This window comes from Bradyrhizobium sp. (assembly GCF_035273305.1).
Classification (GTDB): domain Bacteria; phylum Pseudomonadota; class Alphaproteobacteria; order Rhizobiales; family Xanthobacteraceae; genus Bradyrhizobium.
The window spans coordinates 1-54,522 of sequence record NZ_DATEPI010000241.1; the positions used below are offsets into that span (position 1 = coordinate 1).

Genomic DNA, 54,522 nt, shown 5'->3' on the forward strand with positions numbered 1-54,522 from the left:
TCAGGATCGGGCCGATATAGATGGCGAGAAAATCCACGCTGGTGCGGGTGGCAAATCCGACCGAGCCGAAGAATGTCCAGGAGGTGCAATAAATCGCAAGCGACAGCGGATAGATCAGGCCACTGGCGCGGCCACGCTGGGCCGGCGAGAGGCGATCGCCATAACTCGCCACCAGAAACAGGAACCCGATGTAGCCGAAGGCGGCTGCGATCACGCCCCAGTCGTGCAGCATCGCTGCTTACTCCTATGCGCAGGCTCGCCGCTAATGAACCGGCGATCCCGGGGAAGTATAGCCGGATCGGGCCGGCAAAGCACCGGGCGCGATGGTCAGTTGTCCGGAGTTCGACCGTGACAGGGAGTAACCTTACTCCGCGGCCATCGCCTTCTTCTGAAGCGGCAACCCGAGCCGCTCCCACACCTGCAGCAATGCCTCGGCAAGCTGATCGATCACCGCGTCATCATGGTAGGGGGAGGGCGTTATGCGCAGCCGCTCGGTGCCCTTGGCGACGGTCGGATAGTTGATCGGCTGAATATAGATGCTGTGCTCCTGAAGCAGCATGTCGCAGGCACGCTTGCACTGTTCGGGGTCGCCTACGAACACGGGCACGATATGCGTTTCGCTCGACATAACCGGCAAGCCCGCGGCGGTGAGGATCGCCTTGACGCGCGCGGCGCGTTCCTGATGGCGTTCGCGCTCCCAATTCGAAGTCTTGAGATGCCGGATGGCAGCCGTTGCCGCCGAACAAATCGCGGGCGGCAACGCGGTGGTGAAGATAAAGCCCGGCGCATAGGAGCGGACCGCGTCGACGATTTCTGAACTTGCGGCGATATAGCCCCCGAGGCAGCCGAACGCTTTGGCCAGCGTACCTTCAACGATATCGATGCGGTGCATCACGCCATCGCGCTCCGCAATGCCGCCGCCGCGCGCGCCGTACATGCCCACGGCATGAACCTCGTCCAGGTAAGTCATCGCGCCATACTGTTCGGCGAGGTCGCAAATTTTCGCCAACGGAGCGATATCTCCATCCATCGAATAGAGGCTCTCGCACGCGATCAGTTTCGGACGCTCGGGTCCCGCCGCGCGCAGCAATTGCTCCAGATGCGCCGTGTCGCTGTGCCGGAACACCTGTCTCTCGCAGCCGGACTGTCGGATGCCTTCGATCATCGAGTTATGATTGAGCGCGTCGGAGAGGATCAGGCAATTCGGGATCAGTTTGGCTATGGTGGCAATGCCGGTCTGGTTGGAGACGTAGCCGGAAGTGAAAAGCAGCGCGGCTTGCATGTGATGCAGATCCGCCAATTCCTGTTCGAGCTGCGCCAGAGGATGATGTGTGCCGGCGATGTTGCGGGTGCCGCCCGCGCCGGTTCCGACCCTCGTAGCGGTCTCGACCATGGCGCCAATGACTTTCGGATGCTGCCCCATGCCGAGGTAATCGTTCGAACACCAGATCACGACGTTGCGCGCGCCGTTCGGAGAGTGCCAAACCGCGTGCGGGAAACGGCCGGCGATGCGCTCCAGATCGGCGAACACCCGGTAGCGCCGCTCATTGTGCAGGCGGTTGAGGGCGGAACTGAAGAATAGGCTGTAATCCATCGCAAGACCTGGAACGAAGCGTAAGAGTTGGCTAACAATTCCTTTTTAGAGCGTTTCCAGGATTGATGTCGAGCCGGAAACGGGCATTTCGCGCGCAAACACGCCTCTGGTAACGCCGTTCTCCGCTGATTGATGCGCGATCGCGTTTGTACCTTAAGGATCAAGTCGTCGTGAAGCGCAGCACCCCATCCGTGTCCTCAGCGGTCAGGCGTCCCTCGACGAGCATGTAGTTGACATGTGCGATCAGTTCGCCGGCGGCGAAGCCCATCTGATGCACGTCGAGTACGTGCTTATGGAACACCACTGGCACCAGCTCCTTGGAGGTTCTTGCTGTTTCCCGGCACGCCTCGGCGATGAGCCGGCAGCGATCCTCGTGGTGATCGGCCAATTGCTTGATCCGCGTCTTCAGACCGTAGAAGGGTACGCCGTGGCCGGGCAGTACGATGACGTCATAGGGGAGCGTGGTGGTCAGGCTCGCCAGTGAGCCCAGATATTCGCCGAGCGAGTTCTGATCCGGTTCTACCGCCCAGACGCTGACGTTGGGCGAAATCTTGCTGAGCACCTGATCGGCAGACAGGAACAGTTTGTCGGCCGCGCAGTAAAGCATCACCTGATCCAGCGCGTGACCGCCGCCGGTGATCACTTTGAATCGTCGCGGCCCGATCGAGATTTCGTCGCCGTGCGAGATGCGGCGATAGGACGGCGGCAGGATCGAAACTCGCTTGAGATAATCCTGGCCGCGCCCCAGCAATTTATCAGTCAGGTTCTCGTCCATGCCGTGACGACGGAAAAACAGCCGCTGTGCGTTGCGGCGCTCCTCGGTGCCGCGATTCTGGTGATAGACCGACTGCAGATATTCCACCTGCGACATGTAGAGGTGACAGTTGAATCGCTCGACGATCCAACCGGCGAGACCGACATGGTCGGGGTGCGAATGGGTCACGATCAGTCGCGTGATCTTCACATGCGATAGCGGACCCTCGAACAGCGCTGTCCAGGCGGCGATCGAATCTTCGTTGCCGAAACCGGAATCGATCATCGCCCAGCCGTCGCCGTCGGCGAGCAGATATATGTTCACGTGATTCAGACGAAACGGCAGCTTGAGCCGGACCCACAAAATGCCGGGCCTCACTTCGACGACCTGGTCCGGGCCGGGATGATTTTCCCACGGGTACCGCAGCGCCTCGGCCGAAGACTGCACCACCGTGTCTGTTTTCGAATGCATTATTAAGGCCGCAATGTTCACGCTCGATGCGATCGGACCCAAAAGGGGAAATGTGCCGATCGCGCTCCATCGGCTTAGCCGCACAAGCGACTGGGCGCCAGCCGAAAAACCGGTGCTGTTCCGCCAAAACACAGGCGGCCCTTCTCAATCATGCGCGGCGCGCGCAGTCCACCGCAGGGGAAGCATGGCTTTCGGCAAGCGCGATCGGCGGAGCCGCGCGGCATAAGGACTCTAGAAGTATTTTCCGGTGCTGGCCGATGCCGGAATAATGCTTGGCGCACCGAATCAAAGAAAAGGCCGGCGTGAACCGGCCTTTTTTTTCGAATTTCGATCAGGCACGGATCAATATCGCGCAGGCGCGAGGTTGCCCCAGTTGATGCGATAGTTCAGACCGACCTTCACAGTGTGGTCGTCATTGGTGAAGCTGCCGAACGGAGCGAGAGCAGTCGGCGTAACGAACCGGGTGTCGCCGAAGTTATAATACTGATACTCGATCTTGGCGGACCAGTTCGGCGCGAACATGTATTCGAGGCCGGCGCCGACGGTGTAGCCGTCACGATGGCCGCTATCCAGCGTGAACGCGACCGGTGTGCCGAGTAGGCTCAGGCTTTCGCTATTGTCGGAGAAGGCGTAGCCGCCCTTGGCGTACAGCAGAGCCGGACCCCAGGCAAAGCCAACACGGCCGGTCACCGAGCCGATGGCTCGCTGGTTGTTGGTGTAGATAAATCCGCCCGGGAAGATCACGCTATTGTTGTTGCCGAGCCAGCTGTACTGCCCTTCAATACCGACCACCCAGTTCTGGGCGAACTGGTAATCCGCGCCGACCTGCACGCCCCCGAGAAACCTGCCGTCATTGTTGTTGTTACTGACAAGGCCATTGAAATTGTTGTCGCTTGAGAAGGCGCCGCCGAGATGACCGCCAATGTAGAAGCCGGTCCAGTAGTTGTAGGCCTGCGCAACATAAGGCGGAGCCTTGGTGTAGCCTCGCGCTCCAAGATCAGCTGCAAATGCGGGCACCGTCATGCTGACGGCAATAACGGCGACAGTGCCGATTAGAAACTTTTTCATTGGTCTAGTGCTCCACCAGTCATTTGAGAATAGCCGTTGCCAACTCATCCATGGCGCGCACTTAGCCAGCTTTTGAGTAAATTGCTGTCACCGTGCGGCCACACCGATCAGCTTCCCAACCTCTTGGCGGAACAACTATTTTCGATGGCTAACGAGGCCTTAATCAAAGCTGAAGGAAGCTTTAATTTGCGTGAGCCGAGATCGTCGTCGCGCTTGGTTTCGAGTGCGGCGGAATCTTTCCCGGTCAGCGCTGCATCTGCATGATCTGATCCATCGGCATCATGTTCTGGTTCAGATGCGACATGATCCAGAGCGAGCCCCCGGTCACGAGCAGCACGATCAAGACGCCGAAGGCGAGCGCCAGCACGTTGTTGGTGTTGTCGGGACCTGTGGTGATGTGCAGGAAGAATACCAGATGCACGCCCATCTGCGCGATTGCCAGCACGACGAGCGCGACTGGAATGCTCGGCTGCCAGACGAGATCAGTGCCCGCGACGAAGAAAGACGTCGCGGTCAAAAGCACCGCAAGCCCGAGCCCCGTCACATAGCCGAGTGCCCGCTCTCCCAGCGAGCCGCCCTCGAGGTGCTCGTCGCCTGGCGCCAGATCGACGCTGTCTTGGGTTTCATCGTATCCGTTGCTCATTGTGCGCTTCCAATCAGATAGACGATCGTAAATACGGCGATCCAGATAATGTCGAGCGCGTGCCAGAACAGCGCGAAGCACAGGATGCGGCGCTGAATGTCGGCCCTGAACCCCTTGGCGAAGACCTGGGCCATCATGGTCAAAAGCCAGAGCTCGCCCGCCGAGACGTGCAGCCCATGGCAACCCACCAGCGTAAAGAACGCCGACAAAAAGGCGCTGCGGGTTGGCCCGGCGCCGCGCTCCACCAGGTCGGCAAATTCCCTGCCCTCGATCGCGAGAAACGCGAGCCCGAACACGCAAGTGATCGCCATCGCTACTTGAAACCAGGTCCGGTTGCGGAAGTCGGCGGCGATCGAGGCGAAGCCGCAGGTAAAACTTGAGGCGAGAAGGCAACCGGTCTCGATCACGACATTGCGCAGGTTGAACAACTCGCGCCCGCTCGGCCCACCGGCAGTCTGGTGCAGCAGCACCGCGTAGGTCGCGAAGAACGCCGAGAACATCACCATGTCGCTGAGGATGAAGATCCAGAAGCCGTAGCCGGTGACGATGCGCTTGGGGGCCACTCCGGTGTGCGCTGTGCCCGTTGCCTGCATCCCTCCCAAATGATGCGGATCGGCGTGTGGATATGCGAACGCCCCGCCGGCCATTACGCCCTCCCTGCCTGGCTGGCGAGGCCGCGCCGCTCCGCGATGTTGGCGCGGTCAATGCGGGCAACCTCGGCTGCGGGAATGACGTATTCGTCGTGATCGCGCCAGGCGAACACCACGAAGGTCGCGAACGCGCCGACAAGACCTGCCGCAACCATCCACCAGATGTGCCAGATCAAGGCAAACCCGGTGACGCTGGCAAAGAACGCACACACGAATCCGGTCGGCGAATTACGCGGCATTTCGATATCCTGATAACTGGGCTCGTCCTTCTCGAGATCCTGCTGCTTGGCGTGCGACTTGATCATCCAGTACGCATCTTCGCCGCGCACATCGGGCATGATGGCAAAATTGAAAACCGGAGGCGGCGATGAAGCCGCCCACTCCAGCGATCTCCCATCCCAGGGATCGCCGGTGCGGTCGCGCAACCCTTCGCGCCACCGGATGCTGAGGACGATCTGCAGAACCTGGAGAACAACTCCGATCATCATCAGCACGAACCCGATTGCAGCGACCATCATCCAGGGCTGCCATGCCGCGACATCATAGTGCTGCATGCGCCGGGTCATGCCGAGCAGCCCCACGACATAGAGCGGCATGAAAGTCACATAGAAGCCGATCAGCGAGAACCAGAAGGCCGCCTTGCCCAGTCCCTCATGCAAGCGGAATCCGAATGCCTTTGGAAACCAGTAGGTGAGGCCGGCAAACGCGCCGAACAGCACGCCGCCGATGATCACGTTATGAAAATGGGCGACCAGGAACATGCTGTTGTGTAGCAGGAAGTCCGCGGGCGGCACCGCCACCAGAACACCAGTTAGGCCGCCGATGATGAAAGTCACCATGAACCCGACCGCCCACAGCATCGGCGTCGCATAATGAACGCGGCCGCCATACATCGTGAACAGCCAATTGTAGACTTTGACGCCGGTTGGCACCGCGATGATCATGCTGGCGATGCCGAAGATCGCATTGACGTTGGGTCCCGCGCCCATCGTAAAAAAGTGATGCAGCCACACCATGAACGAGATGATGCAGATCGCCATGGTGGCAAGCACCATCGAGCGATAGCCGAACAGGGGCTTGCGGGAGAAGGTGGCGACCACTTCGGAGTAGATCCCGAACGCCGGCAGGACCAGAATGTAAACTTCGGGATGCCCCCAGGCCCAGATCAGGTTCATGAACATCATGACGTTGCCGCCGGCTTCATTGGTGAAGAAATGAAAGCCGACGTAGCGGTCGAGAATTAGCATCGCCAGCGTCGCGGTCAGAATCGGAAACGCCGCGATTATCAAAAGATTTGATGCCAGCGTCGTCCAGCAGAACATCGGCATTCGCAAATACGTCATACCGGTCGTGCGCAGCTTCAGCACGGTCGTGACGAGATTGATGCCGGCGACGAGCGTCCCGATTCCAGAGATTTCGAGCGACCATAAATAGTAATCGACGCCCACGCCCGGCGAATACGTCAGCTCCGATAGCGGCGGGTACGGCAGCCAGCCGGTGCGTGCGAACTCGCCGAGCACAAGCGAAATGTTGACCAGCAGCGCCCCGGTGGCGGTGAGCCAGAACCCGACTGAGTTCAGCGTCGGAAATGCGACATCACGAACCCCGAGCTGCAAAGGCACCACGAAATTCATCAGCCCGATCACGAACGGCATCCCGACAAAGAAGATCATGATGGTGCCGTGGGCGGAAAATATCTGGTTGAAGTGCTCCGGTGGCAGATAGCCATCGGAATGATAAGCGATGGCCTGCTGTGCCCTGATCATCAGCGCGTCGCTGCCGCCGCGCAGCAGCATCACCAGCGCGAGCAGGGTGTACATGATGCCGATCCGCTTGTGGTCGACACTGGTGATCCATTCGCGCCAGACATAGGGCATGTAGCCCTTCAGCGTGGCCCAGGCGAGGACCCCAACGATCACGGCGAGCACCACGCCGGCCGCGATCAGCGGGATCGGCTGATCGATCGGAATCGCGGACCAACTGAGCTTACCGAACATCGCTTCCCCGAACGTGCGATTGCGCGGCTTCTGATGTAATTTGTGGTCCCGGCCCCGGCGGAATCCGTTGCGTCGCGATCGCCTGGAACAGAGTGGGGTCGCTCAGCCGATAGGTCGGCTTGTTACGTTCAATCGTTTGCTGCGTCAGCTTTTTGTAGTTGTCTTCATTCAGAACCTGGTCGGTACGCGCAGTCTTGGCTACCCAATCGGGAAACGCGAGCTGCGGGATCACGTGGACGTCGAACATCATCTCGGGAAAGCCGTCGCCGCTGAAATGTGCCGAAAGGCCCTGATAACTGCCTTCGTTGTCGGCGCGAAGCTGCAGGCGCGTCACCATGCCGTTCATGGTGTAGATCATGCTTCCGAGCTGCGGGATGAAGAAGACGTTCATCACGCTCCCGGACGTCAGCTCAAATCGCAGCGGCGCGCCGACGGGCACTGTCAACGCATTGACGGTCGCAATTCTCTGATCCGGGTAAATGAATAGCCATTTCCAGTCGAGCGATACGACCTGGATCCTGACCGGACTTCCCGTGCCCTGGACTTCGGCAGCCGGATCGAGCTGATGCGAGCCGATCCAGGCGACGCCGCCGAGCAGGATCACGGTGAGCGCCGGGATCGACCAGACGACGAGTTCGATACGTCCGGAATAGGCCCAATCGGGCCGGTACATCGCGCGGGGGTTGGATTCACGAAACCAGAATGCGAAGGCGAGGATGGCGACGATGGTCGGCAACACGATCGCCAGCATGATCGCGACGGAATCGATCAAAATCGTTGCGTCGGCGGCCGCGATCGGGCCCTGGGGGTCGAAAATATTCATCGCCGAACCCGAAAATTGAACCGCTACCAACGGCAACGTCGCGTTGGGGTTCCAGTCAGTAACTCACGGACAGCTTGGCAATTCAAGCAAGACCTCAATCGCTCCTTGCTTCTTCGAGTCCTGAACGCAGCTTGGCAGGAAGATGTGATGGACCCGGCGCAATGCTGATGCGTCCAGATGGCAATTTTTCGCCGGCAACGATTTCATCACGTGCTCGTCAATTGCCCGGTCGATCTATGCCGGTCAGCGCTGCAGCACAGCCGTTTGTTCTATCGGATCGCTGCCCCGCCGGAGTCATCGGGATTGGGCATGAGGTAGTCGACCCCGATCAATGCGGATTCAAGCAGGACGAACGCGATCACGCCACCCAACAACCCAAAAAACACCAGGGAAAATGCGCATAGCAGCAGCGCGCACGCTATGTCTGCGGCGACCTTACCACCCCGCTGTATCGCGTCGTCATTTCTCGAAAAATAGCTCATCGCGCCCTCTTTGATTGCAAGATCAGGATAGCCAACGACGCACTCTCGGCAAGTCAGAACTGCCCAAGTGCTGCTTTGTGCCCGGGTGCACGTCGTAGCAACGCTTTTCGCTGGTTCCCTTGTACGCGGACCAATCTGCCAACGCAAATGAGCGGCGCGCATCGCCTCTCTGCGATAGGTATTCCCGTGACCGGAGGACATGCGCTACGTCGAGGTCAGCGTCCTGATTGCTCGGAACGTTTAATCATCTCCTGCATTCGCAAGGTGGTGAGGAGCTGCAGTAGTGCCTGCCCAGCCCGATGAGATTGGACCGAGAGAGGAATGCCGGCTCCAAATACCGAAGACGACCCGATAGTCGCGGAAGGAGGACTCTTCAGGGCCGTTGGCACCGGCATAATTACCGGCGCCGCAGATGATGATCCCTCCGCCATTGGTACGTATGCGAGCGCGGGCGCCAAGTTCGGCCTGTCGTTTCTCTGGATAGCTCCCGTCCTGCTGCCGATGATGTACGTGGTTGTGTACCTTTCGGCCAAGCTCGGGCGCGTCTATGGCAAGGGACTGTTCGCTATCATTCGCGACCGCTATCCCCGATGGCTACTGTACCCAGTGATGATCGGCGCGATCATCGGCAACGTGATCGAGGCCGCTGCGAATCTTGGCGGCATAGCGGCATCATTGAACTTGCTGCTACCCATTCCGATCTCATTGATCGTGATCGCAGTATCAATCAGCGTTCTGGCATTCCAAATGTGGGGGTCTTATGCGCTGCTGCGAAATATCTTCAAGTGGCTGACATTGGCGCTGTTCGCCTACGTCGCGGCAGCCTTCATGGCGAAACCCAACCTCGGAGAGGTTGTTCGCAGCACCTTGGTGCCTCACGTCGAATTCAATCGCGATTTTCTTTCCATGATCGTTGCTTGCATCGGCACGTCGCTTTCGGCCTACATCTACACCTGGCAATCCAATCAGGAGGTCGAAGACCAAATACAAGAAGGCAAACGGACGGTCGCCGAGCGTCGGGACGCGAGCGAGAGAGAACTCGACCGAACTCGTCGGGATGTCCTGATCGGAATGGCCTTCTCCAACCTGATTCTCTATTTCATCATTCTCGCCGCGGGAGCAACGCTCCACGCCTCAGGCAACATTGAAATCGAAACGGCGGCTCAAGCGGCAGCCGCGCTTGAACCGTTGGCCGGCGAAGGGGCCAAGATCCTTTTTGCGATTGGTGTGGTGGGTGTCGGTTTCCTGGCGGTGCCGGTTATGACAACCGGGGCTGCGTATGACCTTGCCCAGGGACTTGGAAGGCCGAGCAGTCTGAATGCTAGACCGAGCGAAGCGCCTCTGTTCTATCTGAGTATCACTGCGGTCACTGTACTGGCGGTCCTGCTAAATTTTCTCGGTTTCAATCCTATGAAGGCGCTCGTCTGGTCGGGCATCGTCCAGGGCTTTTCAGTGCCGCCCCTGCTTCTCATCATGATGCTGCTGACCAACGATACGAGTGTCATTGGCGGGCGGGCGAACAGCCGGGTCACCAATACGCTCGGATGGATCACGACGGTGGTAACATTCGCTGCGACGGCGTGTCTTGTCGTGAGTTGGTTCACGTGACAGATGTGTCCGGGCTACGTGCTATTCAGACGAAGGCCGCTTCCTTCTGACAGGGCGACGGGCGACGCAGCGCATCAGCCATTCTCACTGCTTTGCCGATCCTTGCTCCGGATTTGCTTATGAAGTTTGTTCGCTGCAAAAACAGAATTCAAAACAAATGCGAGCAGAACGATCCAGCACCCCGCCGCAAAGATTGAAAGCATTAGGCTGCGCCTTCGGATCATCGGCTTTCCGCCCGAGCGCGCGGTGCATGGTTTGAATGCGAGGATCCGGTTTGCTGGATCAAGCTGGCAAGTCGCTCGTGCAGCGAGCCGATCGTATGTGCGAGATTATCGCGGCGCGCTCTCAACATTCTGGCGCTAATTGGATAGGCCGACTTGGAAGCGTCAAACACGCGCGCGTCCTCCTCCTGTGCCGTAATCTCGAGGTCGATGATCCGGAGGATGCGATCGAGATCGCTGATCAAGCCGCTGATCTGCGCTGCCTCTCTGGAGTCGAATCTGCTTCCGATCTTAAAATCGCACTGGTGTTCCATTTTTGTGCTCCAGTGTCTCTCGTTGGCACATGCCAGCGGGTCTTCCCTCACGACTCGCAACAACCGTGCCAGCGCCGGCCAGGGATAAACATCAAACAAAAAACCGCCCCGAGGCGGCCAAAGGCGGCGCTTTATTCGAATAAGGCTGCCATCAATGCTGAACGGGAGGAAGCCACGTATCAGTTCAATTCCGACTGTCCTCTCAAGATGATACCGGCCAAAACGAGGCAGAGTCCAATGTCTAGCGGCTGCCGCCCTCACCAGCGAGTTTGTCGCGGAAAAACCCCAGAACACTTGCGTTGAATTCTTGATGGAACGCGGTTCTGTCGAAGCCAGGCGGATCGCTGCAAAGCCGCGGCAAGTTGGCTACAAACTCAGGCGTACAGGGCGGCAGGAAGGCGAAGTGTCCCGCCGGCACGACGCGCACCTCAGGTTTTCCAGGGAGGCTGCTGGCCGTAAGCGCGGAGTTCTGCGGATCAACACCGCCGCCGCCCAATTCTGAGCGCCAAATCAGCAATGGAATTTTAACGTCCGACAGGCCCGGAGGGGAAAACATGAAGTTTAGAGCAGTGTCCGCGAGCACTGCGGCTCGTATGCGAGGCTCGTGAGGGGCGCCGGGCGGTATGGCACCACTACGAAACTGTTCACACGCCAACGTCTTGTTTCTCTCGGTGCAGATCGGCGCAATCTTGCCAAATTCGGGATTCGCGCCGGCTAAAATCAATCCAGTATATGCTCCAGCGGAAAAGCCAAAGAAACCAATCTTGGTTGGATCGATTGCGCCGCGATCACGCCAGTCATTCAACATGAAGTCCAGCAAGCGGATCGTGTCCGCAGGACGTGACGCGATAATGGATAAACTATTACTGGACGAGCCGTCCGCACCGTTATCGCCGGGATAGTTGATCGCGGCTACGACAAATCCGGCGTTTGCCAGCGCTTGTTCGACGTCATAGTGAGCGGCGAACCAACCTCCTCGTCCGTGAGCGACAATGATAAGAGGCAAGTTTGCGCCAGTAACAGGACAATCCTTCACTCCCTCCAACGAATCGATGAACTTCATTGTAAGCTTCCCCAGCGGGACACGCTGCGGCTCTGCTGCGCAGGGGTACCATATCGCGCCTGCCAAACTTGGATCAGTGTCGAGCAGTTGGATGCCTGCGGACCGGGCAGGAGAAGCCAAAGCGCAAAGTATCGCGGCGCAAATCCAAAAGGTTCTAATCGGCAAGGCCGCCCCCAAGTTCGCCGGCACCAATACCTGATCGAAGGCGACGGAATTGCGTCGTTAATCCAGAAGCGAATGTCCGCTCAGGTCTGTTACGCCTTTTAAAAGCGGGCATCTTCAAATCCGTAACATTGCACGCGGGTGACGTTTGTGGAAGATTTGCGGTCAATAGATTGATGTTGAAAAAATTAGCCGGCCTCGCGCAGTTCTCTTTGTGACCATGGTCCAATTGTTAGTTATGGCCGGCCTCACTCATAGAGAGCATGACGACCCCACCGGAGATAAACGTGAGCACCCCGATTGTGCCGATCGCCCACGACATTCCCAGGAGGTCGGCGATGATGCCAGCCGAGAGCGCGCCGATCGCATAGCCCAGGTCGCGCCAGAAGCGGTAAACGCTGAGCGAGCGAGCGCGCCAGCTTGGATGCGAGGCATCGGACACCGCAGCGATCAGGCTCGGATAAACCATCGCAGTGCCGATCCCGAGCAGCAGGCTGCCGATCAGCCAATAGCCGAACGTGGTCGTCACTGCTGTCAAAAGTAATGCTGCCGCCTGCACCCACATGCCGCCGACGATCAGGCCTTTGCGGCCCCAGCGGTCGCTCAAGGGACCGGTCAGGACTTGCAGGATGCCCCAGGTCGCCGGATAGACCGCCTTCAGAATGCCGATGCTCTCGACGCCGAGCCCGAACGTGGCGAAGAATAGCGGGAAGATGCCCCAGCTCATGCCGTCGTTGAGATTGTTGACAAGGCCGGCCTGCGATGCCGCGAACAGGTTGCGGTCGCGAAACGAGGTGAGCATGAAGATATGCTTGAATTCCATTGTTTCCGCGGCCTGCGCATGCTCTGCGATCTCGGCGCGCACGTGATGTCGCGTATCGCGCACCACGAGGATCGACAGCGCCGATCCAAGTAGCGCATAGGCAACGCCGAGATAGAGTGGCGCCGGCCGCAACCCATAGCGCTGCGCGATATAGCCGGTGAGGAAGGCCGTCACGCCCACAGCAAGATAGCCGGCGAACTCGTTGAGCCCCACCGCCAGCCCCCGCGATTTCGGTCCGACCAGGTCGATCTTCATGATCACAGTCATTGACCACGCGAAGCCCTGGTTGATGCCGAGCAGCGCATTCGCTGCGATGACCCACTCCCAGGTCGGGGCGGCGATCAGCATGAAAGGGACCGGCAGGCCGACTATCCAACCGAGCACCAGCACGCGCTTGCGGCCCCATTGGTCGGCAAGGTGGCCGGAGACGAGATTGGCACAGGCCTTCACCACTCCGAAGCTAACGATGAAGGAAACGATTAGCGTAGTCGACGCGAGATGAAATTCGTCCGCCCCGATCAACGGGACGACAGTGCGCTCTAGTCCGACCATGCCGCCCACGAACGCGTTGACCAGGAGGAGCAGAGCGAACTGTGGCCAGTTCTCCTTCAGCCCCAGTCTGACTATCGCAGCAGCTTCCGGAGTGGGTGTCATGGATTATTAGACAGCGGCAGCCGTGAGACCTGAATTGGCGGATCTGATTTTCGCAGCTTCGGGCGGTGCCGGCGGAATCTCGGCGGTCATGAATCGCACAAATTCAGCTTCATCCTCCATCATGAACGCCTCATTGTGCCGCTTCTCGAAACCGATAGTTGATGCTGGCTTCCCGCTCAGTCGGCGACCGCATACCGAGCCCGCATAAGCCCCCGGCATTACTCCAACGTAGTCGGGAAGGCATTTCAAGGTGCGTGCACTTCGGAACAGTTGCCTCGCGCCTTCTTCAGCACTGGAGGCAAGTTCAGTCCGGCCGAGATCGCCGACCATGAGCGTGTGCCCGGTCAAGACGAACCAGGGTTCGTCGGCGCGCGTCCGGTCCGTCACAACAATGCATATATGCTCGGGCGTGTGACCGGGCGTATGCAGCACGGCGGCCGATACGTTGCCCAGTGGAAGGACCTGTCCATCGCGCACGCCCTTGAATGGAAATGATACGGCTGCTTCCGCCGAGAGCACGTAGGCAGCGCCGGCCGCGTCGGCGAGGGCCCGTCCGGACGAGATGTGGTCGGCATGGACATGCGTATCGATGACGAAATGAATTCGCATGCCGGCATTCTCGGCAGCGTGCAAATACGGTTCGATGTCGCCGACCGGATCCACCACCGCAGCAGTCGCCTTGCCGCCGCAGCCGAAGAGGTAGGAGATGCCCACCGGGTCATTGTGCAAGAACTGACGAAGGATCATGGACTTGCACTCCTTTATAACAGCAGATAGAGATCATTCAATGGATCTGCTGAATGATAGATCAAGGAGTCGGCGTGTCAAGCATCGGACCGAAACAGGCGATTTACCAGAACCTCGCGGAAGTGGCGCAGGCGCTTGGTCACGCTCACCGGCTTGAACTTCTGGAGCATCTGGCGCAAGGGGTGCGCAGCGTCGAGGAGCTATCCGCACGGGCGCATCTGTCGTTTGCTAACACTTCCCGTCATCTGCAGATCCTCAGGCGTGCACGCCTTGTTGAGACGGAGCGGCGCGGCAAACGCGTTCTCTATCGACTGGCCGGCGATAGCGAAGTGGTCGCACTGATCAAGGCCCTGGGTCGCGTTGGCGAACGCAATGTTGCCGAGATAGGCCGAGTTGTAACCGATTACTTTCAAGCCCGCGACGCGCTCGAACCGATTTCGCGTGATGACCTGGTCGCGAGGTTGCGCGACGACCTGGTTACTGTGCTCGATGTGCGACCCGAAGATGAGTTTGCGGTGGGCCATCTTTCAGGGGCCCTCAACATTCCGCTCGCCGAACTGGAGCGGCGTTTGGGCGAACTTCCGAAAAGTCGCGAGGTGATCGCCTACTGCCGTGGTCCGTATTGCGTGCTTTCGTTTGAAGCCGTCGCTGCGCTCAGAGCGCGCGGCTATCGCGTTCGCCGGCTCGAGGACGGCTATCCCGAATGGAAGGCGGCCGGCTTGCCGATCGAAGCCGTTACCTGAGACCAAGCGGATTTCGGTGCATCATGAATGAGAAAACTCATAGCGTAGACTCCTCATGGCCGATCGTCGCCGGCAAGGACCACACGGCAGCATCAATATTCCGGCCCGAAGCGTTGCTGCGCGAAGCACGGCGCCAGAAACAATTGGGTCTCGTCGCCGTGCCCGAGATCTGCGTCCTCGATCCCGACGGCGACGTCGTTCGCCACCTCAAACGGAGCGGCGCGGGCCGCATCCATGAAGGATGGGCGTGCTATCATACCGAACTTCTTGCCTTCAATCTGGACACGGTCGGAGAAGTCGGCATCGTAGGCTGCGCGGTAGGCGCACCCTTTGCGGTCCTCGTCGCTGAACAGCTCTTTGCGTCCGGCTGTCGGCTGCTCGTCAGCGTCACTTCAGCCGGACAAGTTACCCCCATCGGCCCGACACCATATTTCGTCCTAATCGACCGCGCCGTGCGCGACGAGGGAACAAGCTATCACTATCTTCCCCCGGCGATTTTCGCTGAGGCACCCGATTCAATGCTATTCAACTGCGCCGAAGCGGCGCTGCGCGGTCTCTCGGGGATCTCCGTTCACCGGGGGCCAACCTGGACCACCGATGCGCCGTATCGCGAAACTGAAGCTGCCGTAGCTTCCGCGCGGGATCTTGGTGCTCTCGCGGTCGAAATGGAAGCTGCCGCCTTATATGCATTTGCAAACGCGACCGGCCGAGCGGTTATCTGTTTTGCACATGTGACAAATGCGATGGCTCGGATTGAAGGAGACTTCGAGAAGGGCGAGGCGGACGGAACCACAGCAACGCTGGCGGTGGTTGCTGCTGCAATTCGAGCATGGGCTTCTGCGTGCAAGGCAACCTAGCGGCCCAGGCACCGGCATTGGATTGAGGGCGCTACGCGGCCGCCTTACGTCGGGAGCGGACGTTCACTGGACCGATCCCGCATGAAGTGGCACTAGGCGACATCGTAGGCTTGACCTGTCGGCGCGGTGCGGGGCGTACATTGGCTGCTCGCGGCATGAGTACGATCCTCGAACCTGCCGAAGCCGAGCTCTGGCCGGTGTTTGGTCACGAACGATCTCCTGAGCTTCAGCGATGGATACTCAAACAAGTGCCACGAGATCACGGCTGCGGTCAGCGCGAGTGGGAACCCAGCAAAAAACAACGTCCACCAACGGTCACCGATCCACGTCTCAGGGAAATAGTGGATGAGCAATTGAAGGAAGGGCGTATGGTAGAGATATAAGCCATATGAATAATCACCGGTTCCGAATCCAGGAAGACGAGGCATCGGCGACAAGCCGATCATCACAGTCAAATATCCGAGAAGCGGAAGTATTATCGGAACGACTGCGGGATTGCTCAATAGGCCCGCGTCGCCAAACGCGCTCACAAGGATCGCCGCACACAGTGCGCCAATCGCGATTGTTTTGGAGAAAGGGACGTAATACCGCAGCTGATAAAGGACAATCCCGATCAGAAAAGAAGGCCAAAGCAATGCCCCAAAGGAAAAGAAGAACTGTAGCGTCGGGTTTCCAAGAGACGGTAAATGCTCGCTTACCGGGGCCGCCACGAGCCCGAGTAGAATTCTGGCGATCAAGACGGCGCAAGTGAACAGTAATACCAATCTGGGGCGGTTGATTGCTCCGGAAATCATCAGTCCGGCGAGAATGGCGTAACAACCGAGTTCGAAGGGGATCGTCCACAACGCCCCATTCACCTCTGGCTTTGGATTGTTCTCGAACACGCCCGGAAGCGAGTACTGCATCCAGCCTGTGATATTGAGGAAGTAAGTAAAAAAAGTTGTGTCAGTAAAATACTGCTTTGCGGACAATGTCGTCACCAGCGCACCAATTAGAAGCGCTGCGAAGACGATGTCGGCAAAGAGTGCGGGTAAAATACGGGCCGCGCGGTTTAAGAGAAAGTCTTTCGTAGAAAGGCGCATGCTGCTTCCGGCTACGAGAAATCCGCTTAGAGCAAAAAACATCGGAACCAACGCGTATTGCGAAAACCAAAAGGCGGAGGCCTTTGCAGTTTCCACATGCCCGGTCAGCCACGCAGTGTGCCAAGCGATAATGCCTGTTGCCAAAAATATGCGTAGGAAATCGAAGCCCTGAGCGAACCCCCTTTGCTCGTCCAGGGCGGATCCCAGGGTTTTCAACCGGTACCTTTCTCGGAAGCTCGTGTGGTGGGAGGCCTCAATTCCAACCGATGAGCCCTAAGCTTTTCTTAAGAGCTCTGATAAGATTTGCTCGGAGAGCGATCTTCTCTGCCGTCCGAGGTGTAGAACTAAGTTGCGGCGACCGGGCGACGATGGCGAAACGCGCAAGCCCATGCGCAACTATTGGCTCTGGTCGATCGCCAATGTCTGACTTTGCCTTCGGATCAAAACCGGAGATGCGCGGATTGCTCGGAAGATTTCCGTTCAGCGCAATAGCCGACATGCGACCTAGCCAGGCGACCCTTGGTTAGCACGTGCTAGTCAATTCAGAAGAAAGACTGGTGCTGCCAGACAGGATTGAACTGTCGACCTCTCCATTACCAATGGAGTGCTCTACCACTGAGCTACGGCAGCGTGCCCGGACTATCAGGATCGGCCAAAAAGCCTCCATAGGCGGCTGATCCTTGCCACAAGGCTCCCGCGCGCGCAAGCGCGCGACAGCGCGAGGCGTGATCAAAATAGCCGGAAATGACCGCGATACGCTCGCGGCCGCATTCGTTTCCTGAGTTGCGGACCGAGTCAACGCCAGATTTCTAAGCCCAGCGCCCGTCAGGCTTGGCGGGTTGGATCGTGATTTCGAGCGTCCCGGTGATATATCAGCGATCACGACCCACATTCGAATGGATCTACGATGACGGATCACGACCACCAACGCGAGCGGCAGATCAGCGGAGCAGCGAAAAAGGATGCACGACAGGATCGGTTGAAGCGGGCGCTGCGCGAAAACCTCAAGCGGCGGAAATCGCAGGCGAGGGGACGAGGTGAGGTCGCCGGCTCCGGCGTTGAAGACTCCTCGGGTCACCGCGGCGAAATAAAGCCGGGTACATGATCTCCGCTCTTTTGCGCTTCTGATTTCCACGCAAGCGCGGTTCGCGTTTGGCCGGCGGAAGACCAGTTCCACTTTTTCACTCACGCTCTCACAAGAGAGACTGAAATGGCCCTCGATCCCACCGAACCAAACAAGGCGCCCGCCGCGGGGCAGGCTAGCGCGTTTCCGCGCCACGAGCAGACGTTTCCGACGCTCACGCCAGGTGAGATCGCGCGCATGGGTCGCTTCGGCGAGATCAAGCGCTACCGAGACGGTGAAAAGCTGTTCGAAACGGGTAAACCGGGACCCGGCATGTTCGTGGTCCTTTCCGGCCATGTTGCGATTAGTCAGCGCGATGGCCTCGGTCACATCACGCCCGTGATCGATCAGGGACCGGGACAGTTCCTCGCTGAAATCGGACAGCTTTCAGGCCGTGTTGCACTGGTCGATGGTCATGCGGAAGGTGATGTCGAAACTCTTCTGATCGCGCCGGAGCGATTGCGTGCGCTGCTGGTCGCCGAAGCCGATCTCGGCGAACGCATCATGCGTGCCCTGATTTTGCGACGGGTAAGCCTGATCCAGGGCGGTGTCGGCGGCCCGGTGCTGATCGGGCCTTCGACTTCGAGTGGCGTCATCCGCCTGCAGAGTTTTTTGACCCGCAACGGTGTGCCGCATCATTTGCTGGACCCGGAGCGGGATCACGATGCAACCGAATTGATCGCGCGCTATTCGCCGTCACATTCGGATTGGCCGCTGGTCGTGACTGTCGATGGTGCTGTGCTCCGCAATCCGCAGGAGTCAGAACTCGCGCGGGCGCTTGGCATGATCGGTGGGCCTGCCGGCAAGACAATCTACGATACCGCGATCGTAGGCTGCGGTCCTGCCGGACTTGCCACTGCGGTGTACGCCGCGTCGGAAGGCCTTTCGGTGGTGATTTTGGATGCGCGAGCCTTCGGCGGACAAGCCGGCGCCAGCGCGCGCATCGAAAACTATCTCGGCTTTCCAACAGGCATCTCAGGTCAGGCGCTGGCCGGCCGGGCGTTTACACAGGCGCAGAAGTTCGGGGCCGACATCATGATTCCCATGAGCGTGAAAGCACTCGATTGCGCCCGAACGGACGGCGCGTTTGCGCTTGAACTCGATGGAGGCGAGACGTTGCGCGCTCGCTCCGTCGTGGTGGCGAGCGGCGCGCGCTATCGACGTCCGGAAATCGAGAGCCTCGAGCAATTCGAGGGTCGCGGCGTCTGGTACTGGGCGTCGCCGATCGAGGCAAGGCTCTGTGCGGACCAGGAAGTCGTTCTCGTCGGGGGCGGCAATTCCGCCGGACAAGCCGCGGTGTTTCTTTCAGGCCACGCCCGCAAGGTGCATATGGTCATCCGCGGCGGTGGCCTCGGCGCCAGCATGTCGCGTTATCTGATCGAGCGCATTGAGGCCACACCAAACATCGAACTGGTATTCAACAGCGAGGTGGTGGGACTTGAGGGCACCGAGTTCTCGCTCGGGCGCGTGCGATATCGCAGCCGCTTGTCAGGTGAAGAGGCGAGTTTCGAAATCGGCAATCTATTCCTGTTTGCGGGCGCGGACCCCGCCACCGGCTGGCTCGATGGTTGCGGCGTTACGCTTGATCGCGCCGGGTTCGTGGTGACCGGCGCGCAATCCGATCAAAACAAGGGACGGGTCGTGCCAGGCCTGGAAACTTCAATACCCGGTGTCTTCGCGGTCGGCGATGTGCGTTCAGGATCTGTCAAGCGGGTAGGTGGCGCGATTGGTGAGGGGGCGCAGGTGGTCGCCGCGCTTCATGGCTTTCTGGGCGATATGGGACGAGTGGCGGCGCTTTAGCCGGGATGGTTTGATACTGCGCAAGATGGCAATTCGCGAGCCGGAGTCGTACCATCGGCCCATCTTAAAAGGGGAGCGCATCATGATTCTTGGTATGAGCTTAGCGACCTTTACCGCCGTGCACGTGCTTATCAGTTTGATCGCTATCGCCTCCGGCATCATCGTAATGTTCGGACTGCTCGGCTCCAACCGCAGGCCCGGCCTCACCGCCACGTTCCTGCTGTTCACGATTCTGACCAGCGCGAGCGGCTTTCTATTTCCGTTCGAGAAGTTGCTGCCTTCGCATATCATCGCCATTATCTCGTTGCTGCTGCTAGCGATCGCCTGCGTGGCGCTCTACGGCATGAAGCTTTCCGGTGAGTGGCGATGGATCTATGTGCTGACGGCGATGGTTTCGCTTTATCTCAACATGTTCGTGCTGGTCATCCAGAGCTTCCTCAAGCTGGGTCCGCTTCATGCACTCGCACCAAGCGTGCCGCCGAGCGAGCCGCCGTTCGCGATCGTGCAAGGAATCCTGCTCCTGTTCTTCGTCGTTGTGATCATCGGCGCGTTGCGGCGATTCCGTCCGACGGCCGGATACGCGTGATCCAGCGATGAGGGTTATCCTGTTCGGCGCCACCGGCATGGTCGGGCAGGGCGTGCTGCGCGAATGCCTGCTCGATCCCGGGGTCGAAAGTGTGCTCGCGATCGGTCGTAGCCCGAGCGGTCAGCGACACGTCAAGTTGCGCGAAATCCTGCACGGAAACTTTTTCGATTTTTCGTCGCTTGAACCTCAACTCACTGGCTACGACGCTTGTTTCTTCTGCCTCGGTGTCTCCTCGATCGGGATGAGCGAGGAGCGCTATCGCCGATTGACCTACGACATCACGCTCGCGGCCGCGACCACGCTGGCAAATCTAAATCCGGGAATGGTGTTCACTTATGTCAGCGGTCGCGGCACGGATTCGACTGAGCACGGCAAGCTGATGTGGGCGAGGGTCAAGGGAAAGACCGAGAACGATCTGCTCAGGCTGCCCTTCAAAGCGGCTTATATGTTTCGCCCTGCGGGCATCCAGCCGCTGCACGGTATCCGGTCCAAGACGCCTTGGGTTCAGGCGCTATATGTCAGTGCCGCCCCCATACTGTCGCTGCTCAATCGCCTCGCACCGCAATACATGACCACCACCCAGCAAGTCGGCCGCGCCATGATCAAGGTGGCGCGGGATGGCTATCCAAAGCCAGTGCTGGAAAGCGAAGATATCAGTCGCCTCTGACGTCCTGCTTTCGGAGCGCTCCAAAGGACCGACTCGAGCTTCGCAATTAACCAACGTGAGACCCTCGCACCGGTCGACAGCTCGGCCAACTCGACCCATGAAATAGCCGCAAATTTCAAGCTTTTGCCATCAGGGGATCATTGGCTTTATAGTTCGGGAAATTGGGGGTTGGTATGGACCGCATTCGCATTGTCGGCGGCAGCAAGCTTAACGGCACCATTCCGATCTCAGGCGCCAAAAACGCCGCGCTGCCCCTGATGATTGCGGGGCTTCTGAGTGAGGAGACCCTGATCCTCGACAACGTGCCGCGCCTTGCCGATGTCGCCCAGCTGCAGCGCATTCTCGGCAACCACGGCGTGGATATCATGTCGGCGGGCAAGCGACCCGGCGATCATGAATATCAAGGTCAGACCCTGCACATTTCGGCGGCCGACATCATCGATACCACCGCGCCTTACGAACTGGTCTCGCGGATGCGCGCCAGCTTCTGGGTGATCGCGCCGCTCTTGGCACGGATGCATGAGGCCAAGGTTTCGCTTCCCGGTGGGTGCGCCATCGGTACCCGGCCGGTCGATTTGCTGATTATGGCGTTGGAAAAACTCGGCGGCGAACTCACGATCGACGGCGGTTATGTCGTGGCGAAGGCGCCCGGCGGTCTTAAGGGCGCTGCCATCGAATTTCCCAAAGTCACCGTGAGCGGTACGCATGTCGCGATGATGGCGGCGACGCTTGCCAAGGGCACGACCGTCATCACGAACGCCGCCTGCGAGCCGGAAATCCTCGACGTCGCCGATTGCCTCAACAAGATGGGCGCCCGGATCTCCGGCGCCGGTACGCCTCGAATCGTCATTGACGGCACGCCCAAGCTGCGCGGGGCGCGTCACACCGTACTGCCGGATCGTATCGAGACCGGCACATATGCCATGGCGGTGGCAATGACTGGTGGGGACGTGCAACTGTCTGGCGCCCGCCCTGAGCTGCTGCAATCGGCGCTCGACGTGCTGACCCAAGCCGGCGCGACCGTCACATCAAACAACCAGGGCATCCGCGTCGTCCGCAACGGAGTCGGGATCGAGCCGGTCACGGTTTCCACGGCGCCATTTCCGGGCTTTCCGACCGACTTGCAGGCGCAGCTGATGGCCTTGATGGCCTGCGCCAAGGGTTCCTCGCAGATTACCGAGACGATCTTCGAAAATCGTTTCATGCACGTGCAGGAACTGGCGCGCTTCGGAGCGCGTATTCACCTGGATGGCGAAACCGCCACCATCGACGGGATCGCCAAGCTGCGGGGCGCGCCCGTGATGGCGACGGACCTGCGCGCTTCAGTGTCGCTGGTGATCGCCGGGCTGGCCGCCGAAGGCGAGACCATGGTCAACCGGGTTTATCACCTGGACCGTGGGTTCGAACGGCTCGAGGAAAAGCTCTCGGCCTGCGGCGCCTCGATCGAGCGCATCAGCGACTGAGTTGGAAGATTAAAATCGTGACGGCTCGGCTCAAACTGATTGCTCTTGATGCCGACGACCTGGCGGTCATTTCAGCGCATGTCCAGGACGCCCGGGTGAAGGTGGAGGACATTATCTGGCGGCAGGGCGAAAAGCGGCTGGTGATCGGCATGAACCGGCTGGATTGGGAGCAGACGCTGGCAGGCGAAACCTCCCCGCGCCGACTGATCGCGGCACTGCGGTTCGACCGGGTGTTGTCGTGCAAGTCGCGCAACATCGACATGGAAGCGTCGGAAGCAGGGCTTGAGCTGCTCGGTATCGAATTTCATGCTGATGATGCCCCGAGCGGAAGCGCGGTGCTGCTGTTTAGCCATGGCGGGGCGCTGCGGCTCGATGTCGAATGCGTGGAATGCGAGCTGACGGACCTTGGTACCGACGATCTTGGCAGCGGCGAACTCGGCGAAGACGGCGAATCCTCTGTGACGGATGCCCAAGGCCGTTCACCATAGTTAATCCAAGAAAGCAGAGGGTTGACGGCGATTTGTCGCCGCGCCATTGAGCAGTGGGCGCTCGCGTGAAAGATCCCGCCCGGAAAGCCGCCATGCCTGTTCGCCTCGACCGAAGCAGTGCCGATTTTACCGAGCGATTCGCGAGCTTTCTCGCGACCAAGCGCGAGATTTCGGCTGACATCGAGGCCGCGACCCGCGCCATTGTCGATGACGTGGCGGCGCGCGGAGACGCGGCGCTGCTCGAAGCGACCCGCAAATTCGATCGGCTCGATCTCAAGTCCAGCGGGCTGCGCGTGAGCGCTGCCGAAATCGAAGCGGCCGTGAAGGCTTGTGACAGCGGCACGATCGACGCACTCAATTTCGCCCGCGATCGCATCGAGCTGTTTCACCGTCGGCAGTTGCCGAAAGACGATCGCTTCACCGATCCGCTCGGGGTTGAACTCGGCTGGCGCTGGAGCGCCATCGAAGCGGTCGGGCTTTACGTTCCCGGCGGCACCGCCGCGTATCCATCCTCGGTGCTGATGAATGCGGTGCCGGCGAAAGTCGCGGGGGTTTCCCGGGTCGTGATGGTCGTGCCCTCCCCAGACGGCAAGCTCAATCCATTGGTGCTGGCGGCGGCAGATCTCGGCGGTGTCTCCGAGATTTATCGCGTCGGAGGCGCCCAGGCGGTTGCGGCACTCGCCTATGGCACCGCGACGATTGCGCCGGTGGCCAAGATCGTCGGTCCCGGTAACGCCTACGTTGCCGCCGCCAAGCGGCTTGTGTTCGGCAAGGTCGGCATCGACATGATCGCCGGCCCGTCTGAGGTGTTGGTTATAGCTGATGCCACCGGTAATGCCGGCTGGATCGCGTCCGATCTGCTGGCGCAGGCCGAGCACGACGTCAATGCGCAGTCTATCCTGATCACGGATAGTTCGGCGCTCGCCAACGATGTTGAGCGGGCGGTGCAAACGCAACTCGCAACCTTGCCGCGCGCGCAAATCGCGCGAGCCTCATGGAACGACTTCGGCGGCATCATTGTCGTCAGCAGCGTTGATGAGGCCGTACCGCTCGCCAACGCGATCGCCGCCGAGCACGTTGAAATCATGACGGCTGATCCCGAAGCGGTTGCCGCCAAAATCCGAAATGCCGGCGCGATCTTCATCGGGCCGCATACGCCAGAGGCAATCGGCGATTATGTCGGGGGTTCAAATCACGTGCTCCCGACCGCGCGCTCGGCGCGATTTTCGTCCGGGCTTGGCGTGCTCGATTTCATGAAGCGAACATCGATCCTGAAATGCGGACCCGACCAGCTGCGGGCGTTGGGACCGGCGGCGATGACGCTCGGCAAGGCCGAAGGCCTCGATGCGCATGCGCGCTCGGTCGGACTCCGCCTTAACCTGCCATGAGTAAATCGCCGCGAGATGGGGATTCGCAAAACCGCGTCGTGGCGGTGACACTCGATGAGGAATCGATCGGGCGATCAGGCCCGGACATCGAGCACGAACGCGCGATCGCGATCTATGATCTGATCGAAGAGAATTTGTTCGCCCCGGAAGGCGAAGGCGGGGGACCTTTCACGCTACATATCGGCATCACCGGCAACCGGCTGATGTTCGATATTCGCCGCGAGGACGGCACGCCGGTGGTCGCCCATTTACTGTCGCTGACGCCATTTCGGCGGATCGTGAAGGACTATTTCATGATCTGCGACAGCTACTATCAGGCGATCCGCACCGCTACCCCCGACAAGATCGAAGCCATAGACATGGGCCGCCGCGGCATTCATGACGAGGGCTCGCGCACTCTGCAGGAGCGGCTAAAGGGCAAGGTGCGGATCGACTTCGAGACCGCCCGCCGGCTGTTCACGTTGATCTGCGTGCTGCACTGGAAGGGTTAACGCATGATCCCGAAAAGTGGGCAGCGGTTTTCGGACCAGATCATGCGCAAAGAACGCATGATCCCGAAAAGTGGACACCGGTTTTCGGACCAGACCATGCGCCACGAACGCATGATCCCGAAAAGTGGACAACGGTTTTCGGACCAGATCATGCGCAATTCCAGAGAAGTCTAGACGCGTGGAAGCGACTCCGCGCGCGCGCAATCCGCAGGCCGTGCTGTTCGCATGCGGGCTGAACAGCGTGCGGTCGCCGATCGCCGAGAGCCTGTTGCGGCACATGTTTCCCAGCGCGCTTTATGTGCGATCCGCCGGCGTGCGCAAGGGCGAGCTGGATCCATTCGCGGTCGCGGTGATGGCGGAACTGGGTCAGGACATTTCCGGGCACCGACCAATGACGTTCGAGGAACTGGACGATTGGGAAGGGCTGAATTTCGACCTCATCATCACGCTGTCACCGGAGGCGCACCACAGGGCGCTGGAACTGACGCGCACCCACGCTGCCGAAGTCGAATACTGGCCGACGCAGGATCCCGTCGGCGAGCAGGGCAATCGCGAGCAGAAGCTCGATGCCTATCGCGCGGTCTGCGAGAGCCTGTTGATGCGGATTCGGCGGCGATTCTCCAAAGTGGGCGCGGCGAGCGGGTGATGCATGGGAAACATTCGCCATAAATGCGCGCCTGCGCGGCACACGGCGACGACGAGAGCGGCAGTTGTCTCGACGCATCCCTTCCGATAGGTTCCGCGCGCGCTCGTATCCTCTCTCCTCCCGCTGATAACCCTCGCATGCTAGGCCGTCCCAAATTCGTTCTCGCTTCCGGCTCGCCGCGCCGGCTTGCCTTGCTGAATCAGGCCGGCATCGAGCCCGATGCGTTGCGTCCGGCCGACGTCGACGAGACGCCAAGCCGTGGTGAGCTGCCGCGCGCCTGCGCCACCCGGCTCGCGAGAGCCAAGGCCGACGCCGCGCTCAAATCCGTCCAACTCGATGACGAATTGCGCGGTGCGTTCATTCTCGCTGCCGACACGGTGGTCGCGGTCGGCCGCCGGATTCTGCCGAAAGCCAATCTGGTCGACGAGGCCTCGCAATGCCTGCGCCTGTTGTCCGGGCGCAATCATCGCGTTTACACCGCGATATGCCTGGTGACGCCAAAGGAGGCGTTTCGCCAACGGCTGGTCGAGAGCCGCGTGCGCTTCAAGCGACTGAGCGAGGACGACATCCAGGCCTATATCGGCTCCGGCGAATGGCGCGGAAAAGCCGGAGGCTATGCGGTCCAGGGGATCGCCGGATCATTCGTGGTCAAGATGGTCGGCTCTTATACCAACGTCGTCGGCCTGCCGCTGTACGAAGCCGTTACGCTGCTCGGCGGCGAAGGTTTCCCGGTTCGTTTCGGTTGGTTGAATGCCGTCTAAGCCTCCCAAAGATGCCGGTGCCGAAAAAGACCCTGCAAAGGGAGCAGGCAAGCCGTGCCCGATCTGCGGTAAGCCGGCCACCGAAGCCTCGCGGCCGTTCTGTTCCGAGCGGTGCAGGGACGTCGATCTCAACCGCTGGCTATCGAATTCCTATGCGATTCCCGGCCGCAAGGAAGCGGACGAAGACGAGGACTGAGACGATTTCAAGCGAAGTTATTTCGGTTCGCGCCGGAAAACGGCTGCAATAAACACGGCTCGCAAATGAGGCGTTTTCCGGTCTGTGATCGGCCATCGAGCACGTTTTCCGCCGGGTCCCGGCATGCGCTGCCACCATGCGTTTCGAGAAGCGAAGCATGGTGGACAGGACAAGCGAGCCTGACTATAAACCGGCGCTCCCAGGCCCCACGGGCTGGAAGTGCCCAGGTAGCTCAGTTGGTAGAGCATGCGACTGAAAATCGCAGTGTCGGTGGTTCGATTCCGCCCCTGGGCACCATTCTTGTTCGGTTTCCACATCATTGACGGTAGTTGCTTCCGCAGAAAGGAAAACCGATGCCGGCTGAAATCAACATCTACAATCCCGAGGCGCTCGGTCCACCGATGGGGCAGTACAGCCATGTGACGCGCGTGAGGGCGAACGAATTCCTGTTCATCGCGGGAATGCTGTCGGGCGACGTCGCAGGCAACGTAATCGGCGAGGACGATTTCGATCTTCAGACCACGCAGGTGTTTCGCAATATTGAGGCGGCGCTGAAATCAGCGGGAGCATCCTGGGGCAACGTCGTTCAGTTCACGACATATCTTGTGCATTCGCAGGATATTCCGAAGTTCATGGCGTTTCGCCTGCGTGAATTCCCAAAGATGTTTCCAGACGGAAAGTACCCGCCGAACACGCTTCTTATGGTGGACCGGCTGGTGAAGGAATCTTTCCTTGTTGAGGTGCAGACCATCGCGGCCGTCTGATCAGCAGGACTCTCGGCCGAGGCTCGTTGGCAACTCGATCTCGTGTGTTCGATCTGGCTGCTGACGTGCCCGCGACGAGGCGGCCTCTGGTTTGCGTCGTTCGCTCCCCGTCTTGGCAGACCTGAAATCCTCTTGCTGCCGATTCGGTTCGAAAGTGCCTGGTAGCCGGAAGCTTGCGATCCAACAGCCTTTGTGCGATCGATGGCAATTAGCTCCAGCCAGTCATTGCATATGAATGTTTCGAACGCGCTCACGCCACACCTGATCCGCCCCGAGCATCTCGATCCACATTGGCGGTGGGATCGTGCGATCCCTTCACATGGCCATATCTCGGTCGATTTCGAACGGCGGGTGGATTTCGATCGGCTTCGGCATTACCGGCTGGCCCGAGCCCGCGCTGCGCTGAAAGCTTCGCCGTGCGGCGCGCTCCTGCTGTTCGACGTCAATAACATTCGTTACGTTTCGGGCACCAAGATCGGCGAATGGGAGCGCGACAAGCTTTGCCGGTTTGCACTGCTGGCTGGCGATGGCGAGCCGATCGTGTGGGATTTCGGGTCCGCCGCGGTGCATCACCGCATTCACTGCGATTGGCTCGCGCCGGACAATTGCCGCGCCGGCATGCTCGGCATGCGCGGCACCGTGCCGCCCGCAGTCGGTCTGATGAAGGCGCACGCCGAGGAAGTCATGAGCCTGCTGCGAGCCGCGGGCGTCGCCGATATGCCCGTAGGCGTCGATCTCGCCGAGACCGCGATGTTCTTCGAGCTGCAGAATGCCGGCATGAAGGTGGTTGACGGCCAGCAGGTGATGCTGGATGCGCGCGAGATCAAGAACGTCGACGAGATCATGCTGCTCAATCAGGCCGCGGCCATGGTCGACGGCGTCTATCATTCAATTTATGAGGCGCTAAAACCCGGGGTTCGCGAGAACGACATCGTCGCGCTCGCCAACAAGATTCTGTACGAGATGGGTTCGGATGACGTCGAAGCAATTAACGCGATCTCCGGCGAACGCTGCAATCCGCATCCGCACAATTTCACCGACCGCATCCTGCGCCCGGGCGATCAGGCGTTCTTCGATATCCTGCAATCCTATCAGGGTTATCGGACCTGCTATTACCGTACATTCAATATCGGCCGGGCAACGGCGGTCCAGCACGACGCTTACAAGAAGTGCCGCGAATGGCTGGATGATGCGATCGCGCTGATCAAGCCGGGCGTCTCGACCGACACGGTTGCGAAGGTCTGGCCGAAAGCGGAGGAATTCGGTTTTCCGAGTGAGATGGCGGCGTTTGGATTGCAGTTCGGTCACGGTCTCGGATTGGCGCTGCATGAGCGTCCGATCATCTCGCGGCTGGTGTCGCTGGAAAATCCGATGGAAATCAAAACCGGTATGGTGTTCGCGCTGGAGACTTATTGTCCGGCGCGCGATGGCTTCTCGGCGGCTCGCATCGAAGAGGAAGTCGTCGTCACCGACAAAGGCTGTCAGGTGATCACGTTATTTCCCGCAGAGGAATTGCCGATCGCCAACCGATATTAGGTTTATAGATCAGGCCAGGACGCGCGCGCTAAAAGCCCGCGAAGGCATCGACCCCGGCAACCAATCGAGGCGGCTATGGTTATCGTCGGGTTGACGCCACTGCGTTGTGCACCACCTGTCAATCAAAAGATGTAACGCTTTGTTTTTACTCGCTCTGGTAATTACGGCCGGAGCGGATAGCAAAGTGCCTGGCTCGTCGCCCCGGGCGCCGACGCCAGACAGAGATCCGTTCAGGCGACCCGATTCGGCCGAGCTAACACTCTAAAGGCCAGCGCGTTTTTGGGTGCCTCCAAAGCGGATTCACCCGAGAGAACGATGTCCACGCAGACGCTATCGCTTCAACCAGTTTGCAAAGGCGCGGACCACGCGCTGCAGCGGCTCGCGAAAATGTTCGCGGCGCTCAGCGCTACGAATGAGGCCATCCTGCGGACGAACTCGCGGGAAGAGCTTTTCCAGCAGGTCTGCGAAGCGGCGCTTCAAAGCGGAAATTTCAACGGCACCGTGGTTCTCCTTCCCGAAGTGGAAACCGGCATGTTGAAAGCGGTCGCAGGAGCAGGCGAAAATATCGGGCTGCTCACCCAGGTGCCGTTCTCGATCGATCCGGCGATTGTCTATGGCAGAGGCATATGCGGCACGGCCTTCCGGAGTCAAAAAATTTGCATCAATAACAATCTGTTCAGTGACAAGCGCGTCAGATCCTGGCAGCAGGATGCACGTCGCGCGGGCGTAGGCGCGAGCGCCGCGCTTCCCTTAATCCAGTCGGGGAAGAGTATTGGCGTTTTAATGGTGACGCTTGCGGAAACGGATTCTCTGGACGACGACGCTGTTTCGCTACTGACCCGCATGGCTGACAATCTGTCGTTCGGGCTCGACAATCTCGATCGTGAAACCGAGCGCAAGCGCAGCGAAAGGGCAGCCCGGCGGCTCGCCAAGATGTATGCGGCGCTCAGCGCGACCAATGAAGCCATCTTGCGCGCCAGGACTCCGGTTGAACTTTACCAGCTCGTGTGCGATGCAGCGGTTCACGTCGGCAATTCGCTGGCGGCAGCCGTGCTTTTGATCGAACCGGAAACCACTTCGCTGCGGCCGGTGGTTGGCACCGGCCAAAGCGTCGAGCAGATCAAGCAGACCCGCTTCTCGATCGATCCAGATGATGTTTATGGCCGGGGAGTCTGCGGCAAGGCTTTCCGGACCCAGTCGACCCACGTCAACGAGGACGTTCTTAACTCCGATCAGGGCAAGCCTTGGCGCGAATCGAGCCTTCAGACAGGAGTGCTCGCGAGCTGCGGGGTGCCTCTCACCAACGACGGACAGAGCATCGGCGTGATCCTGTTTTTCCTCAGTAAATCGAGCGCAATGGATGAGGAGATTATCGCGCTTCTGACGCGCATCGGGAAGAACGTCTCATTCGCGTTGGAGAATTTCGATCGTGCCGATGAAAAGAACCAGGCCGACGAACGCATTCAGTTTCTGGCGACGCACGATGACCTGACGCGTCTGCCAAATCGCGTAATGTTCAATCAACTATTCGAACAATCGATCCGGCTGGCGCGGCGCGATAATCATCAATGCGCGGTGTTGTTCATCGATCTCGACAGGTTCAAGGTGATAAACGATTCCCTTGGGCATGCCGCAGGTGACACGCTGCTGATCGAGGTTGCCAAAAGGCTCCGCGATTGCGTACGCAATAGCGATGTCGTAGGCCGCCTGGGCGGCGACGAATTCGTGGTGATGCTCGACAGGATTTCAGACCGGGATCAGGCCGCCGTGGTCGCCCGCAAGATCCTCGCGGCGCTATCGTCGCCGATAATTGCTTGCGGGGCATGAGTGCAGCACGACCGGAAGCGTCGGCATTGCCGTTTTTCCCGAAAACGGCAGCGATGCCCTGACCCTGACCAAGAACGCGGATATCGCCATGTATCTCGCGAAGGAAGAGGGAAAGAACGACTATCGTTTCTTCTCGCCGGAAATCAAGTCGCAGTCGATCGAGCGACTCATGCTTGAGGCCGACTTGCGTCACGCGCTCGAGTTTGACCAATTCACGCTGCACTACCAGCCGAAGCTTGACGTCCAGACGGGTCGGATCACCGGCCTCGAAGCCTTATTACGATGGGTCCATCCGGAGCTCGGCAATGTTCCCCCAATGGATTTCATTTCGCTGGCCGAGGAAACCGGCCTGATCCTTCCGATCGGCCTTTGGGTCCTCAAAACCGCTTGCGCGCAGAATATGGCATGGCAGCGCGACGGGCTCCCCTCAATGTCGATGGCGGTGAATCTTTCGCCGCGGCAATTCCTCGACGAAAATCTGCTTCGCGATATCGACGAACTATTGATATCGACCGGCATGCCGGCCCATCTGTTGCAGCTTGAAATCACCGAGAGCATGGTGATGCAGAACGTGGATCGCGCCGTCAGGGTGCTCGATCAGATTCAAAGCCGCGGCGTGCGGCTTGCGATCGACGACTTCGGCACCGGCTATTCGTCAATGTCCCTGATGAAGCAATTCCCCATCGACACAATCAAGATCGATCGTTCGTTCGTCCGGGATCTCGAGAACAGCAGCCAGGACCGCGCGATTGCCAAAGCCATCATCAGCATGGGCAAGGCATTGGGCCTGACCGTGGTTGCCGAGGGAGTCGAGACAGCCGAACAGGATGCCTTTCTGAGGGGACACGAGTGCGACGAGCTCCAGGGCTACCTGTTCAGCAGGCCGATCCCGGCGGAATCAATTGCCCTACTGCTTCGTCCCACTTTATTGTCGCCATCCCTGCAGCCTTCGGCTTTTCCAATTTCGACTCACGTCCGCAAGGCCGTCGCCGTGAAGGCCTGAGGCTACGCCGACGGCGATCTACCTTGCCGCTATGGCGTTGTTTTTATCCGACTTCACGCATCATTCCTGCGACGATCATCAATCGCCATGAAGCTATCCGCACGTTATGATCTGAGCTCATTTTTTGCTCGAGCAGCATCTTCCGCGGAGCGGCAGGTCAGATCCAAGGAGAAGAAATTGGCAAAACACTCACTCGGCTGGATCGGGATGGGACGCATGGGCTACCCGATGGCTGAACGTTTGCTCAAGGCTGGCCATTCGGTCGCGATCTGGAATCGAACCCGCGCCAAGGCCGAGCCGCTGGCGAAAAAGGGCGGGCGCATCGTCGATCAACCGAGCCAGCTTGCCGGTCAGGACATCGTGTTCACAATGGTGTCGACCAGCAGCGATCTGGAGCAGGTTTATTTCGGCGCCAATGGGCTTGTTGCCGGTACTGCCGGGTCGCATCCTAAAATCCTGGTCGATTGCTCCTCGATCGGCATCGAACAGTCGGAAGCGATCCGGGCGCGGCTGAAGCAATTGGGTTGCGAATTCGTCAGTGCGCCCGTCAGCGGCAACGGTAAATGCGTCAAAGCGGGCAAGCTCTCTTCGGTCGCATCAGGGCCAAAAGCAGCGTTCGACGAGGTGCAGCCTTATCTCGCAGCCATTGCAGCTTCCGGAGTTGCTTACGTTGGCGACGGCGAATTGGCGCGCGTTTGCAAAATTGCGCACAACGTCTTTCTCGGCGTGGTGGTTCAAAACCTGGCCGAAATCACCGTACTGGCCCAAAAGGCTGGCGTGCCGCGTCACGCCTTCCTCGATTTCATGAACGCGAGCGTGCTCGGCTCGACGTTCACGAAGTACAAAAGCAATGCGTTGGTCAATCTCGACTGGACCACGACGTTTACGCCGGCGCTGCTGCGCAAAGACCTCGATCTCGGGTTGGAAGCCGCGCGCGACCTCGATGTCGCGATGCCGGTGACGGCTGCAACACGCGAGGCGCTGCAGAGTCATTTTGGCGCCGCGACGCTGAAGCCAGACCCGAGCGCCTACCTCGACAAGGATTTCGCGGCGTTGCTGGAAACGGTCGCGCTGGCCTCCGGCATAAAGCTCGCGCCCGAGAACGTTCCGATGCCGACCGGCCTGGAGGGCGAGGGCTAAAGGCTGCACGCGGAGGAACGGCCGAACACGGCGGAGGCTCGCAGAATAATCATCCCGCCGTTCGCGCCTTGCGTCCCTCGATGGGATACGCCGGATCGTTATAGCCCGGCGTCGACGGATGGCCAGGCGCGACCAGACGATCGATCAGTGCTTCGTCCTCGGCGGTAAATCGATAATCGAGGGCGCGCATATAATCGTCCCACTGTTCTTCAGTGCGCGGCCCGGCGATCACGCCGGTAACGAACGAAGAATTCAGCACCCATGACACGGCGAATTGTCCGGCACTGATTCCCTTTGCCTCGGCATGCTTTCGGATCTCCTGCGCGAGCCTGATGGATTCAGGCCGCCACTCGGTCTGCATCATCCTGGTATCCTTGCGGCCGGCGCGCGTGTCCTTGTCGGGCGCCGCGTCGGCGCGGTATTTGCCGGTCAGGACGCCGCGCGCCAGCGGACTGTAGGTGACGATGCCGAGACCATAGAATTGGCACGCCGGAAAATGCTCCACCTCCGGCATGCGGTTCATCGCGTTATAATACGGCTGGCTGACAACCGGACGATCGATGCCGAGGCGATCGCAGATGTTGCAGATTTCCGCAACCCGCCACGCCCGGTAGTTGGAAACGCCGAAATAACGCACCTTGCCTTTCTGGATCAGCTCGCCCATCGCGCGCACGGTCTCATCCAGTGGCGTCGAATGGTCTTCCTTGTGCAGATAGTAGATGTCGATGTAGTCCGTGCCGAGTCGCCTCAGGCTTTCATCGGCCGCCTGCAGCACCCAGCGCCGGGAAAGCCCGGCGCGATTGGGATCGTCGCCCATAGGATTGGCGAGCTTTGTAGCCAGCACCCAGCGATCGCGGCCGTTGGAAATCGCCCGGCCCACCACCTGCTCGGAATTGCCGCTCGAATAAGCATCAGCGGTATCGATGAAGTTAATTCCGGCCTCGTGCGCCTTGGCGACAATCCGCATCGAAGTTGGCTCGTCCGTCGGCCCGCCAAACATCATGCTGCCCAGGCATATCGGCGAGATTTTCAGGCCGCTACGGCCGAGCTGTCGATATTGCATCGATCGTTCCTTTGAGTGAGTTCAGGCGTCAATCGTTCTTCAATATCTTGAACACGCCGTTGGCCATCGCGATACAGCGCTCGCCGACGGTTACCTCCGTGCTGACGAAAATCAGGCTCCTGGTCGAGCGAACGACGCGCGGCTTCGACGTGAGGATCTCGCCGATCTTACCGGACTCGACGAAATGCGTGTCCATCTGGATGGTCGCCAGCGTTGACCGCCCCGAGACATACCGCGCACTCATGCCACAGGTGCGATCCGCGAACGTCATCAACACTCCGCCCTGCACCAGACCGCGACGGTTATGATGCTTGTCCTGCGCGACAAGGGCGTATTCATGCTCGCTACCGACCTTCCGGTACCATAGCGGTCCGATCAGATGCAGGAAGCCGGTGGTCTCGACCATGGTCCAGCCGGAAGCCTTGAGCTTCTCCGCGGCCTTGTCGGTCATAGCAGTCATTCCAGCCCCAGGGCCAATTCAGCATTCGCCTCATTTCATCAATCGCCGGCGTGTTGTAGTCAAGCCGGATGGCCAGACCGTTCGACGATGCCACCAGACGGAATATCGCGGCGCGATGCGCCGAGTTCACGCGATTGCCGGCAAGCGAGCCTGCGCCGTCGCTGAAACGGGCCGCTGTCGCCATCGCGCTGGTCGAGGGCAGTGAACCGCAAGGTGGCACGGCGCTGCTGCTAACATTGCGCGCAGCGGGGCTGCGGGCGCATCGGGGTCAGTGGGCGTTGCCGGGCGGACGCTGTGACGATGGCGAGAGCGCGGTGACCGCGGCGCTGCGCGAGCTTCACGAAGAGCTTGGGCTAGAAATCGATGAATCGCATGTGCTGGGTTTGCTCGATGAATATCCAACGCGCTCCGGCTATCTGATCACGCCGGTTGTGGTCTGGGCGGGCGCCAGCACGATAATTTCCCCCAATCCGGTCGAGGTCGCCTCGGTGCATCGCATACCGCTGGAAAACATCGAGCAGCTGAACGCGTTTGACTTCACGGCGATACCCGAAAGCGATCGGCGCGTGATCCGGTACCGTCACGCCGGCCAGTTTATCCATGCGCCGACGGCGGCACTGATCTATCAGTTCCGCGAAGTGCTCGCCGGACGTGCAACCCGAGTGGCCGAGCTGGAACAGCCGGTGTTCGCCTGGAAATAGCTAAATCAGCCTGAATGGGACTCCTCGGGGCTGACTTACCGAAAACGATCGATAGAATGCCCTGATGACTCGGGGGATTCGTTTTCTTTACGTGCATGTGCTGGTGATATTGCTGATCGCACCGCAAGCGATGGCGATGGATTCGGCGGCGCTCGCGCCAGCAGCAGCTGAGGCGATGGCGCTAGGCGCGTCGCCTCAGGCGATCGCGGAATATCGACGGCAGCTCAGGGAGTATCAGGAGGCCCGGGCCGCATTCGAGGCGCAAGCCAGCTCGTATTGGGGATTGGTCGTGGAGAAACGGCGCGGACGCAATGCCAAGCGGCGCGAAGGGCTTCCGATCGGGCTGGATGATTACGTGCTGACCCAACCGCCTGTCTATGTCGGGCCGAAGCGGCCGGTCAATCCAGAGCCGTCGCCTGCCGAACCGGAGCCGGGCCGCCCGGAGCGAAAATACATTCCGGTGGTCGCCGATCTCGTCAGGGCGGCCTCGGAATATTTTCAATTTGTCCCTCAGCGGCCGACCAGCGAAATCGAGTTCAAGCGCGCCTACGCCCGCGTAGCTTCGGCAGCCGGGCTTACTCCCGAGCAGGCGGTGCGGGTCTATTCGTTCGAGACCGGTGGTAACGGCAATCACGATATGCAATCGGGGCTGAGCGCATCGCGGCCAGGCTCGCGAGCGATCTCAACCGCGATCGGCTACAATCAGCTGCTCACGACCAACAGCGTCGAACTGCTCGCCGAGCAAGGCGACGGCATCCTCCACGAACTGGCTGAGAAGGCGGCGGCGCTGTCCGGCGCGCCGCGCAATGCCATCGATCACAAGATTGCGGTGCTGAAGCGAATGGTGGCATTGGCGCGGTCGGTGCCGGACGAGTGGGCGCAGCACGAAAAGCTCGGCAATACCCCGCAAGGCTGGGCGCTCCACGCGCTGGTGCTGGACATCGATATCGGCCCGTTGCTGCAGACCCACAAGCTTCTGACGTCCGTATTGTTCGCAAAAGCCAAAGGCTACAACCGCACGCTCACCGCCGCCGAACTGGAAATGATGAACCTGACGGGCGATAGCACTGGGCTTGACATGGTGACCATGCCGCAGGCTCTGCGCGAGCAGGTCCCGACTTCCAATTTCTTCCAGCGCTCAGGTTACGAGCGCAATCCGGTGGCGATCCGCCACAATACCGTGGCGAAGCTGCTGGCGGTGACGGACACCCGCATGGACAGCAACAGCCATTTGCCGGGCGCAAAGGAACTGGCGGCGGCGTTCTGGGTTGCGGCCGTGTCGACCAGCCGAGGTCCGGCATCTGCCCGGACCATGGAAGCGGGGGCTTACTCCGAGCCGAACATGAACTTGCCGTCGCCTTCGAGGTAAGGCCCGGTCCTCATATAGAGCTGTCCATTGTGGCCGATGAAAAACAACGTGCCCTTGGGCACTTTCTTTGCTCCCTTGAGCAGCAGGCCCGCATTGTTGGTGCCCATCTTGTAGGAAAACGTCTTGCCTTCCTTGTCGTAAGCGTAGCCCATGTCTGACGACAGCACCCAAGGCGTCGGCTTGGCGTTTTCGCTAAAGCCGGGAGTACTCGCCGTGGTCAGCGCGACAATCATCAAGGGAATCTTGAGAGTATTGGCCCGAAAGTTCTTCATTCTGCATGCTCCCGAAGCAACAGTTCTGTCTTGCAGTGCGTCGCTGGTTTTGAACAAATCACGAACGCAAGATTTTTCGAAATGACCACTCTTCTTTTGGCTGAGCGCGTCCGTTCTAGCGTATGGGATTTCCCGACGCTGACTGTGCGACTATGTTCCGGATTTAAGTCTAGAAGAAAGTATTGCGAAATACGTCATAGGGATGATTCGGATGCACCACGTCATAAAAATCACTTTGGGCCTCGCGCTTTCGCTCGTGACGCTGGTTTCAATTGCCCAGGCCGATGAATTCAAGCTGTCCAACAATCAAAGGATTTCCTGTAGCCGGGGCCTAAGCCCAGGCAAACTCAACACAGCGACTTGCAAATCCTATGCCTATGTCTTCGACATCAAGACGTCGGAGTATTTCAGGTGCCAGGTCAGTCTGGCGCTGACGCGCGACAACAAGGAAGTGATCAACGTTCAGAGCGATGGCGGCTGCACCAAGAAGCCGCGGATATTCGATACAGATTCCAATTACTCCTTCGACGCAACGGAAACCGAGCCGCCCAACACCAACTCTTTTTTTGGCCCGGGCGGCTATTCGATTTGGGCGAGCGACAACAACGCCCGCAGGGTTCGCGGCTGCATCACCATTAGTTCCGGCCTCGGCTCCGACATCTCCAAATGTCTCGACATGAGCTTTCAGTGACTAGCTCGCGCGCGAGGTAGTTCAGCGCTGTGGCCGCGCGAGATGTGTGATAGACGTCCCGAACGCTCGCCAGCTTCTTAGTGGCTCATTCTCGCCGACGCCGGATGTCCCGGGACCTTGAAGCGTTTGCCCGTATCCGTGACCCTCGCTCCATTGACCTGCAGGATCGAGAAATCCTGGGTCAGGTAGTTTCCGGCCAGGATGTATTTGCCGTCAGGCGTGAACATGACCGCCTCCGGCAGTCCGCCGACTTCGATGTCCTGCGTCTTGCTCACCTTCTTGCCGTCTATTTTCAGCACCGACAGGCTGCCGTTCTTGTTGTAGAAAAATGCCTTCTTCATGTTGGAGCCGCGCAGGATTGCGGCGACCGCGACATCGCCCTTCGGCGACATCGCCAGTCCCTCGGGCCCATCACCGACGACCACCCGGTCAATGATGCGCGGCGGGTTGGCTTCAAGATCGATCACGCTGGTGGTGTCGACGCTTCCGTCGGATGAGCCGGCGCCGCCATTGTCCGACGTCAGCGCCAGTTTTCCATTCGGCGTCACCACGACATTGTAGGGCCACTGGCCGGTCGGCAAATCGATCTTGTTATAGGTTACCTTGTCGCCCGCGATGTCGAGCACCGAGACCTTGTGGGCGGGGAAGCGCACCGCTAATGCCCGTTTGCCGTCCGGCGTGAAAACGACATGTGCGACGCTGTCGGGCAACGCAATGGTGTCCGTGACCTTGACATCGGTACCGTTGATCGAGAGCACGCTGATCGAGTTGTCACCGCGATTGGCAACCAGCGCCATCTTGCCGGATGGGCTGATGCTCAGCCCTGATGGCTGCTTGCCCGCGGTAATGGTCGCCGCCAGTTTCGGCGGGCTGGCTTTGAGGTCGATCACATAAACCTTGTTGTCCGGGACCTGCTTCAGCGCGTCGCCATCCTTTACGACATCAACCGAATCCGCCACCAGCGCGACCGAACCAGTCGGGTCGATATCCAGATTGACCGGTGGCCCAACGATGCTGTTTTTCAACGGCAGGCTGGCGATGATCTTGGGGCTTTCGGGAGTTGCAAGGTCAACGATCAGCACCTGATCCTTGCCGGGCGCGGACAGAACGGTCTTTCCATCATCGTCCCATGAGACCTTCTCGTCCATGCCGACGATCATGAAGGGATTGGCATACGCGAAATGAAGGCTGCTGCTGAGCAGGATCGCCGCCCCCAGAGATAGTCCAACCGCACGATTGACAGACATTCTAGCGTTCTCCCGATAAGACCGGCCTCTCATGGGCCGGATTGGACCCTCAGAGTACGCGGTGAACCGCCCGCTTGGCCAGTGCGAAGCGACGGCGTCGCCAGAGGTGCATGCCGCATCTACGGGCGAGCTTGGGGCCACGGGAAAAGCTTGACCCCGGGCCATCGTCCGTTCAATTTCCGGGTCTGTTCCCGGGAGAATCACCGCATGAATTCGAAGTCAGTTGCCGCTGCCGTTATGGTGGCGGCGGTCCTATCGGCTGCGCCGGCACGGGCCCAGCAGTTTATCAATATCCTGACCGGCGGCACGTCCGGCGTGTACTACCCGTTGGGTGTCGCGATCGGAAAGATCTTTGGCGACAAGATTCCGGCCGTCAAAACCCAAGTGCAGGCAACAAAGGCTTCGGTGGAAAACCTGATCCTGCTACAGCAGGGACGTGGTGAACTCGCCTTTACGCTTGGCGATTCGCTCAAGGCCGCCTGGGAAGGCGATGAGGAAGCGGGCTTCAGGTCCAAGCTGGACAAACTGCGCATCATCGGCGCGATCTATCCGAACTACATTCAGATAGTCGCCACAGCCGACAGCGGCATCAAGACGTTGGCCGACCTCAAGGGCAAAAGCCTCTCGGTAGGCGCGCCCAAATCAGGGACCGAACTGAACTCACGCGCGATTCTTGCCGCTGCCGGGTTGAGCTACAAGGATATGGGCAAGGTTGAATACCTGCCCTTCGCGGAATCTGTCGATCTGATGAAGAATCGGCAGTTGAACGCAACGTTGCAATCGGCTGGCCTCGGCGTGGCCTCGCTAAAGGATCTAAGCACGTCAACCGACATCACCGTGGTTTCGGTCCCGAAGCAGGTCGTCGACAAGATAGGGCCGCCATTTGTTTCCGTGATGATCCCAGCCAACACTTATAACGGCCAAGAGAAGGATGTTCCAACCGCAGCTGTCGTCAATTACCTCGTGACCAGTTCAGCGGTGTCGGACGACCTTGCTTACAAGATGACCAAGCTCATCTTCGAGTCGCTGTCCGAACTGGCGAATGCACACGCGGCCGGCAAGGAGATCAAGCTGGAGACCGCGGCAACGGGCGGCCCGGTGCCGCTACATCCGGGAGCGATCCGCTATTACAAGGAAAAGGGCCTCATCAAGTAGAGCCCCGATACGTGTTTGCCGGAGTGACCGACCCAAACGCTTTCGCGGCCGAAGAGCTGAAATTCTTCGTTGCAGTCGTAACGACTGATTGGCGCGACACTGTAGAACATGTCGCCCATAGCGCCTCGCGCAACACAGTGCGACATGGCCGGTCGCGACTTTCCGGAAACACCGTCAATGGTCAAAAGGCGTCGCAATTTTGGGCGCTGGGGAAGGAAGAAAATGCAGGGTCCGGACGCTGAGGCGGCCGTCAAGGTCGACTTCGACAATTTCGAGCATGGTTTCCCCGAGGGATTTGGCCCAGGCGGCTGGGGATGGCTAGGCTATGCGACGGGCATCGCGTTCGCGGTGTTTCAGCTCGTCGTCGCTGCGTGGAACGTACTTCCGAGCCAGGTCGTCCGCGGCGTCCATGTCGGCTTCCTCATCCTGATGACGTTCGGCCTGGTCGCCAACTTCACCGCAAAAAGTAACGCGGGCCGCACTGCGGGTTGGCTGATCGGCGCTGTCGGTTTCCTTTGTGGGCTTTATCAGTGGGTATTCTATGCCGACCTGATCGCCCGTGACGGCGACCCGACCCACCTCGATCTTGCTGTGGGAAGTTTGCTGGCGGTTCTGATCTTCGAGGGTACTCGGCGGCTGATGGGTCTCGCGCTGCCGCTGATGTGCGGCGCGTGCATCCTTTACTGGTTCCTCGGTCAGTATTTGCCCGCGCCGTTCAATCACCGTGGCTATGACTTCGACCAGATCGTCACGCATCTGTCGTTTGGTACCGAAGGCTTTTACGGGGTGCCGATTTACGTTTCCGCGACCTACATCTTTCTGTTCATTCTGTTCGGCTCCTTCCTGGAGCGCGCCGGGATGATCCAGCTATTCACCGATGTCTCGCTTGGGCTGTTCGGCCGCACCCGCGGCGGTCCGGCAAAAGTAGCAGTGTTTGCATCGGGCATGATGGGAACGATTTCCGGGTCTGGCGTCGCCAATGTCGTCACGGTCGGCCAGTTCACCATCCCCTTGATGATCAAGTTCGGCTATCGGCGCGCCTTTGCCGCGGGCGTCGAGGCCACTGCGTCGATGGGCGGACAAATTATGCCGCCGGTGATGGGCGCGGTCGCTTTCATCATGGCCGAAACTCTGGGCGTGGACTATTCCGTCATCGTCAAGGCGGCGGTGATCCCGGCGATGCTGTACTTCTTGTCGGCGTTCTGGATGGTCCATCTGGAAGCAGGCAAGCACGGCCTGGTCGGCATGAAGAGTTCGGAAGTCCCCAGTGCCTGGAAGGCGCTGGTGGCCCGGTGGTACCTGGTTTTGCCGTTGGCTGCGCTGGTCTACATGCTGTTTGAGGGCTTCACGCCGCTCTATGCCGGCAGCATGGGGTTGGCGCTGACAGTGGTGCTGATCCTGGGCACAAGCATTACGCTCGGTCTATCCAGCAATGTATTGCGCTATGTGTTCTGGGTCGGGCTTGCGCTCGTCTCCGCCGCCTTATCACGCAATGGGCTCGAGATCGTTCCGGTAGCAGGCCTCGTCGCTGTTCTTGTGCTGATCTCGGCGTTGACGCGCGGCGGACGGGCTACATTAACGGCCTGTCGGGATTCGCTCGCTGATAGCGCGAAGTCCGCGCTGACTGTCGGCATGGCGTGCGCCATCGTCGGCAGCATCATTGGAATGATGACGCAGACCGGTGTCGGCACCATATTCGGCAGCTGGATTATCGGATTGGGCGCGAAGAGCCTGTTTCTCGCGCTGGTCATGACCATGCTGCTATCCATCTTGCTCGGGACCGGCATCCCGACCATTCCCACCTACATCATCACCGCCGCGCTGGCCGCGCCGGCACTGGCAAAATTGGGCGTGCCGCTGATCGTCAGCCATATGTTTGCGTTCTATTACGGCATCATGGCCGATCTTTCGCCACCGGTCGCCTTGGCGGCATTGGCGGCAGCGCCGATCGCCAAGGAAAATCCCGACAAGATCGGCTGGGAAGCAATGCGCATCGCGCTCGCCGGATACGTGATTCCGTTCGTATTCGTCTATTCGCCGGCCCTGATGCTGCAGACCGGGGATCCGATGATCGCACAGCTCGGTTTTTACGGCGCGGTGGCGCTCGCAACATTCAAGGCGACGATCGCCATCGTGCTGTTCGGCATGGTCGCCATCGGCTTCCTCTTTACGCGCCTCACGTTGCTTGAGCGCGGCATCTCACTGGCCGCGGCGCTGTGCCTGCTCGGTGATTTCCCCCTCAGCGACACGTCCGGTTTCCTGCTCACCGCTGCGATCGTACTCTGGCAATGGCGGCAGCGTTCGCGCACCGCAATGGCCCCGGCTTGAGCCTTTGCCTCGCATCGGCTGGCGTCCTCAAGACGCTGTCGATTGCGGCTTTCACGCTGGCGTGGACGCATTCGGTCGAAAAAATCGAATGGCAGGAAGACTGGCACGTAACGACAGCGGGCCTGGAGCTGATGCAGGCGCGCGTGAAGGGTTCGGGCGCTGGCATGGAGCCGCCACCTGAGGCGCGGCTGCTCGATGGCTGGTTTCAATGGCAGCCCAGGCGTCCGCCAATCCCAAAACTCCTGCTCGGTAATTCCGGCGCAGCCGGGGAATGGCGCCTGTGCGGTGCTGGACAATGTCGGACGCTGTCTGAGATATTTGGTCATCCGATCGGCGCCAACGCCACGATAATGCGCGCCTGCGAGCCCTGACCGATCGCGGTTCGTCGGGACGCTAATTGGGAGAGTGCGATGGACCGGCTCAAGGGGAAAATAGCTGTCGTGGTCGGAGCCGGTTCGGTCGGGCCCGGATGGGGTAATGGCAAAGCCACTGCGGTCACGTTTGCCCGCGAGGGCGCAGAGGTACTTTGCGTCGATCGCAATGCTTCGGCGGCGGAAGAGACGGTCAAAATCATCGCATCCGAAGGAGGGAACGCAACCGCTTTTACCGCCGACGTATCTCGCGCCGTCGAGGTCGAAGCCATGGTGGAGGCTTGTCTTAAGATTTACGACCGCATCGACGTGCTCGACAACAACGTCGGCATTGCCGAGATGGGAAGCGTCATCGAGGTGTCGGAAGCGGAGTGGGACCGCGTATTCGCCGTCAATCTCAAAAGCGCATTTCTGACTATGAAGCACGTTATTCCGGTGATGCGGCGACAGGGCGGAGGTTCGATTATCAATATTTCGTCAATCGCGTCGATCCGCCACCTCGGCATCTCCTACGTCACGTATGCTACCTCCAAGGCCGCGATGAACCAGATGACGCGCACCACCGCGGTCGAATTCGCCGCCGACCGTATACGGGTAAATGCCATCTTGCCGGGCCTGATGAAAACGCCGATGGTCGAGCATTCCGCTGGGCTTGCGGCGAGTTACGCAAAGGGCGACATCGAAGCGATGTGGCGGGCGCGCGATGCCCAGGTGCCGATGGGACACATGGGGGAAGCCTGGGATGTCGCAAACGCGGCCCTGTTTCTGGCTTCAGACGAATCCAGATACATCACCGGCATCGAGCTGGTGGTCGACGGTGGCATTACTTTGAAGGTGAGTTAGTACGCCGGAACGGCGAGGATTCATGCTTGCGCGCTTAGCTCCGCGCGGTCGAATTCTTCTTCGAGCTGGTGAAAGGCATCGTCGCCGATCTCCTCGGAGCGGCGCAACGTCAGGATTGACTGTCGCGCCGCGCCGATCGCGCGCCGCCGCAGCGGGTCGGCGGGAAGCTCGCCGCTGGAGACGCCGCCGTCCGGACTGCCTTCGGCCCGCAACAGCAACGCGCGATACTCGATCCTGAGGATATCGGCTTCCTCGGACGGGTCGCCGTCGATTTCCTCGAGCGCCGCGCGGTAGGCCGCGGCGCGGGCGCGGGCGACTTCGGCAGCCACTGGATCCTCGTCCTTTAGCCGCATCGCGAGTATAAGCGGCCGCAAGGTCAGACCTTGAAGAACCAAGGATCCAAGCACAACCGCAAACGCGGTCAGCAGCATGAGATCGCGATATGGGAAGCCTTCCGGCAGGGCGAAAGCTGCCGCCAGCGTAACGATGCCGCGCATGCCGCACCACGAGACCACCACACCGCCTTTGAGTGTAGGTACCGCCGCCGAATTTCTGGGATGAAAGAGGCCTTTCGCAATCAGCCCCCGCAGCGTTGCTCCGTAAAACATTACCCAGGCAATGCGGGCAAGAATGACAGCGGCAAGAACGCAAGCGGCAACCGCGCAATATTCCAGCCGCACCGTTGGGTCGAGCCGTGTCCAGATTGGGTGCAACTGCATGCCGATCAGCATGAACGCCAACACGTTCAGGATGAAAACCATGGTTTCCCAGACGGCATAGGACGGTACGCGCAGCCGTGCCGGTGTCCGCGCTGGCGCGGTGCGGGCAATGGTGATTGCGTAAGCCACGATCGTGAGGATGCCGGACAGGCCGACATGCTCGGCAGCGATCCACACCGTGAATGTGCCTGCAAACTGCAGAATGATTGCGCTTGGCGCATCGCTGACGTGCCGTGTCAGCCGCATCCAAAGCTTGGCAAACAGATATCCGGCCGCGATGCTGCCCGCCAGCGCCAGCAGGAGCGAAGGCGCAAACTCGCGCCATTCGAAATGCTGGACTGCGGTGGCATGGACTGCGATGCGGTAGATCAACAGAGCGCTGGCGTCGTTGAGCAGGCTTTCGCCCTCGAGGATTTTAAGAATCCGATACGGCAAGTTGACTTGACGGAGTATGGCAGTCGCCGCGGCGGCGTCGGGCGGAGCCACGATGGCGCCGAGCGCGATCGCGGCTGACCACGGCATGTCCGGAACGAGCCAGTGCGCCAGCAGCGCGACCGTTGCGGTCGTGACGCCGACGGCGACAAACACCAGTGTCGAAACCGGAAGCCAGTTGCGCCTGAGATCACGCAGCGACGTGTCATAGGCGGCGTCGAGCAGCACCGGAGCGACGAACAGCGCCAGTGCCAGATCAGGCTCTAGCGTCCACGATGGACTGTTGGGAACAAAGGCGAGAAAGGCGCCGCCGATCGCAAGAAAAGTCGGATAGGGTACCTTAACCCGCCGGGCCAGCGCGGAGAGCGCGACGGCACCGAGCAACAATGCGATGATCCATTCGAATGTGGTCAAGCCGAAATTCCCTGGGCAGTAAAATCGTTGGGCGGTCCTGGAAGGATGTGCAAGTGTATCCGTTCAAAATTGGTCGCCAATGTAGCACCTTAATTTGGGTATTTGCCGAACAACGCAAATGCGCCAGACTTGCCCGGCGATCACGAGGAAAGCCGTGGGAGCCACGCCATGAATGTTCATGACAAAAGCCGCTATCACGAGGTGTATGCCCGCTCAATGGCTGATCCCGAGGGGTTCTGGGAGGAGGCCGCGCGCGAAATCGACTGGATCAAGCCGGCCGAAAAGATCTTCGATCCCGATGTGGGTTTGTATGGCCGCTGGTTTGCCGGCGCTATCGTCAACACCTGCTACAACGCGCTTGACCGACATGTCGCGGGCGGACGCGCCGAGCAACTGGCGCTGATCCACGATTCCCCGCTGGCGGGCGCGGTCACCAAGCTCACGTATGCCGAAATGCTGCGGGAAGTGCAGGCACTCGCCGCCGTGATGCAGGAGTTCGGCCTCGCCAAGGGCGACCGGGTGATCATCTATATGCCGATGGTGCCGGAAGCCATGGTCGCGATGCTGGCGTGCGCGCGCATCGGTGTGGTGCATTCGGTGGTGTTCGGAGGTTTCGCCGCCAGAGAGCTCGCAAGCCGGATCGAAGATGCAAAACCAAAACTGATCTTCTCGGCAAGCTGCGGGCTCGAGCCCGGCCGCGTTGTGCAATACAAGCCGCTGCTGGACGAAGCGATAAAATTGTCCAGCAGCAAACCTTCCGCGTGCATCGTCCTGCAACGGCCGCAGCAGGAATGCGAACTCACTTCCGGGCGCGACTATGATTGGGCCGAATTGCGCGCCAAGGCCATGGCGGGCGGAAAGTCGGCGGAGTGCGTGCCGGTGCTGGCGACCGACCCTCTCTATATCCTCTACACATCCGGTACGACAGGCCAGCCCAAGGGCGTTGTGCGCGACAATGGTGGGCATCTGGTCGCGCTGAAATGGTCGATGTTCAATCTCTACGGCGTCAAACCGGGTGAAGTCTGGTGGTGCGGCTCCGATATCGGTTGGGTAGTCGGGCACAGCTACATCATCTACGGCCCGCTCTTCCACGGATCCACCTCGATCATGTACGAGGGCAAACCGATCGGCACGCCGGATGCGGGCGCGTTCTGGCGCGTCGTCTCTGAACACAAGGCGGTGGCGCTGTTCACGGCGCCAACGGCGTTTCGCGCCATTCGCAAGGAAGATCCGGAAGGAAAGTTCATTCGCCAATATGATCTTTCGAAATTCCGCACCCTATTTCTCGCCGGCGAGCGCGCCGACCCGCCGACGGTGGATTGGGCGGAGCGACAATTGCAGGTGCCTGTGATCGATCACTGGTGGCAGACCGAAACGGGCTGGTGTATCGCGGGCAATCCGATGGGCCTCGGTCAGCTCCCGGTCAAGCACGGCTCGCCGACGGTGCCGATGCCGGGCTATCAGGTGGACGTCGTGGATGAAGCGGCGAAGCCCCTGCCGGCGGGGACCATGGGCTCGATCGTCATCAAGCTGCCGCTGCCGCCGGGCTGTCTTCCGACGCTCTGGCAGCAGGACGAGCGTTGCAAGCAGGCCTACTTCAACGAGTTCCCCGGCTACTACAAAACCTCCGACGCCGGTTATAAGGACGAGGACGGCTATATCTTCGTGATGGGCCGCACCGACGACATCATCAACGTCGCCGGCCATCGGCTCTCCACCGGAGGCATGGAAGAAATACTCGCTTCGCATCCGGACGTCGCGGAATGCGCGGTGCTCGGCATCAAGGATGCTATCAAGGGCGAGGTGCCCTGTGGCCTGCTGGTGTTGAAGGCCGGCGTCAGCCGAACCCATGTCGAGATTGAAAAGGAGATCGTGTCCCTGGTGCGCGAGAAGCTCGGGCCGGTAGCGGCGTTCAAGCTTGCGATCACGGTCGGTCGGTTGCCCAAGACGCGCTCCGGTAAGATCCTGCGGGGCACCATCAAAAAGATCGCCGACGGCGAGCAGTGGACCATGCCGGCCACAATTGAGGATCCCAAGGTGCTGGAGGAAATCGGTAGTGCGCTCAAGAGCAGGGCGTGACAAATCTGCTCGGCGCATGGTTGATTTCACGCCGGCCCGTCGAGGTGTCCTTGCCCTGAATAAGCCTGCGTGCTTTTCGATGGATTGCGGCGATATCTGGCGCTAAGACCGCTGTGCGCGCGGCAGTACAAGCCGACCATATCGGAGTACAAATGCAATTTATTTCGGCGAAGCGACCGATCGCGCTGGCGCTTGTTACGCTATTTCTCTGCGGCTGTGCGCAACGAGGCGAGCTCCCGGTTTCCACTCTCGGTGAGGACGACGACACGTTCTGCCGTGCCAACAATGTCGCGGTCGGGTCATCAGAATATATCGCCTGCCGCAAGGATCGAGACGTGTTGCGCAGCAACGCCGTCGCCCGTGCCGATCGTCGCCAACGCGATCTCGGCGAATACATGCTGAACCATCCGGACCACCCCTAACTTCAGGAGTCCACCATGAACGAAGATGCCTTCAACGCCAGCCTGCGCAAGTTTCTCAAGAAGGTGGGCATCACCTCGCAACGCGAGATCGAGAAAGTGGTCCGGGATGCAATCTCAAGTGGGCGGCTCAAGGGCCACGAGAAGCTGCCCGCCAAAATGGTTCTCACGGTCGGCGGCGTCAGCCTCTCGCACGAGGTTACCGGGGACATCGAACTCGGCTAAAAAACCGAACCGACAAGTCTTCCCCGAAATGGATGCATGCGGATTCGGCGATGCCGGGTCACTAATGGCCGTTCAGTCCTCCGGAAGCTGCGGCGAGTCCTCCGGCATCAGATGTTCCTTGAGGATTAGCCCCACGATCAGCAGTGGGGAGGATAGGAACGCCCCCATTGGTCCCCACAACCAGGTCCAGAACGCGATCGCGACGAACACCGCGAGTGCGTTTAGCTCGAGGCGGCGTCCGATAATGGTTGGCGTGACGAAATGGCCCTCGAGGAACGTCACGCCGGCAAACGCCAGCGGCGCCATCAAGCCGGCGCCAAGCGTTGGCATCGCGACCACGCCGACCAGGATCAGGATCACGAACATCGCGACAGGGCCGATGATTGGAACGAAATTCAGCGTAGCCGCGAGGGCGCCAAGGCCAGCGGGGCTCGGCATGCCCGTGAGCGCGCAGATCAAACCAGTCGCGACTCCGACCCCCAGATTGATCATGGTAACGGTGAGCAGATAGGCTCCGAGGTGCTCCTCGATTTCATTGAGAATCCGCAGCGTTCGCAGTCGCGAGGCGTGTTCGCTGAAGGTGAGAATCAGGGCGCGGCGGAGGTCGCGCCAGCTTGCGATAAAGAGCACAAGCGTCGCCAGGAAAAGCAGAAACTCCGTAAACGTCGGTGACAGGAATTCAAGCGTAGGCTGTACCCAGTCCAGCTTGGGCATCTGGAATGGCGCGGTGCCAAATGTGTCGGAACCTCCCACCATGCTCTCCAACTGGTGCCACAGTGCTAGCGGTCGATCGAAAACGTGGAGCTTATCCTTTAGCCGCGATCCCAGCTCCGGCAGGCGCGTGCTCCATTGCATTAGCGGAGAAGAGATCAGGCCCAGCGCGAAAGCGAGGCCGGCGCACACCGCGCTGACGATCAGTACTGCCGAGAGCGCGCGAGGTATCCGGCGTCGCTCGAGATATCCCGCAGCCGGGGACAACATCGTGCCGACCACGAACGCCGTCACCACGGGCAGGAAGAAAGCCTTTGCGACATAAAGAACGGCGACAACGCTGATGACAAGAAGTGCTACGAGGGCAAACGCGACTGCGTCCGCGCGCCTGATAACAGGCGGCTGCTCGCTTTTGCTTTCTGGCAGCGGCGTACCGACGTTTTCTTTGGGAGGCGCGCGCTCGTCGGGAAGGACACGCAACTGGCTTTCCTCCCTACCGGCTGTCAGGCGCTCGCGCCCGGACGTCGTGCGACGACGGGTTCGGCGGTTATAACGGGCAGCGTAAGACAAAGTTCCAGTGGGCGCGTCGTAGCCCTCCCTCAGGTGTGCGGTCGGACTGACGTGCGCCTCGTCTCCTTCCCATGACGGAACCGCGGAGCCCCCGTCGCGTTTGTTGTCGCAGAAGCATCGTTCGATGCGCATCGCGTTGGGGCAGATCATGAGACATACATCCGAATGCCATCGCGGCCCGTCGCAGCGCGTGATCAACGCGCTCGTTTTCGGCGCGGCATTACTGATCGCGCCGGCCGCCTTCTGCACACCGGCGAGCGCGCAGGTCCTGGGCTACGCATCGGCCGAAAGCGGCTGGCCGACAGACAGCACGATGCGGGCCACACATGAGCCGGCGCTCACGCGTGAGGACGATCAATCGTACGGCGCAATCCCGGAGCGGTTGCGTCGAACCGTCGTTTCGCTTGACACTCGGGAAGCACCCGGCACCGTCATCATCGATACCGGCAACACCGCGCTCTATTACGTGCTCGGCCAGGGCCGAGCGATCCGTTATGGCGTCGGCGTCGGCCGGGACGGTTTCACGTGGTCCGGCGTGCAAACCATCAGCCGCAAAGCAGAGTGGCCGGACTGGCATCCTCCGGCACAGATGATCGCGCGCCAGCCCTATCTGCCCCGGTTCATGGCCGGCGGCCCGGGTAATCCGCTTGGCGCTCGCGCGATGTACCTCGGCTCAAGCGAGTACCGCATTCACGGCACCAACGATCCCTCGACAATTGGGAAGTTTGTCTCTTCAGGTTGCATCCGCCTGACCAATGAAGATGTTACGGATCTGTTCAGCCGCGTCGACATCGGGACCAAGGTGGTGGTGCTGGCGAAAAATTCGCCGCACCTTCAGGCTCGAGCGATTGAACCCAGCCGAATGGAGGCGAGGACAGCGAACATCATTGGTTCTGCAGGGGTGCCTTCGCGTCCTACGGTAGCGACGGTCCACACCGGACGCCAGGCGATGAACCTGTCCAACTCGCTGTACTGACGTTGCGAACTCGGCCGCGGAGATTGACATGGTTCGGAGACTGATCAGTCCAGTGGCTTTGGGTGTGACCGCGGTATTGGTCGCGTCGGCCTGGGTCGGATCCGTGCAAGCCGAGGACGACTTTCTCTCCGCGCTGTTCGGCGCATTCGCAGGCCGCCCGCCGCGTGCGGCGATTCCGCTGCCATTCGGAAGTGAAGGCATGCCGATGCCTCCGCGGGACCGCGGGCGTGCGCGCGTCATTACCTACGGCGGACAAGCATTTTGCGTGCGGACCTGCGACGGCCGCTATTTCCCGGTAAGTGGGCCCGATAACGAGAGCCGGGCGGCGTCTTGCAGCAGCTTCTGCCCGGCGAGCGATACGAAACTGGTTTACGGCAGCAATATCGATGATGCCGCAACCGAAAATGGAAAGCCCTATTCAGAACTGCGGAATGCCTTTCGCTATCGAGACGAGATCGTGCCCGGATGCACTTGCAACGGCAAGGATCAATTCGGTCTCGCGCCGCTCAGGATTGAGGACGATCCCACCGTTCGCAAGGGCGACCTTGTCGCGGCGGGACCGCAAGGTTTAATGGTCGCCGGGCGGAGCGCCGACAGGCGCGGCGCATCGTTAAACTTTACGCCGGCCTCTAAAGCCGTGCTTTCGCACTATCACCACGTTCCCGTGGTCGCGCGGGAATAGGCCGCCGGACCCGAGCCTCCTTTCGGCTCGAAACAAAGGGTTCGAGCCTGAAAAAGTCGGGTTCCGTCGTTGGAACCCAAAGTTCCCCCCTGCGTTAAGCCTGATCGTTCTCACCGCTGCAGGGGGAATTCATGCTAGTCGGCGTGCTCGTTACGTTTTTGGTCGTTATTCTCGTCCTGTATCTAATCAATCTGCTGCCGCTCGATGGGCGCGCGAAACAGATTGCGCGCGTCGTGGTCATCATTCTCGGCGTGATCTCGCTACTGAAATACATTGCGGTATTCTGATTAACGAACGCGCCGGGCGCATGCTCGGAGACCGCAACGACTATCCCGCTGCCTTGGCTTCGCGGCGCCGGGCGGTAAGGATGAATTCGGTGTAGCCGTTCGGCTGCTCGCGCCCCTTGAAGATCAGATCGCAAGCCGCCTTGAACGCGACACCGTCGAAGCCGGGCGCCATCGGTCGATAGAGCGGATCGCCTTCGTTCTGCTCATCCACCACGACAGCCATCCGCTTCAGCGATTCCATCACCTGTTCCTTGGTGATGACGCCCTGGTGCAGCCAGTTGGCTAAATGCTGGCTCGAAATCCTTAAGGTGGCGCGATCCTCCATCAATCCGACATCATGGATATCAGGAACCTTGGAGCAGCCCACGCCTTGATCTATCCAGCGCACCACGTAGCCCAGAATGCCTTGGCAGTTATTGTCGATCTCCTGCTTCACGTCGTCCGGCGCCCAGTTGGATTGCGATACCGGGATGGTGAGGATATCGGACAGCTTGGCGCGCGGTCCGCCTTTCGCGAGTTGCTGCTGACGCTCCAGAACGTTGACCTGATGATAATGCAGCGCGTGTAACGTTGCGGCTGTCGGTGAAGGCACCCACGCCGTCGTGGCGCCGGCCTGCGGATGTCCGATTTTCTGCGCCAGCATGTCGGCCATCTTGTCGGGCGCGGCCCACATGCCTTTGCCGATCTGGGCATGGCCGGGCAGCCCATCGATCAGGCCGATATCGACGTTCCAGTCTTCGTAGGCCTTGATCCAGGGCTGCGATTTCATGTCGTTCTTGCGGATCATCGGTCCGGCTTCCATCGAGGTGTGGATCTCGTCGCCAGTGCGATCGAGAAACCCGGTATTGATGAACACGATTCGCTTCAGCGCCTGTTGGATGCAGGCTTTGAGATTCACCGTGGTACGGCGCTCCTCATCCATGATGCCGATCTTCATCGTGTTCTCGGACAGGGACAGCATTTTCTCGACGCGACCGAACAGCTCGCATGTCAGCGCCACCTCATCCGGGCCGTGCATTTTTGGTTTGACGATGTAAACCGAGCCGGTGCGGCTGTTGCGCGTCTTCGAGTTACCCTTCAGGTCATGGATCGAGAGCAGACCCGCGACGGCGGCGTCCAGAATGCCTTCCGGAATTTCGTGTCCGTTGGCGTCGAGCACGGCATCCGTGAACATGTGATGGCCGACATTTCGCATCAACAGCAGGCTGCGGCCATGCAGCCTCAGCTCCTTGCCGTCCGCGGTCTTGTAGATCCGATCGGGATTGAGCGCGCGCTTGAGCATCGCGCCGCCCTTTTCGAAATCGGCGGCTAGCGTGCCGTTCATCAGCCCGAGCGTGTTGCGGTAGATCAGAACCTTGTCGTCGGCATCTACCGCCGCAACGCTGTCTTCCATATCGAGGATGGTGCTGACCGCCGATTCGAGGATTACATCGGCAACACCGGCCGGATCATCCTTGCCGATCATGTGGGCGCGGTCGATCTTCAATTCGATATGCATGCCGTTGTTGACCAGCAGGATCGCGCTCGGCGCCGAAGCCTCACCTTGGTAGCCCGCAAATTGCCCGCTCGATTTCAGGGCCGTGGTGTTGCCGCTCTTGAGCTTGACCGCGAGCTGACCGGCGATAACGCTGTACGATGTCACGCCGGCGTGGCTTCCCGTCACGAGCGGTACGGCGGAATCCAGGAAAGCCTTTGCCCGGGCGATCACCTTGTCGCCACGTGCCTTGCTGTAGCCTTTGCCGCCTTCGCCTGGGTCGTGCGGGATTGCATCCGTGCCGTAAAGCGCGTCGTAAAGGCTGCCCCAGCGCGCGTTGGCCGCGTTGAGTGCGTAGCGCGCGTTAGTGAGTGGCACGACTAATTGCGGCCCGCAGATTTTGCCGATCTCCTCGTCGATATTGGCGGTCTCGACTTTCTGCGTCGCCGGTTCCGGCAGCAGATAGCCGATCTGCTTGAGGAATGCGGTGTAGGCATTCATGTCGAATGTCTTGCCCTTATGGGCGCGATGCCAGTCGTCGATTTTCGCCTGCAACTGGTCACGAAACGACAGCAGTTCACGGTTCCTCGGAGCGAGGTCGCGCAGGATAGCAGCAAGCCCGGACCAGAACGCGTCCGCGGATATTCCAGTTTTGGGAGTGGCTTCCTTGGCGATGAAATCAAATAAAACCGGGGCGATTTTCAATCCGTGGACGTCGATACGATTCATGATCTGAATTTTTCTCGGGAGAAGGCCGGCGGCAGAGCGCGGGCTTCAGGTTCAAACGACAATCAACCCTGGGCGGGTTCGAAGCCCTTTTAGCCTTAAAGCCCGGCAGATGAGAAGAGCTGTTAACGTCTGAAATACAGCAGGCGCGCAGCCAAATTGGGCCGCACAGAGAATGGCCGCCCCGGTCAGAACAGAATGTCTGAGGCCGCGAGCATGCGCTCGATGTCGTCAATCGCCTCCGTGACGGAACGCAACGAGGTGTCGATCGTCAATTCGCTGTCGGTTGGCGGCTCGTAATCGCCGCTGATGCCGGTAAATGCCGGCAGCCTTCCGGCGCGCGCTTTGGCGTAATGCCCCTTGGGATCTCGGCTTTCGCAAATCTCGGCCGGCGTCGCGACATAGATTTCGCGGAAGCAATTATCGGTGATCCGGCGCGCCGACGCACGATCTTCGCGCGAGGGCGAAACCGCAGCGACTATCGCAATCTGGCCATTCCGCGCCAGATGTGCGGCGACCTCGGCCAAGCGTCGAATGTTTTCGCGACGATCCGCGGCAGAGAAACCCAGATCCCTGTTGAGCCCGGCGCGCAGTGTATCGCCGTCGAGCAGTACCGGCGAACCGCCATTGCCGAACAGCTTGCGTTCCAGCGCCCGCGCCAGAGTCGATTTGCCCGAACCCGGCAAGCCGGTTAGCCACAGCACTGCGCCACGGTGGCGATAACGCGCCGAGCGCTCATCCGGGCGCAGCGCAGATTCCACCGGCACGATTTCGGCGCGGATGGCAGGTTGCTCTGCGCCCGCCGACAACACCAATCCGCCACCCGCAATGCGCCCGTTGATCTCGATCACGAGCCGGCCGGTGCGCGGGTTATCGGCATAGGGGTCAGCGGCCACCGGCTGCGCCAGCGAAATCTCGATCTCGCCGACGTGATTGCGCGCGATGGACTTGTTCTCGACGCTCGCCAGTTCACCGGGATCGACCGCTTTCTCGATTGCGACGATGCTGGCGCGGCTTTCCCGCGTGCCGAGCCGGACCAGTATGGACGCGCCCGTTGTCAGCGGCTTGTCATGCAGCCAGAAAATGCGCGCGCGAATGCGCCGTGCCTCGCGCGGGCCGGATCCAATATGGGCAATGACGTCGCCGCGCTCGACGAACAGCTCGCGATCGAGCGTGACGCCAACCGATTGTCCCGCGCTCTGGCTGCCATTGATCGGCCCGGCCGGCCAACCTTCGAGGCTCTTGATCCTTGCTACCTTTCCCGCGGGCATGATTACGATCTCGTCGCCAACCGTGAGCTGACCGGACTCAACACGCCCGGTCACGATGCGCCGATCGTCAAACTTATAGATCGCCTGTACCGGGAGCCGCAGCGCGAGTTGTTCGAGTGGCCGCGCCGGTTCGAGCGCATCGAGTGCCTCGACGACGGTCGGTCCGTTGTACCAGTTCATGCGGCCGGTGCGCTCGGCGACACCGTCGCCATCTCGGGCGGAAATCGGAATCAGCGCCGAGGGTGTGATCCCGAGACCTTCAAGATGACCGGAGATCTCATCGGCGATCGCCGTGAATCGGGCCGCGCTGAAATCGACGCGGTCCATCTTGTTGACGACGACGGCGACCTGTTTGACGCCAAGCAAGTGCAAAAGATAGCCATGGCGTCTGGTTTGGTCGCG

At 60.1% G+C, this 54,522-nt stretch carries 55 protein-coding genes and 2 tRNA genes; 34 read left to right on the forward strand and 23 right to left on the reverse strand.

The window, feature by feature from the left end; all coding sequences use genetic code 11:
• From VJV58_RS16275 to VJV58_RS16315, 9 genes are all read right to left on the reverse strand, one after another.
• Window positions 1–232 (reverse strand): hypothetical protein (locus tag VJV58_RS16275; RefSeq protein WP_324138393.1); only part of this gene is annotated, 232 nt, incomplete at its 3' end.
• A gap of 132 nt (window positions 233–364) precedes the next feature.
• Window positions 365–1,594 carry a 5-aminolevulinate synthase gene (hemA, locus tag VJV58_RS16280; RefSeq protein WP_324138394.1) on the reverse strand — a complete coding sequence of 410 codons (1,230 nt, stop codon included), beginning with the start codon at window positions 1,592–1,594 and terminating at the stop codon, window positions 365–367.
• A 160-nt stretch (window positions 1,595–1,754) separates the two neighbouring features.
• Complete coding sequence (locus tag VJV58_RS16285) at window positions 1,755–2,819, reverse strand: MBL fold metallo-hydrolase (RefSeq protein WP_324138395.1); 1,065 nt, start codon at window positions 2,817–2,819, stop codon at window positions 1,755–1,757.
• Window positions 2,820–3,161: 342 nt separating this feature from the next.
• Window positions 3,162–3,887, reverse strand: coding sequence for an outer membrane protein (locus VJV58_RS16290; RefSeq protein WP_324138396.1), 726 nt, complete (start codon window positions 3,885–3,887; stop codon window positions 3,162–3,164).
• Window positions 3,888–4,131: 244 nt separating this feature from the next.
• Window positions 4,132–4,530: a cytochrome o ubiquinol oxidase subunit IV gene (gene cyoD / locus VJV58_RS16295; protein ID WP_324138397.1), complete on the reverse strand. Its 399-nt coding sequence runs from the start codon at window positions 4,528–4,530 to the stop codon at window positions 4,132–4,134.
• Window positions 4,527–5,177: a cytochrome (ubi)quinol oxidase subunit III gene (locus tag VJV58_RS16300; protein ID WP_324138398.1), complete on the reverse strand. Its 651-nt coding sequence runs from the start codon at window positions 5,175–5,177 to the stop codon at window positions 4,527–4,529. The genes cyoD and VJV58_RS16300 overlap by 4 nt, the downstream gene beginning before the upstream one ends.
• Window positions 5,177–7,177: a cytochrome o ubiquinol oxidase subunit I gene (cyoB, locus tag VJV58_RS16305; protein WP_324138399.1), complete on the reverse strand. Its 2,001-nt coding sequence runs from the start codon at window positions 7,175–7,177 to the stop codon at window positions 5,177–5,179. The genes VJV58_RS16300 and cyoB overlap by 1 nt, the downstream gene beginning before the upstream one ends.
• Window positions 7,167–8,036 (reverse strand): ubiquinol oxidase subunit II, encoded by an 870-nt coding sequence (gene cyoA, locus VJV58_RS16310; protein WP_414641511.1) that lies wholly within the window; start codon window positions 8,034–8,036, stop codon window positions 7,167–7,169. The genes cyoB and cyoA overlap by 11 nt, the downstream gene beginning before the upstream one ends.
• 233 nt (window positions 8,037–8,269) lie before the next feature.
• Entirely contained in the window at window positions 8,270–8,482 is a 213-nt protein-coding gene (locus tag VJV58_RS16315; RefSeq protein ID WP_324138401.1) for a hypothetical protein, read from the reverse strand.
• A 321-nt stretch (window positions 8,483–8,803) separates the two neighbouring features.
• Between VJV58_RS16315 and VJV58_RS16320 the strand changes: the two genes are divergently transcribed.
• Window positions 8,804–10,090: an Nramp family divalent metal transporter gene (locus VJV58_RS16320; RefSeq protein ID WP_324138402.1), complete on the forward strand. Its 1,287-nt coding sequence runs from the start codon at window positions 8,804–8,806 to the stop codon at window positions 10,088–10,090.
• Between the two features lie 220 nt (window positions 10,091–10,310).
• Here the strand turns inward: VJV58_RS16320 and VJV58_RS16325 are convergent, their stop codons facing one another.
• From VJV58_RS16325 to VJV58_RS16340, 4 genes are all read right to left on the reverse strand, one after another.
• On the reverse strand, window positions 10,311–10,625 hold the full coding sequence (locus VJV58_RS16325) for a hypothetical protein (RefSeq protein ID WP_324138403.1): 315 nt from the start codon (window positions 10,623–10,625) through the stop codon (window positions 10,311–10,313).
• Window positions 10,626–10,866: 241 nt separating this feature from the next.
• Entirely contained in the window at window positions 10,867–11,688 is an 822-nt protein-coding gene (locus VJV58_RS16330; RefSeq protein WP_324138404.1) for a hydrolase, read from the reverse strand.
• A gap of 394 nt (window positions 11,689–12,082) precedes the next feature.
• A complete protein-coding gene (locus VJV58_RS16335; RefSeq protein ID WP_324138405.1) occupies window positions 12,083–13,327 on the reverse strand; it encodes an MFS transporter in 1,245 nt (414 codons plus the stop codon).
• A gap of 6 nt (window positions 13,328–13,333) precedes the next feature.
• Complete coding sequence (locus tag VJV58_RS16340; protein WP_324138406.1) at window positions 13,334–14,074, reverse strand: MBL fold metallo-hydrolase; 741 nt, start codon at window positions 14,072–14,074, stop codon at window positions 13,334–13,336.
• 74 nt (window positions 14,075–14,148) lie between these two features.
• Between VJV58_RS16340 and VJV58_RS16345 the strand changes: the two genes are divergently transcribed.
• Entirely contained in the window at window positions 14,149–14,817 is a 669-nt protein-coding gene (locus tag VJV58_RS16345; RefSeq protein ID WP_324138407.1) for a metalloregulator ArsR/SmtB family transcription factor, read from the forward strand.
• A 23-nt stretch (window positions 14,818–14,840) separates the two neighbouring features.
• Window positions 14,841–15,674, forward strand: coding sequence for a nucleoside phosphorylase (locus VJV58_RS16350; RefSeq protein WP_324138408.1), 834 nt, complete (start codon window positions 14,841–14,843; stop codon window positions 15,672–15,674).
• 92 nt (window positions 15,675–15,766) lie between these two features.
• Here VJV58_RS16350 and VJV58_RS16355 read toward each other — a convergent pair whose 3' ends face one another.
• Window positions 15,767–16,972: an acyltransferase gene (locus VJV58_RS16355; protein WP_324138409.1), complete on the reverse strand. Its 1,206-nt coding sequence runs from the start codon at window positions 16,970–16,972 to the stop codon at window positions 15,767–15,769.
• A gap of 339 nt (window positions 16,973–17,311) precedes the next feature.
• Window positions 17,312–17,386 (reverse strand) — tRNA-Thr (locus VJV58_RS16360).
• A 277-nt stretch (window positions 17,387–17,663) separates the two neighbouring features.
• Between VJV58_RS16360 and VJV58_RS16365 the strand changes: the two genes are divergently transcribed.
• From VJV58_RS16365 to VJV58_RS16450, 18 genes are all read left to right on the forward strand, one after another.
• The gene (locus VJV58_RS16365; RefSeq protein WP_324138410.1) at window positions 17,664–17,861 is read left to right on the forward strand and encodes a hypothetical protein; all 198 of its coding nucleotides are present in this window, start codon (window positions 17,664–17,666) and stop codon (window positions 17,859–17,861) included.
• A gap of 105 nt (window positions 17,862–17,966) precedes the next feature.
• Window positions 17,967–19,679 (forward strand): FAD-dependent oxidoreductase, encoded by a 1,713-nt coding sequence (locus tag VJV58_RS16370; RefSeq protein WP_324138411.1) that lies wholly within the window; start codon window positions 17,967–17,969, stop codon window positions 19,677–19,679.
• An 82-nt stretch (window positions 19,680–19,761) separates the two neighbouring features.
• A complete protein-coding gene (locus tag VJV58_RS16375; protein ID WP_324138412.1) occupies window positions 19,762–20,265 on the forward strand; it encodes a hypothetical protein in 504 nt (167 codons plus the stop codon).
• A gap of 7 nt (window positions 20,266–20,272) precedes the next feature.
• Window positions 20,273–20,932 carry an epimerase gene (locus VJV58_RS16380; protein ID WP_324138413.1) on the forward strand — a complete coding sequence of 220 codons (660 nt, stop codon included), beginning with the start codon at window positions 20,273–20,275 and terminating at the stop codon, window positions 20,930–20,932.
• Window positions 20,933–21,105: 173 nt separating this feature from the next.
• Entirely contained in the window at window positions 21,106–22,395 is a 1,290-nt protein-coding gene (murA, locus tag VJV58_RS16385) for a UDP-N-acetylglucosamine 1-carboxyvinyltransferase (RefSeq protein ID WP_324138414.1), read from the forward strand.
• Between the two features lie 17 nt (window positions 22,396–22,412).
• Complete coding sequence (locus VJV58_RS16390; protein ID WP_324138415.1) at window positions 22,413–22,883, forward strand: DUF2948 family protein; 471 nt, start codon at window positions 22,413–22,415, stop codon at window positions 22,881–22,883.
• Between the two features lie 92 nt (window positions 22,884–22,975).
• On the forward strand, window positions 22,976–24,271 hold the full coding sequence (gene hisD / locus VJV58_RS16395; protein WP_324138416.1) for a histidinol dehydrogenase: 1,296 nt from the start codon (window positions 22,976–22,978) through the stop codon (window positions 24,269–24,271).
• Window positions 24,268–24,762 (forward strand): UPF0262 family protein, encoded by a 495-nt coding sequence (locus VJV58_RS16400; RefSeq protein WP_324138417.1) that lies wholly within the window; start codon window positions 24,268–24,270, stop codon window positions 24,760–24,762. The genes hisD and VJV58_RS16400 overlap by 4 nt, the downstream gene beginning before the upstream one ends.
• Window positions 24,763–24,765: 3 nt before the next feature.
• Window positions 24,766–24,936, forward strand: coding sequence for a hypothetical protein (locus tag VJV58_RS16405; RefSeq protein WP_324138418.1), 171 nt, complete (start codon window positions 24,766–24,768; stop codon window positions 24,934–24,936).
• 4 nt (window positions 24,937–24,940) lie between these two features.
• The gene (locus VJV58_RS16410; protein WP_324138419.1) at window positions 24,941–25,408 is read left to right on the forward strand and encodes an arsenate reductase ArsC; all 468 of its coding nucleotides are present in this window, start codon (window positions 24,941–24,943) and stop codon (window positions 25,406–25,408) included.
• 137 nt (window positions 25,409–25,545) lie between these two features.
• The gene (locus tag VJV58_RS16415) at window positions 25,546–26,169 is read left to right on the forward strand and encodes a Maf-like protein (RefSeq protein WP_324138420.1); all 624 of its coding nucleotides are present in this window, start codon (window positions 25,546–25,548) and stop codon (window positions 26,167–26,169) included.
• On the forward strand, window positions 26,159–26,365 hold the full coding sequence (gene yacG / locus VJV58_RS16420; protein ID WP_324138421.1) for a DNA gyrase inhibitor YacG: 207 nt from the start codon (window positions 26,159–26,161) through the stop codon (window positions 26,363–26,365). The genes VJV58_RS16415 and yacG overlap by 11 nt, the downstream gene beginning before the upstream one ends.
• A gap of 221 nt (window positions 26,366–26,586) precedes the next feature.
• Window positions 26,587–26,662: transfer RNA gene (locus tag VJV58_RS16425), tRNA-Phe, on the forward strand.
• A 56-nt stretch (window positions 26,663–26,718) separates the two neighbouring features.
• Window positions 26,719–27,129 carry a RidA family protein gene (locus VJV58_RS16430; RefSeq protein ID WP_324138422.1) on the forward strand — a complete coding sequence of 137 codons (411 nt, stop codon included), beginning with the start codon at window positions 26,719–26,721 and terminating at the stop codon, window positions 27,127–27,129.
• Between the two features lie 231 nt (window positions 27,130–27,360).
• The gene (locus VJV58_RS16435; protein WP_324138423.1) at window positions 27,361–28,665 is read left to right on the forward strand and encodes a Xaa-Pro peptidase family protein; all 1,305 of its coding nucleotides are present in this window, start codon (window positions 27,361–27,363) and stop codon (window positions 28,663–28,665) included.
• Between the two features lie 315 nt (window positions 28,666–28,980).
• Window positions 28,981–30,492 (forward strand): sensor domain-containing diguanylate cyclase, encoded by a 1,512-nt coding sequence (locus tag VJV58_RS16440; RefSeq protein ID WP_324138424.1) that lies wholly within the window; start codon window positions 28,981–28,983, stop codon window positions 30,490–30,492.
• The gene (locus VJV58_RS16445; protein ID WP_324138425.1) at window positions 30,476–31,495 is read left to right on the forward strand and encodes a GGDEF domain-containing phosphodiesterase; all 1,020 of its coding nucleotides are present in this window, start codon (window positions 30,476–30,478) and stop codon (window positions 31,493–31,495) included. Before VJV58_RS16440 ends, VJV58_RS16445 begins: the two co-directional genes overlap by 17 nt.
• An 87-nt stretch (window positions 31,496–31,582) precedes the next feature.
• Window positions 31,583–32,635, forward strand: a complete 1,053-nt coding sequence (locus VJV58_RS16450) for an NAD(P)-dependent oxidoreductase (RefSeq protein ID WP_324138426.1) — start codon at window positions 31,583–31,585, stop codon at window positions 32,633–32,635.
• Between the two features lie 49 nt (window positions 32,636–32,684).
• Here the strand turns inward: VJV58_RS16450 and VJV58_RS16455 are convergent, their stop codons facing one another.
• The gene (locus VJV58_RS16455; RefSeq protein WP_324138427.1) at window positions 32,685–33,698 is read right to left on the reverse strand and encodes an aldo/keto reductase; all 1,014 of its coding nucleotides are present in this window, start codon (window positions 33,696–33,698) and stop codon (window positions 32,685–32,687) included.
• 28 nt (window positions 33,699–33,726) lie between these two features.
• Window positions 33,727–34,149, reverse strand: a complete 423-nt coding sequence (locus tag VJV58_RS16460; RefSeq protein ID WP_324138428.1) for a PaaI family thioesterase — start codon at window positions 34,147–34,149, stop codon at window positions 33,727–33,729.
• Between the two features lie 77 nt (window positions 34,150–34,226).
• Between VJV58_RS16460 and VJV58_RS16465 the strand changes: the two genes are divergently transcribed.
• Window positions 34,227–34,859, forward strand: a complete 633-nt coding sequence (locus VJV58_RS16465; RefSeq protein WP_324138429.1) for a CoA pyrophosphatase — start codon at window positions 34,227–34,229, stop codon at window positions 34,857–34,859.
• 61 nt (window positions 34,860–34,920) lie between these two features.
• Entirely contained in the window at window positions 34,921–36,228 is a 1,308-nt protein-coding gene (locus tag VJV58_RS16470) for a hypothetical protein (protein WP_414641512.1), read from the forward strand.
• Here the strand turns inward: VJV58_RS16470 and VJV58_RS16475 are convergent.
• Complete coding sequence (locus VJV58_RS16475; RefSeq protein ID WP_414641513.1) at window positions 36,186–36,461, reverse strand: hypothetical protein; 276 nt, start codon at window positions 36,459–36,461, stop codon at window positions 36,186–36,188. The two genes, VJV58_RS16470 and VJV58_RS16475, sit on opposite strands and share 43 nt — an antisense overlap.
• A 250-nt stretch (window positions 36,462–36,711) precedes the next feature.
• Here VJV58_RS16475 and VJV58_RS16480 point away from each other — a divergent pair, with 250 nt between their 5' ends.
• Window positions 36,712–37,191, forward strand: a complete 480-nt coding sequence (locus VJV58_RS16480; RefSeq protein ID WP_324138431.1) for a hypothetical protein — start codon at window positions 36,712–36,714, stop codon at window positions 37,189–37,191.
• Between the two features lie 77 nt (window positions 37,192–37,268).
• Here the strand turns inward: VJV58_RS16480 and VJV58_RS16485 are convergent, their stop codons facing one another.
• Window positions 37,269–38,438, reverse strand: a complete 1,170-nt coding sequence (locus tag VJV58_RS16485) for a YncE family protein (RefSeq protein WP_324138432.1) — start codon at window positions 38,436–38,438, stop codon at window positions 37,269–37,271.
• 207 nt (window positions 38,439–38,645) lie between these two features.
• Here VJV58_RS16485 and VJV58_RS16490 point away from each other — a divergent pair, with 207 nt between their 5' ends.
• The 4 genes from VJV58_RS16490 (at window position 38,646) to VJV58_RS16505 (ending at window position 43,135) form a co-directional block, all read left to right on the forward strand.
• Window positions 38,646–39,593 (forward strand): TAXI family TRAP transporter solute-binding subunit, encoded by a 948-nt coding sequence (locus VJV58_RS16490; protein WP_324138433.1) that lies wholly within the window; start codon window positions 38,646–38,648, stop codon window positions 39,591–39,593.
• Window positions 39,594–39,815: 222 nt separating this feature from the next.
• Window positions 39,816–41,921 carry a TRAP transporter permease gene (locus VJV58_RS16495; RefSeq protein ID WP_324138434.1) on the forward strand — a complete coding sequence of 702 codons (2,106 nt, stop codon included), beginning with the start codon at window positions 39,816–39,818 and terminating at the stop codon, window positions 41,919–41,921.
• On the forward strand, window positions 41,882–42,292 hold the full coding sequence (locus tag VJV58_RS16500; protein WP_324138435.1) for a DUF1850 domain-containing protein: 411 nt from the start codon (window positions 41,882–41,884) through the stop codon (window positions 42,290–42,292). The genes VJV58_RS16495 and VJV58_RS16500 overlap by 40 nt, the downstream gene beginning before the upstream one ends.
• A 39-nt stretch (window positions 42,293–42,331) precedes the next feature.
• On the forward strand, window positions 42,332–43,135 hold the full coding sequence (locus tag VJV58_RS16505; RefSeq protein WP_324138436.1) for a glucose 1-dehydrogenase: 804 nt from the start codon (window positions 42,332–42,334) through the stop codon (window positions 43,133–43,135).
• 20 nt (window positions 43,136–43,155) lie between these two features.
• Here the strand turns inward: VJV58_RS16505 and VJV58_RS16510 are convergent, their stop codons facing one another.
• On the reverse strand, window positions 43,156–44,700 hold the full coding sequence (locus VJV58_RS16510; RefSeq protein ID WP_324138437.1) for a sodium:proton antiporter: 1,545 nt from the start codon (window positions 44,698–44,700) through the stop codon (window positions 43,156–43,158).
• A 168-nt stretch (window positions 44,701–44,868) separates the two neighbouring features.
• Between VJV58_RS16510 and VJV58_RS16515 the strand changes: the two genes are divergently transcribed.
• The 3 genes from VJV58_RS16515 (at window position 44,869) to VJV58_RS16525 (ending at window position 47,423) form a co-directional block, all read left to right on the forward strand.
• Window positions 44,869–46,779 (forward strand): propionyl-CoA synthetase, encoded by a 1,911-nt coding sequence (locus VJV58_RS16515; RefSeq protein ID WP_324138438.1) that lies wholly within the window; start codon window positions 44,869–44,871, stop codon window positions 46,777–46,779.
• A 152-nt stretch (window positions 46,780–46,931) separates the two neighbouring features.
• Complete coding sequence (locus tag VJV58_RS16520; protein WP_324138439.1) at window positions 46,932–47,201, forward strand: hypothetical protein; 270 nt, start codon at window positions 46,932–46,934, stop codon at window positions 47,199–47,201.
• 15 nt (window positions 47,202–47,216) lie between these two features.
• Entirely contained in the window at window positions 47,217–47,423 is a 207-nt protein-coding gene (locus tag VJV58_RS16525; protein WP_324138440.1) for a DUF6494 family protein, read from the forward strand.
• Between the two features lie 72 nt (window positions 47,424–47,495).
• On the opposite strand, the gene VJV58_RS16530 is transcribed toward VJV58_RS16525, so the two are convergent.
• Window positions 47,496–48,614, reverse strand: a complete 1,119-nt coding sequence (locus tag VJV58_RS16530) for an AI-2E family transporter (RefSeq protein ID WP_324138441.1) — start codon at window positions 48,612–48,614, stop codon at window positions 47,496–47,498.
• Between the two features lie 238 nt (window positions 48,615–48,852).
• On the opposite strand from VJV58_RS16530, the gene VJV58_RS16535 reads away from it, so the two are divergent.
• The 3 genes from VJV58_RS16535 (at window position 48,853) to VJV58_RS16545 (ending at window position 50,649) form a co-directional block, all read left to right on the forward strand.
• Window positions 48,853–49,680 carry a L,D-transpeptidase gene (locus VJV58_RS16535; protein ID WP_324138442.1) on the forward strand — a complete coding sequence of 276 codons (828 nt, stop codon included), beginning with the start codon at window positions 48,853–48,855 and terminating at the stop codon, window positions 49,678–49,680.
• Window positions 49,681–49,708: 28 nt separating this feature from the next.
• Window positions 49,709–50,362, forward strand: coding sequence for a DUF2865 domain-containing protein (locus VJV58_RS16540; protein WP_324138443.1), 654 nt, complete (start codon window positions 49,709–49,711; stop codon window positions 50,360–50,362).
• Between the two features lie 131 nt (window positions 50,363–50,493).
• Window positions 50,494–50,649: a Thivi_2564 family membrane protein gene (locus VJV58_RS16545; protein ID WP_324138444.1), complete on the forward strand. Its 156-nt coding sequence runs from the start codon at window positions 50,494–50,496 to the stop codon at window positions 50,647–50,649.
• Between the two features lie 40 nt (window positions 50,650–50,689).
• On the opposite strand, the gene VJV58_RS16550 is transcribed toward VJV58_RS16545, so the two are convergent.
• Together VJV58_RS16550 and cysC are read right to left on the reverse strand one after the other, a co-directional pair.
• Complete coding sequence (locus VJV58_RS16550) at window positions 50,690–52,852, reverse strand: malate synthase G (RefSeq protein WP_324138445.1); 2,163 nt, start codon at window positions 52,850–52,852, stop codon at window positions 50,690–50,692.
• A 185-nt stretch (window positions 52,853–53,037) separates the two neighbouring features.
• The coding region (cysC, locus tag VJV58_RS16555) for an adenylyl-sulfate kinase (RefSeq protein WP_324138446.1) at window positions 53,038–54,522 on the reverse strand (1,485 nt) is incomplete at its 5' end.

What these genes read in the sequence shown, in the direction of transcription:
- hemA (WP_324138394.1), bottom strand. Translation starts at nt 1,594, where the DNA reads ATGGATTACAGCCTATTCTTCAGTTCCGCCCTCAACCGCCTGCACAAT.
- VJV58_RS16285 (WP_324138395.1), bottom strand. Translation starts at nt 2,819, where the DNA reads ATGCATTCGAAAACAGACACGGTGGTGCAGTCTTCGGCCGAGGCGCTG.
- VJV58_RS16290 (WP_324138396.1), bottom strand. Translation starts at nt 3,887, where the DNA reads ATGAAAAAGTTTCTAATCGGCACTGTCGCCGTTATTGCCGTCAGCATG.
- cyoD (WP_324138397.1), bottom strand. Translation starts at nt 4,530, where the DNA reads ATGAGCAACGGATACGATGAAACCCAAGACAGCGTCGATCTGGCGCCA.
- VJV58_RS16300 (WP_324138398.1), bottom strand. Translation starts at nt 5,177, where the DNA reads ATGGCCGGCGGGGCGTTCGCATATCCACACGCCGATCCGCATCATTTG.
- cyoB (WP_324138399.1), bottom strand. Translation starts at nt 7,177, where the DNA reads ATGTTCGGTAAGCTCAGTTGGTCCGCGATTCCGATCGATCAGCCGATC.
- VJV58_RS16315 (WP_324138401.1), bottom strand. Translation starts at nt 8,482, where the DNA reads ATGAGCTATTTTTCGAGAAATGACGACGCGATACAGCGGGGTGGTAAG.
- VJV58_RS16320 (WP_324138402.1), top strand. Translation starts at nt 8,804, where the DNA reads ATGCCGGCTCCAAATACCGAAGACGACCCGATAGTCGCGGAAGGAGGA.
- VJV58_RS16325 (WP_324138403.1), bottom strand. Translation starts at nt 10,625, where the DNA reads ATGGAACACCAGTGCGATTTTAAGATCGGAAGCAGATTCGACTCCAGA.
- VJV58_RS16330 (WP_324138404.1), bottom strand. Translation starts at nt 11,688, where the DNA reads ATGAAGTTCATCGATTCGTTGGAGGGAGTGAAGGATTGTCCTGTTACT.
- VJV58_RS16335 (WP_324138405.1), bottom strand. Translation starts at nt 13,327, where the DNA reads ATGACACCCACTCCGGAAGCTGCTGCGATAGTCAGACTGGGGCTGAAG.
- VJV58_RS16340 (WP_324138406.1), bottom strand. Translation starts at nt 14,074, where the DNA reads ATGATCCTTCGTCAGTTCTTGCACAATGACCCGGTGGGCATCTCCTAC.
- VJV58_RS16350 (WP_324138408.1), top strand. Translation starts at nt 14,841, where the DNA reads ATGAATGAGAAAACTCATAGCGTAGACTCCTCATGGCCGATCGTCGCC.
- VJV58_RS16365 (WP_324138410.1), top strand. Translation starts at nt 17,664, where the DNA reads ATGACGGATCACGACCACCAACGCGAGCGGCAGATCAGCGGAGCAGCG.
- VJV58_RS16370 (WP_324138411.1), top strand. Translation starts at nt 17,967, where the DNA reads ATGGCCCTCGATCCCACCGAACCAAACAAGGCGCCCGCCGCGGGGCAG.
- VJV58_RS16375 (WP_324138412.1), top strand. Translation starts at nt 19,762, where the DNA reads ATGATTCTTGGTATGAGCTTAGCGACCTTTACCGCCGTGCACGTGCTT.
- VJV58_RS16380 (WP_324138413.1), top strand. Translation starts at nt 20,273, where the DNA reads ATGAGGGTTATCCTGTTCGGCGCCACCGGCATGGTCGGGCAGGGCGTG.
- murA (WP_324138414.1), top strand. Translation starts at nt 21,106, where the DNA reads ATGGACCGCATTCGCATTGTCGGCGGCAGCAAGCTTAACGGCACCATT.
- hisD (WP_324138416.1), top strand. Translation starts at nt 22,976, where the DNA reads ATGCCTGTTCGCCTCGACCGAAGCAGTGCCGATTTTACCGAGCGATTC.
- VJV58_RS16400 (WP_324138417.1), top strand. Translation starts at nt 24,268, where the DNA reads ATGAGTAAATCGCCGCGAGATGGGGATTCGCAAAACCGCGTCGTGGCG.
- VJV58_RS16405 (WP_324138418.1), top strand. Translation starts at nt 24,766, where the DNA reads ATGATCCCGAAAAGTGGGCAGCGGTTTTCGGACCAGATCATGCGCAAA.
- VJV58_RS16415 (WP_324138420.1), top strand. Translation starts at nt 25,546, where the DNA reads ATGCTAGGCCGTCCCAAATTCGTTCTCGCTTCCGGCTCGCCGCGCCGG.
- yacG (WP_324138421.1), top strand. Translation starts at nt 26,159, where the DNA reads ATGCCGTCTAAGCCTCCCAAAGATGCCGGTGCCGAAAAAGACCCTGCA.
- VJV58_RS16430 (WP_324138422.1), top strand. Translation starts at nt 26,719, where the DNA reads ATGCCGGCTGAAATCAACATCTACAATCCCGAGGCGCTCGGTCCACCG.
- VJV58_RS16435 (WP_324138423.1), top strand. Translation starts at nt 27,361, where the DNA reads ATGAATGTTTCGAACGCGCTCACGCCACACCTGATCCGCCCCGAGCAT.
- VJV58_RS16440 (WP_324138424.1), top strand. Translation starts at nt 28,981, where the DNA reads ATGTCCACGCAGACGCTATCGCTTCAACCAGTTTGCAAAGGCGCGGAC.
- VJV58_RS16450 (WP_324138426.1), top strand. Translation starts at nt 31,583, where the DNA reads ATGAAGCTATCCGCACGTTATGATCTGAGCTCATTTTTTGCTCGAGCA.
- VJV58_RS16455 (WP_324138427.1), bottom strand. Translation starts at nt 33,698, where the DNA reads ATGCAATATCGACAGCTCGGCCGTAGCGGCCTGAAAATCTCGCCGATA.
- VJV58_RS16460 (WP_324138428.1), bottom strand. Translation starts at nt 34,149, where the DNA reads ATGACCGACAAGGCCGCGGAGAAGCTCAAGGCTTCCGGCTGGACCATG.
- VJV58_RS16465 (WP_324138429.1), top strand. Translation starts at nt 34,227, where the DNA reads ATGGCCAGACCGTTCGACGATGCCACCAGACGGAATATCGCGGCGCGA.
- VJV58_RS16475 (WP_414641513.1), bottom strand. Translation starts at nt 36,461, where the DNA reads ATGATTGTCGCGCTGACCACGGCGAGTACTCCCGGCTTTAGCGAAAAC.
- VJV58_RS16480 (WP_324138431.1), top strand. Translation starts at nt 36,712, where the DNA reads ATGCACCACGTCATAAAAATCACTTTGGGCCTCGCGCTTTCGCTCGTG.
- VJV58_RS16485 (WP_324138432.1), bottom strand. Translation starts at nt 38,438, where the DNA reads ATGTCTGTCAATCGTGCGGTTGGACTATCTCTGGGGGCGGCGATCCTG.
- VJV58_RS16490 (WP_324138433.1), top strand. Translation starts at nt 38,646, where the DNA reads ATGAATTCGAAGTCAGTTGCCGCTGCCGTTATGGTGGCGGCGGTCCTA.
- VJV58_RS16495 (WP_324138434.1), top strand. Translation starts at nt 39,816, where the DNA reads ATGCAGGGTCCGGACGCTGAGGCGGCCGTCAAGGTCGACTTCGACAAT.
- VJV58_RS16500 (WP_324138435.1), top strand. Translation starts at nt 41,882, where the DNA reads ATGGCGGCAGCGTTCGCGCACCGCAATGGCCCCGGCTTGAGCCTTTGC.
- VJV58_RS16505 (WP_324138436.1), top strand. Translation starts at nt 42,332, where the DNA reads ATGGACCGGCTCAAGGGGAAAATAGCTGTCGTGGTCGGAGCCGGTTCG.
- VJV58_RS16515 (WP_324138438.1), top strand. Translation starts at nt 44,869, where the DNA reads ATGAATGTTCATGACAAAAGCCGCTATCACGAGGTGTATGCCCGCTCA.
- VJV58_RS16520 (WP_324138439.1), top strand. Translation starts at nt 46,932, where the DNA reads ATGCAATTTATTTCGGCGAAGCGACCGATCGCGCTGGCGCTTGTTACG.
- VJV58_RS16525 (WP_324138440.1), top strand. Translation starts at nt 47,217, where the DNA reads ATGAACGAAGATGCCTTCAACGCCAGCCTGCGCAAGTTTCTCAAGAAG.
- VJV58_RS16535 (WP_324138442.1), top strand. Translation starts at nt 48,853, where the DNA reads ATGAGACATACATCCGAATGCCATCGCGGCCCGTCGCAGCGCGTGATC.
- VJV58_RS16540 (WP_324138443.1), top strand. Translation starts at nt 49,709, where the DNA reads ATGGTTCGGAGACTGATCAGTCCAGTGGCTTTGGGTGTGACCGCGGTA.
- VJV58_RS16545 (WP_324138444.1), top strand. Translation starts at nt 50,494, where the DNA reads ATGCTAGTCGGCGTGCTCGTTACGTTTTTGGTCGTTATTCTCGTCCTG.
- VJV58_RS16550 (WP_324138445.1), bottom strand. Translation starts at nt 52,852, where the DNA reads ATGAATCGTATCGACGTCCACGGATTGAAAATCGCCCCGGTTTTATTT.